Origin of the sequence: Pseudomonas sp. WS 5010 (genome assembly GCF_012985565.1) — a bacterium.
GTDB lineage: Bacteria > Pseudomonadota > Gammaproteobacteria > Pseudomonadales > Pseudomonadaceae > Aquipseudomonas.
The window spans coordinates 791,372-847,523 of record NZ_JAAQWQ010000001.1 but is presented as its reverse complement, the minus strand read 5'-3'; the positions used below and the strand labels follow the sequence as shown (position 1 = coordinate 847,523).

The 56,152-nt window shown below is 58.2% G+C and carries 55 protein-coding genes, 4 tRNA genes and 2 pseudogenes (2 of these 61 cut by a window edge); 17 read left to right on the top strand and 44 right to left on the bottom strand.

The genetic code is table 11. From position 1 onward, the window contains the following. From HBO11_RS04090 to HBO11_RS04075, 4 genes are all read left to right on the top strand, one after another. A protein-coding gene (locus tag HBO11_RS04090; RefSeq protein ID WP_169954389.1) for a LysR substrate-binding domain-containing protein crosses the window boundary here: on the top strand, positions 1–471 show its 3' portion. It extends 408 nt beyond the left edge of the window; 471 of the gene's 879 nt are visible here — the last part of the coding sequence; the start codon falls outside the window, past its left edge; its stop codon occupies positions 469–471. Positions 472–747: 276 nt separating this feature from the next. Then, on the top strand, positions 748–1,731 hold the full coding sequence (locus HBO11_RS04085) for a DUF1852 domain-containing protein (protein ID WP_169954390.1): 984 nt from the start codon (positions 748–750) through the stop codon (positions 1,729–1,731). Between the two features lie 26 nt (positions 1,732–1,757). After that, a complete protein-coding gene (locus HBO11_RS04080; protein ID WP_076962641.1) occupies positions 1,758–2,786 on the top strand; it encodes a methionine synthase in 1,029 nt (342 codons plus the stop codon). Between the two features lie 8 nt (positions 2,787–2,794). Then, complete coding sequence (locus tag HBO11_RS04075; RefSeq protein WP_076962640.1) at positions 2,795–3,316, top strand: flavin reductase family protein; 522 nt, start codon at positions 2,795–2,797, stop codon at positions 3,314–3,316. Positions 3,317–3,462: 146 nt separating this feature from the next. Here HBO11_RS04075 and HBO11_RS04070 read toward each other — a convergent pair whose 3' ends face one another. Beyond that, positions 3,463–4,323 (bottom strand): LysR substrate-binding domain-containing protein, encoded by an 861-nt coding sequence (locus HBO11_RS04070; RefSeq protein ID WP_169954391.1) that lies wholly within the window; start codon positions 4,321–4,323, stop codon positions 3,463–3,465. 112 nt (positions 4,324–4,435) lie between these two features. Here HBO11_RS04070 and HBO11_RS04065 point away from each other — a divergent pair, with 112 nt between their 5' ends. From HBO11_RS04065 to HBO11_RS04055, 3 genes are all read left to right on the top strand, one after another. Further along, a complete protein-coding gene (locus HBO11_RS04065) occupies positions 4,436–5,545 on the top strand; it encodes a 2-aminoethylphosphonate--pyruvate transaminase (protein WP_169954392.1) in 1,110 nt (369 codons plus the stop codon). 78 nt (positions 5,546–5,623) lie between these two features. Further along, positions 5,624–6,451 (top strand): phosphonoacetaldehyde hydrolase, encoded by an 828-nt coding sequence (gene phnX / locus HBO11_RS04060; protein ID WP_169954393.1) that lies wholly within the window; start codon positions 5,624–5,626, stop codon positions 6,449–6,451. Positions 6,452–6,565: 114 nt separating this feature from the next. Continuing rightward, a complete protein-coding gene (locus tag HBO11_RS04055; protein ID WP_099169023.1) occupies positions 6,566–7,111 on the top strand; it encodes a cytochrome b in 546 nt (181 codons plus the stop codon). Here the strand turns inward: HBO11_RS04055 and HBO11_RS04050 are convergent. Both HBO11_RS04050 and HBO11_RS04045 read right to left on the bottom strand, forming a co-directional pair. Continuing rightward, positions 7,108–7,998, bottom strand: a complete 891-nt coding sequence (locus tag HBO11_RS04050) for a pyridoxal-phosphate dependent enzyme (RefSeq protein ID WP_169954394.1) — start codon at positions 7,996–7,998, stop codon at positions 7,108–7,110. The two genes, HBO11_RS04055 and HBO11_RS04050, sit on opposite strands and share 4 nt — an antisense overlap. A gap of 57 nt (positions 7,999–8,055) precedes the next feature. Beyond that, positions 8,056–10,095, bottom strand: coding sequence for an NADPH-dependent 2,4-dienoyl-CoA reductase (locus HBO11_RS04045; protein WP_169954395.1), 2,040 nt, complete (start codon positions 10,093–10,095; stop codon positions 8,056–8,058). Between the two features lie 211 nt (positions 10,096–10,306). On the opposite strand from HBO11_RS04045, the gene HBO11_RS04040 reads away from it, so the two are divergent. Further along, positions 10,307–11,437: a carbon-nitrogen hydrolase family protein gene (locus HBO11_RS04040; protein WP_169954396.1), complete on the top strand. Its 1,131-nt coding sequence runs from the start codon at positions 10,307–10,309 to the stop codon at positions 11,435–11,437. A gap of 4 nt (positions 11,438–11,441) precedes the next feature. Then, a complete protein-coding gene (locus tag HBO11_RS04035) occupies positions 11,442–12,482 on the top strand; it encodes an AraC family transcriptional regulator (protein WP_169954397.1) in 1,041 nt (346 codons plus the stop codon). A gap of 268 nt (positions 12,483–12,750) precedes the next feature. Here the strand turns inward: HBO11_RS04035 and HBO11_RS04030 are convergent, their stop codons facing one another. Both HBO11_RS04030 and HBO11_RS04025 read right to left on the bottom strand, forming a co-directional pair. After that, positions 12,751–13,539, bottom strand: coding sequence for a DUF2242 domain-containing protein (locus HBO11_RS04030; protein WP_169954398.1), 789 nt, complete (start codon positions 13,537–13,539; stop codon positions 12,751–12,753). 44 nt (positions 13,540–13,583) lie between these two features. After that, complete coding sequence (locus HBO11_RS04025; protein ID WP_169954399.1) at positions 13,584–14,528, bottom strand: LysR family transcriptional regulator; 945 nt, start codon at positions 14,526–14,528, stop codon at positions 13,584–13,586. Between the two features lie 126 nt (positions 14,529–14,654). On the opposite strand from HBO11_RS04025, the gene HBO11_RS04020 reads away from it, so the two are divergent. Further along, positions 14,655–15,830: an MFS transporter gene (locus HBO11_RS04020; RefSeq protein WP_169954400.1), complete on the top strand. Its 1,176-nt coding sequence runs from the start codon at positions 14,655–14,657 to the stop codon at positions 15,828–15,830. A gap of 63 nt (positions 15,831–15,893) precedes the next feature. Here HBO11_RS04020 and HBO11_RS04015 read toward each other — a convergent pair whose 3' ends face one another. From HBO11_RS04015 to HBO11_RS03970, 10 genes are all read right to left on the bottom strand, one after another. Next, on the bottom strand, positions 15,894–17,765 hold the full coding sequence (locus tag HBO11_RS04015; protein WP_169954401.1) for a SurA N-terminal domain-containing protein: 1,872 nt from the start codon (positions 17,763–17,765) through the stop codon (positions 15,894–15,896). Between the two features lie 230 nt (positions 17,766–17,995). Beyond that, positions 17,996–18,268: an HU family DNA-binding protein gene (locus HBO11_RS04010; RefSeq protein WP_003174819.1), complete on the bottom strand. Its 273-nt coding sequence runs from the start codon at positions 18,266–18,268 to the stop codon at positions 17,996–17,998. Positions 18,269–18,416: 148 nt separating this feature from the next. After that, positions 18,417–20,813 (bottom strand): endopeptidase La, encoded by a 2,397-nt coding sequence (gene lon / locus HBO11_RS04005; protein ID WP_169954402.1) that lies wholly within the window; start codon positions 20,811–20,813, stop codon positions 18,417–18,419. Positions 20,814–20,973: 160 nt separating this feature from the next. Beyond that, the gene (gene clpX / locus HBO11_RS04000; RefSeq protein ID WP_029298419.1) at positions 20,974–22,257 is read right to left on the bottom strand and encodes an ATP-dependent Clp protease ATP-binding subunit ClpX; all 1,284 of its coding nucleotides are present in this window, start codon (positions 22,255–22,257) and stop codon (positions 20,974–20,976) included. Positions 22,258–22,369: 112 nt separating this feature from the next. Further along, positions 22,370–23,005, bottom strand: a complete 636-nt coding sequence (gene clpP / locus HBO11_RS03995; RefSeq protein ID WP_029298421.1) for an ATP-dependent Clp endopeptidase proteolytic subunit ClpP — start codon at positions 23,003–23,005, stop codon at positions 22,370–22,372. 92 nt (positions 23,006–23,097) lie between these two features. Further along, entirely contained in the window at positions 23,098–24,408 is a 1,311-nt protein-coding gene (gene tig / locus HBO11_RS03990; RefSeq protein WP_029298423.1) for a trigger factor, read from the bottom strand. Between the two features lie 401 nt (positions 24,409–24,809). Continuing rightward, positions 24,810–24,885: transfer RNA gene (locus HBO11_RS03985), tRNA-His, on the bottom strand. A gap of 77 nt (positions 24,886–24,962) precedes the next feature. Beyond that, a tRNA-Leu gene (locus HBO11_RS03980) sits at positions 24,963–25,047 on the bottom strand. A 58-nt stretch (positions 25,048–25,105) separates the two neighbouring features. Continuing rightward, positions 25,106–25,181, bottom strand: a tRNA-His gene (locus tag HBO11_RS03975). Positions 25,182–25,213: 32 nt separating this feature from the next. Beyond that, positions 25,214–25,290, bottom strand: a tRNA-Arg gene (locus tag HBO11_RS03970). Between the two features lie 280 nt (positions 25,291–25,570). Here HBO11_RS03970 and folD point away from each other — a divergent pair. Next, entirely contained in the window at positions 25,571–26,425 is an 855-nt protein-coding gene (gene folD / locus HBO11_RS03965) for a bifunctional methylenetetrahydrofolate dehydrogenase/methenyltetrahydrofolate cyclohydrolase FolD (protein ID WP_169954403.1), read from the top strand. A gap of 307 nt (positions 26,426–26,732) precedes the next feature. Here the strand turns inward: folD and HBO11_RS03960 are convergent. Next, positions 26,733–27,276: pseudogene (locus HBO11_RS03960) on the bottom strand (DUF4113 domain-containing protein); the annotation flags it as partial. A gap of 35 nt (positions 27,277–27,311) precedes the next feature. Between HBO11_RS03960 and HBO11_RS03955 the strand changes: the two are divergent. The 4 genes and pseudogenes from HBO11_RS03955 to HBO11_RS03940 form a co-directional block, all read left to right on the top strand. After that, a complete protein-coding gene (locus HBO11_RS03955; RefSeq protein WP_222936212.1) occupies positions 27,312–27,929 on the top strand; it encodes a TetR/AcrR family transcriptional regulator in 618 nt (205 codons plus the stop codon). A 635-nt stretch (positions 27,930–28,564) separates the two neighbouring features. After that, on the top strand, positions 28,565–28,846 hold the full coding sequence (locus HBO11_RS03950) for a transporter suffix domain-containing protein (protein WP_170058824.1): 282 nt from the start codon (positions 28,565–28,567) through the stop codon (positions 28,844–28,846). 31 nt (positions 28,847–28,877) lie between these two features. Then, positions 28,878–29,210 carry a hypothetical protein gene (locus tag HBO11_RS03945; protein WP_170058823.1) on the top strand — a complete coding sequence of 111 codons (333 nt, stop codon included), beginning with the start codon at positions 28,878–28,880 and terminating at the stop codon, positions 29,208–29,210. A 300-nt stretch (positions 29,211–29,510) separates the two neighbouring features. Further along, positions 29,511–30,088, top strand: a pseudogene (locus HBO11_RS03940) (SOS response-associated peptidase family protein); the annotation flags it as partial. Here HBO11_RS03940 and HBO11_RS03935 read toward each other — a convergent pair. The 4 genes from HBO11_RS03935 to HBO11_RS03920 form a co-directional block, all read right to left on the bottom strand. Next, positions 30,085–30,879, bottom strand: a complete 795-nt coding sequence (locus tag HBO11_RS03935; RefSeq protein ID WP_170058822.1) for a DNA adenine methylase — start codon at positions 30,877–30,879, stop codon at positions 30,085–30,087. The pseudogene HBO11_RS03940 and the gene HBO11_RS03935 overlap by 4 nt on opposite strands. A 68-nt stretch (positions 30,880–30,947) precedes the next feature. Next, complete coding sequence (locus HBO11_RS03930) at positions 30,948–31,454, bottom strand: lysis system i-spanin subunit Rz (RefSeq protein ID WP_170058821.1); 507 nt, start codon at positions 31,452–31,454, stop codon at positions 30,948–30,950. After that, on the bottom strand, positions 31,451–31,984 hold the full coding sequence (locus tag HBO11_RS03925) for a glycoside hydrolase family 19 protein (RefSeq protein WP_170058820.1): 534 nt from the start codon (positions 31,982–31,984) through the stop codon (positions 31,451–31,453). The genes HBO11_RS03930 and HBO11_RS03925 overlap by 4 nt, the downstream gene beginning before the upstream one ends. Before the next feature lie 52 nt (positions 31,985–32,036). Then, positions 32,037–33,086 carry a contractile injection system protein, VgrG/Pvc8 family gene (locus HBO11_RS03920; protein ID WP_170058819.1) on the bottom strand — a complete coding sequence of 350 codons (1,050 nt, stop codon included), beginning with the start codon at positions 33,084–33,086 and terminating at the stop codon, positions 32,037–32,039. A gap of 125 nt (positions 33,087–33,211) precedes the next feature. On the opposite strand from HBO11_RS03920, the gene HBO11_RS03915 reads away from it, so the two are divergent. Next, entirely contained in the window at positions 33,212–33,583 is a 372-nt protein-coding gene (locus tag HBO11_RS03915) for a hypothetical protein (RefSeq protein ID WP_170058818.1), read from the top strand. Between the two features lies 1 nt (position 33,584). Here HBO11_RS03915 and HBO11_RS03910 read toward each other — a convergent pair whose 3' ends face one another. The 24 genes from HBO11_RS03910 to HBO11_RS03795 form a co-directional block, all read right to left on the bottom strand. Further along, positions 33,585–33,791, bottom strand: coding sequence for a tail protein X (locus HBO11_RS03910; protein WP_170058817.1), 207 nt, complete (start codon positions 33,789–33,791; stop codon positions 33,585–33,587). Beyond that, positions 33,766–34,611 carry a phage tail protein gene (locus HBO11_RS03905; protein WP_170058816.1) on the bottom strand — a complete coding sequence of 282 codons (846 nt, stop codon included), beginning with the start codon at positions 34,609–34,611 and terminating at the stop codon, positions 33,766–33,768. Before HBO11_RS03905 ends, HBO11_RS03910 begins: the two co-directional genes overlap by 26 nt. 8 nt (positions 34,612–34,619) lie before the next feature. Continuing rightward, on the bottom strand, positions 34,620–37,121 hold the full coding sequence (locus HBO11_RS03900; protein WP_170058815.1) for a phage tail tape measure protein: 2,502 nt from the start codon (positions 37,119–37,121) through the stop codon (positions 34,620–34,622). A gap of 147 nt (positions 37,122–37,268) precedes the next feature. Continuing rightward, positions 37,269–37,580 carry a phage tail assembly protein gene (locus tag HBO11_RS03895; protein WP_170058814.1) on the bottom strand — a complete coding sequence of 104 codons (312 nt, stop codon included), beginning with the start codon at positions 37,578–37,580 and terminating at the stop codon, positions 37,269–37,271. 11 nt (positions 37,581–37,591) lie between these two features. Then, positions 37,592–38,095: a phage major tail tube protein gene (locus HBO11_RS03890; protein WP_170058813.1), complete on the bottom strand. Its 504-nt coding sequence runs from the start codon at positions 38,093–38,095 to the stop codon at positions 37,592–37,594. A 12-nt stretch (positions 38,096–38,107) separates the two neighbouring features. Next, the gene (locus HBO11_RS03885; protein ID WP_170058812.1) at positions 38,108–39,274 is read right to left on the bottom strand and encodes a phage tail sheath family protein; all 1,167 of its coding nucleotides are present in this window, start codon (positions 39,272–39,274) and stop codon (positions 38,108–38,110) included. A 101-nt stretch (positions 39,275–39,375) separates the two neighbouring features. Then, on the bottom strand, positions 39,376–40,050 hold the full coding sequence (locus HBO11_RS03880) for a hypothetical protein (RefSeq protein ID WP_262380952.1): 675 nt from the start codon (positions 40,048–40,050) through the stop codon (positions 39,376–39,378). A 55-nt stretch (positions 40,051–40,105) separates the two neighbouring features. Continuing rightward, positions 40,106–40,558, bottom strand: a complete 453-nt coding sequence (locus HBO11_RS03875) for a phage tail assembly chaperone (RefSeq protein WP_170058811.1) — start codon at positions 40,556–40,558, stop codon at positions 40,106–40,108. 3 nt (positions 40,559–40,561) lie between these two features. Further along, positions 40,562–42,487 (bottom strand): phage tail protein, encoded by a 1,926-nt coding sequence (locus HBO11_RS03870; RefSeq protein WP_170058810.1) that lies wholly within the window; start codon positions 42,485–42,487, stop codon positions 40,562–40,564. Next, a complete protein-coding gene (locus HBO11_RS03865; protein ID WP_170058809.1) occupies positions 42,484–43,089 on the bottom strand; it encodes a phage tail protein I in 606 nt (201 codons plus the stop codon). The genes HBO11_RS03870 and HBO11_RS03865 overlap by 4 nt, the downstream gene beginning before the upstream one ends. A 1-nt stretch (position 43,090) precedes the next feature. After that, complete coding sequence (locus HBO11_RS03860; RefSeq protein WP_170058808.1) at positions 43,091–43,972, bottom strand: baseplate J/gp47 family protein; 882 nt, start codon at positions 43,970–43,972, stop codon at positions 43,091–43,093. Then, positions 43,969–44,295, bottom strand: coding sequence for a GPW/gp25 family protein (locus HBO11_RS03855; RefSeq protein ID WP_170058807.1), 327 nt, complete (start codon positions 44,293–44,295; stop codon positions 43,969–43,971). The genes HBO11_RS03860 and HBO11_RS03855 overlap by 4 nt, the downstream gene beginning before the upstream one ends. A 5-nt stretch (positions 44,296–44,300) precedes the next feature. After that, positions 44,301–44,522, bottom strand: coding sequence for a hypothetical protein (locus HBO11_RS03850; RefSeq protein ID WP_170058806.1), 222 nt, complete (start codon positions 44,520–44,522; stop codon positions 44,301–44,303). Positions 44,523–44,575: 53 nt separating this feature from the next. Beyond that, the gene (locus HBO11_RS03845; protein WP_170058805.1) at positions 44,576–45,133 is read right to left on the bottom strand and encodes a phage baseplate assembly protein V; all 558 of its coding nucleotides are present in this window, start codon (positions 45,131–45,133) and stop codon (positions 44,576–44,578) included. Continuing rightward, a complete protein-coding gene (locus HBO11_RS03840) occupies positions 45,130–45,645 on the bottom strand; it encodes a hypothetical protein (RefSeq protein ID WP_262380951.1) in 516 nt (171 codons plus the stop codon). Before HBO11_RS03840 ends, HBO11_RS03845 begins: the two co-directional genes overlap by 4 nt. After that, positions 45,620–45,967, bottom strand: coding sequence for a hypothetical protein (locus HBO11_RS03835; protein WP_262380950.1), 348 nt, complete (start codon positions 45,965–45,967; stop codon positions 45,620–45,622). Before HBO11_RS03835 ends, HBO11_RS03840 begins: the two co-directional genes overlap by 26 nt. 32 nt (positions 45,968–45,999) lie before the next feature. Continuing rightward, positions 46,000–46,314, bottom strand: coding sequence for a capsid cement protein (locus tag HBO11_RS03830; RefSeq protein WP_170058803.1), 315 nt, complete (start codon positions 46,312–46,314; stop codon positions 46,000–46,002). Positions 46,315–46,382: 68 nt separating this feature from the next. Continuing rightward, positions 46,383–48,419: a ClpP-like prohead protease/major capsid protein fusion protein gene (locus HBO11_RS03825; protein ID WP_262380974.1), complete on the bottom strand. Its 2,037-nt coding sequence runs from the start codon at positions 48,417–48,419 to the stop codon at positions 46,383–46,385. A gap of 22 nt (positions 48,420–48,441) precedes the next feature. Then, complete coding sequence (locus tag HBO11_RS03820) at positions 48,442–49,968, bottom strand: phage portal protein (protein ID WP_170058802.1); 1,527 nt, start codon at positions 49,966–49,968, stop codon at positions 48,442–48,444. Beyond that, entirely contained in the window at positions 49,965–50,177 is a 213-nt protein-coding gene (locus HBO11_RS03815) for a primosomal replication protein PriB/PriC domain protein (RefSeq protein ID WP_170058801.1), read from the bottom strand. Before HBO11_RS03815 ends, HBO11_RS03820 begins: the two co-directional genes overlap by 4 nt. Then, positions 50,168–52,231: a terminase gpA endonuclease subunit gene (locus HBO11_RS03810; protein ID WP_170058800.1), complete on the bottom strand. Its 2,064-nt coding sequence runs from the start codon at positions 52,229–52,231 to the stop codon at positions 50,168–50,170. The genes HBO11_RS03815 and HBO11_RS03810 overlap by 10 nt, the downstream gene beginning before the upstream one ends. After that, positions 52,194–52,748: a terminase small subunit gene (locus HBO11_RS03805; protein ID WP_170058799.1), complete on the bottom strand. Its 555-nt coding sequence runs from the start codon at positions 52,746–52,748 to the stop codon at positions 52,194–52,196. Before HBO11_RS03805 ends, HBO11_RS03810 begins: the two co-directional genes overlap by 38 nt. 198 nt (positions 52,749–52,946) lie before the next feature. Then, positions 52,947–53,684, bottom strand: coding sequence for a hypothetical protein (locus HBO11_RS03800; protein ID WP_170058798.1), 738 nt, complete (start codon positions 53,682–53,684; stop codon positions 52,947–52,949). Positions 53,685–53,707: 23 nt separating this feature from the next. Beyond that, positions 53,708–54,052 carry a phage holin family protein gene (locus tag HBO11_RS03795; RefSeq protein WP_170058797.1) on the bottom strand — a complete coding sequence of 115 codons (345 nt, stop codon included), beginning with the start codon at positions 54,050–54,052 and terminating at the stop codon, positions 53,708–53,710. 316 nt (positions 54,053–54,368) lie between these two features. Between HBO11_RS03795 and HBO11_RS03790 the strand changes: the two genes are divergently transcribed. After that, positions 54,369–56,152: the 5' portion of a hypothetical protein gene (locus HBO11_RS03790; protein WP_170058796.1), read on the top strand. 121 nt of this gene lie beyond the right edge of the window; 1,784 of the gene's 1,905 nt are visible here — the first part of the coding sequence; its start codon is at positions 54,369–54,371; its stop codon lies beyond the right edge, outside the window.

Genomic DNA, 56,152 nt, shown 5'->3' with positions numbered 1-56,152 from the left:
AACTATCAAGCTGACCTGGCGCTGGTGGGGCGCGATGTCGACGATGAGCGCCTGCTCTCGATCCCCCTGCGCGATGACCCGATGCTGGCGTTTGTCGCACGTAACCACCCATGGGCCGGGCGCGAGTCCATCGACCTGGCGGACCTGGACGACACGCCCCTGGTGCTGCGGGAAATCGGCTCGGTGACCCGTCAGACCCTGGAGCGCGAGATGCACCAGGCCGGGCTGCGCATCCGCCCGGCGATCCAGGTGGAAGGCCGCGAAGCCGCGCGTGAGGCGGTGGTGGTGGGGATTGGCGTGGGGGTGGTCTCGGCGTCGGAGTTCGGCGCGGATTCACGGGTATATGCCATGCCCATCCGCGACTGCACCCAGCGCATGAAGGAAACGCTGGTGTGCCTCAAGGAGCAGAGTTCGCGGCGGGTAGTGGCGACTTTCCTGGAGATTGTCCGGGAAAGCCTGCGCGACGATTAGCTGAGTAATTGCATTGAGTTGACCCGTGCACAGGCTGTCGATGGCTGGCCAGACTCGACCCAACCTCGTTCCTGAGCCTGCACGCCATCATGAGCGTGACTAATACTCTTTTGAAATCAATTCGTTTTTGTTCATGTAGCCTCCTTGCTTAAAATACGTGCAGCTCTTCACGCTGGCCGATCTACAAGCCGTCGAGTGAAGAAACAGCATGTTGATCAAATCTGAAAGAGGCCAGGCGCCATTTCAGGTTTGTCCAAAATACGGGTGCAGGTCACGATGAACAACGAATTCACATTTGCTATCAAGAGCATTTGTTTTGATGAGAATTACTTTCCTTCAGACACTACGCGTATCACGACCAACTTTGCCAATCTGGCGAGGGGGGAGAGTCGTCAGGAGAATCTGCGCAACACGTTGAAGATGATTGATAATCGCTTTAATGCGTTGGCGCACTGGGACAATCCTACGGGTGATCGTTACACGGTCGAGTTGGATATTATTTCCGCTGAAATGAAAATTGATACTGAAGGTCGCGGCCACGCTATTCCTTTGATTGAGATTTTGAAGACCACGATTGTTGATCGAGAAACCAATCAACGCATCAGTGGCATAGTGGGAAATAACTTCTCATCCTACGTACGAGACTATGACTTCAGTGTGCGGCTGCTGGAGCACAACAAGAACCAGTCACAATTCAGCACCCCACACGACTTTGGCGATTTGCACGGCAAACTATTCAAGTGCTTCGTCAACTCCAGCGCTTACAAAGAGCACTTCGACAAGCCACCGGTCATCTGCCTGAGCGTATCCAGTACCCGGACATACCTGCGAACCGAGAACCAGCACCCTGTGTTGGGCTTTGAGTACCAGCAAGATGCCTACTCTTTGACAGATGAGTACTTCAGGAAAATGGGCTTGAAGGTTCGTTATTTCATGCCGCCGAACAGTGCCGCGCCACTGGCTTTCTACTTCTCGGGGAATTTGCTCGGTGATTACACCGATCTTGAGTTGATTGGCACCATTAGCACCATGGATACGTTCCAGAAAATCTACCGCCCTGAGATTTACAATGCAAACTCCGTAGCTGGAAAGTCCTACCAGCCTAGTTTGAAGCATCAGGACTATTCATTGACTCGAATTATTTATGATCGAGAAGAGCGAAGCCGACTGGCTACTGAACAGGGCAAGTTTGCCGAAGAGCAATTCATCAAGCCCTACAAGGTCATTCTTGATCAATGGTCTATTAGCTGCGCGCTTTAATTAATTTCAAATCAAGGTCTTCTTTAATGAAAAAGCTGTTGCCTACTTCGACCGCTGGGAGCTTGCCTAAACCTTCCTGGCTTGCACAACCTGAAACGCTTTGGTCGCCCTGGAAATTGCAGGATGAAGAACTGGTTGAAGGTAAACAGGACGCTTTGCGCCTCGCCTTGCAGGAGCAGCAGTTGGCCGGCATTGATATCGTCAGTGATGGCGAACAGACCCGTCAGCATTTTGTGACGACCTTCATCGAGCATCTCGAAGGGGTCGATTTCGAGAATCGTGAAACCGTCCGGATTCGTGATCGCTACGATGCCAGCGTGCCGACGGTTGTGGGTGCCGTTTCTCGGAAAAAGCCGGTGTTCGTGGAAGACGCCAAATTCTTGCGCCAGCAGACGAAGCAGCCAATTAAATGGGCCCTGCCCGGCCCCATGACGATGATTGACACCCTCTACGATGCTCACTACAAAAGCCGTGAAAAACTGGCCTGGGAATTCGCGAAGATTCTCAATCAGGAGGCCAGAGAGCTGGAGGCTGCCGGGGTAGATATCATCCAGTTCGATGAGCCTGCATTCAACGTGTTTTTTGACGAGGTAAATGACTGGGGTGTGGCCACCTTGGAGCGAGCAATCGAAGGGCTCAAATGCGAAACCGCCGTGCATATTTGCTATGGCTATGGCATCAAGGCCAACACCGACTGGAAAAAAACGCTGGGTTCGGAGTGGCGCCAGTATGAAGAAGCGTTCCCCAAGTTGCAGAAATCCAGCATCGATATCGTCTCGCTCGAATGTCACAACTCTCACGTCCCGATGGATCTGATCGAACTCATCCGGGGTAAAAAAGTGATGGTGGGCGCCATTGATGTGGCAAACCATGCCATCGAGACGCCCGAGGAAGTCGCCAATACCCTACGCAAGGCACTTCAGTTCGTAGATGCCGACAAGCTCTATCCTTGCACCAACTGCGGCATGGCTCCGTTGCCTCGCCAGGTGGCAAGGGGCAAGTTGAATGCGTTGAGCGCAGGCGCAGAGATCATTCGAAAAGAGCTGTCGAACTAGGAACCGCGATGTCACTCACTGCCACTACCACTGCTACTTCCATCGAGCCCCTGAGCTTTCGTCAGGCGCTCGGGCACTACGCTTGCGGTATCACGGTGATTACTTCGCACACCGGTGATGAGCCGATTGGCTTTACTTGCCAGTCGTTTTATAGCGTATCGATGAACCCGCCACTGGTCTCGTTCAGCGTCATGTGCAGCTCGGCCAGCTATCCGAAGATTCGTGAGGCAGGTCGATTCGCAGTCAATATTCTGTCCGGTGAACAGGTTGGGATTTCCAACCAGTTCGCTCGTCGAGGCACGGATAAGTGGCATGGAATCGAATGGCAGGAATCACCGCTAGGTAATCCCGTCATTGCCGACAGCCTGCACTGGCTCGACTGTGAAATCCACGCCGAGCACGTCGCAGGCGATCACGTGATAGTGATTGGTGAGGTGAAAGCCATGGATCTGCAAAAGGCCGACACCGCACAGCCATTGCTGTATTTCAAAGGGCAGTATCGCAACCTGGCGGCGCATGGCGCAGTTTGAGCGACGAGGGTTTTCCTGCGCAAAAACCACTCCGTTATGTTGCGTTAACGCACACTAGACACCTACAGCCCTGCGAGAGGGGTACGGGGCCAACTCGAAGTCGAATGCAAACGACTGCTCAACTGGGGGGGGGGGCAACGTCCCAATCAGCTTGCGGCCAACTCGAAAAACGCCTGAATCAAGCGCAACTCGCGGCGTCGTTCCATGCAGCCGAGCATGTGCTGGTTCAGCAGCCCATCGCCACGGATCGCAATCGCATGCACCCGCGGGTCCCGGCTGACTTCCATGGAGGACACCACCCCCACCCCCAATTCGGCGGCCACCGCTTCCGCCACCGCTTCGCGGCTATCGAGTTCCAGCAACACCTTGGGCTGCACGCCGGCCTTGGCACACGCCTCGTCGAAAGTGCGGCGGGTGATGGAACTGGGCTCGCGCAGCACCATGATCACCTGGTCCAACTGCTCCAGGCGAATACCCGCCGGGTCCGCCAGCCACGGGTGGCCAGCCGGTACCAACGCGCAGATACGTGACTCGTTCAACGGCTGCAGGTGCACGCCCTTGCGCGGCTCGACTTCGGTCAACACCGCCACATCCGCATGCTCGGACAGCAGCGCCGCCAGGGTTTCCTGGGCATTGCCCAGGCGCAGGTTGACGGTAATCCCCGGGTAACGGGCACGCAGCTTTGCCAACATCGGCATGACCATATGCGGGCCATCCGCCGCCACCTCCAGGCGTCCGGTGAGCAATTGGCGGTTGGCTTCGAGCAGGGTCTGCGCTTCATCCACCAGGCCGAAGATGCTGCGGGTGATGGCCGCCAGCTTGATGCCCTGCTCCGTCAACTCCACGCGCCGCGCGGTACGCCGCAGCAGGGTGATCTGGTAGTGCTCTTCCAGCGCCTTGATATGCCCGGTCACGGCTGGCTGGCTGATAAACAGGCGCGCGGCGGCACGGGTAAAACTGCCGTCCCGGGCCACGGCGTCAAATGCACGGAGTTGGAAAAGATTCATAGCTATCGGCCTCACTGATGGCTGGCATAACAACAAACAATTTGATTGATGACAAGCCAAACTGCAATTTATGTCCCGTAGCGTCATCCCACTGCTTTGCGAGGACATGAGAATGAGTACTGCCGCGCCGATCCTGCTCACACCTGGGCCCCTGACCACCTCCGCCCGCACCCGCCAGGCGATGATGGTTGACTGGGGTTCGTGGGATGACCGCTTCAACCAACTGACCGCCAGCCTCTGCGAGCAACTGCTGGTGATCATTAACGGTGGCGACAGCCATCACTGCGTGCCCTTGCAGGGCAGCGGCACGTTCGCCGTCGAAGCCGCCATCGGCACCCTGGTGCCCCGCGATGGCAAAGTGCTGGTGCTGATCAACGGCGCCTACGGCAAGCGCCTGGCGAAGATCTGCGAAGTGCTGGGCCGCCCGTTCAGCACCTTCGAGACCGCTGAGGACCAGCCCACCACCGCCGCCGATGTCGACCGTCTGTTGCAGGCTGACAGCAGCATCACCCATATCGCGCTGATCCACTGCGAAACCAGCACTGGCATCCTCAACCCGCTGCCGGAGATCGCCCAGGTCATCCAGCGCCATGGCAAGCGCCTGATCATCGACGCCATGAGCTCCTTTGGCGCGCTGCCCATCGACGCCGCCCAAGTGCCGTTTGACGCCCTGATCGCTGCCTCCGGTAAATGCCTCGAAGGCGTGCCCGGCATGGGTTTTGTCTTTGCGAAAAAAGAGGCACTGGCCGCCGCCCAGGGCAACAGCCATTCCCTGGCCATGGATTTGTTCGACCAGCACGCCTACATGGCCAAGACCGGGCAATGGCGCTTTACCCCGCCGACCCACGTGGTAGCCGCCCTGCATGAAGCGCTGCTGCAATACAACGAAGAAGGCGGCCTGCCAGCCCGTCACCAGCGCTATGCCGCCAACTGCCAGACGCTGCTGGACGGCATGGCCGACCTGGGTCTGCGCAGCTTCCTGCCGGCCGCGATCCAGGCGCCGATCATCGTCACCTTCCACGCGCCAAACGATCCGCGCTACCAGTTCAAGGACTTCTACGAGCGGGTCAAGGCCAAGGGCTTCATTCTGTATCCGGGCAAATTGACCCAGGTAGAAACCTTCCGCGTGGGCTGCATCGGTCACGTCAACCAGGCCGAGATGCAAGCGGCGGTGGCGGCGATTGCCCAGGCGCTGCAAGAGATGGAAGTGCTCGAAATCTGACTCCCTTCGGCGATGGGGCCTTCAGGGCCGCTATCGCCGGCAAGCCGGTTCCTACACATTATTTACAGGATTTGAACCATGAACTATCAGAACCCCAACACCCTGCAGGCCGCCATCCTTGATTGGGCCGGTACCGTGGTCGACTTTGGCTCGTTTGCCCCCACGCAGATTTTTGTCGAGGCGTTTGCCGAGTTCGACGTGCAGGTTTCCATCGAAGAAGCCCGTGGCCCGATGGGCATGGGCAAGTGGGACCACATCCGCACCCTGTGTGATCAGCCGCAAGTGGCCGAGCGCTATCGCAAGGCCTTCGGCCGCACGCCGACCGATGATGACGTGACCGCCATCTACGAGCGCTTCATGCCGTTGCAGATCGAGAAGATCGCCGAACACTCGGCGCTGATTCCCGGCGCCCTGGAGACCATCGCCGCGCTGCGTGCGCAAGGGATCAAGATCGGCTCCTGCTCCGGCTACCCCAAGCAAGTGATGGACAAGGTGGTCGAACTGGCGGCTACCAACGGCTACATCGCCGACCATGTCGTCGCCACCGACGAAGTGCCCAATGGCCGCCCATGGCCGGCCCAGGCCCTGGCCAACGTGATCGCCCTGGGCATCGATGACGTGGCGGCCTGCGTGAAGATCGACGACACCGTGCCGGGCATCCTCGAAGGCCGCCGCGCCGGGATGTGGACCGTGGCGCTGACCTGCTCGGGCAACGCCCTGGGCCTGACCTACGAGCAGTTCCGCGCCCTGGACCCGGCGACCCTGGCCAGCGAACGCAAGCGTATCGAAACGATGTTCGCCGGCTCGCGCCCGCACTACCTGATCGACACGATCACCGACCTGCCCGGCGTGATCGCCGACATCAATCAGCGCCTGGCACGTGGTGAAATGCCGCAAAGCGCCTGATCGAGATCAATACATCGCCCCTCACTCGGGCAAACCTTGCATAACAGGTTTAGGCTTTAGGGACTCCGTCGCCAAAGAACGGAGGTTTGCCCCTGATGAGTGAGGAAAGACGCGATGCCGTGGAAAAACAGCGAGTCCCGTTACAGTACGATGTCCATCGCCTTGCACTGGCTGATGCTAGTGCTGCTGGTGGCGGTCTACGTCACCATTGAATTTCGCGGGATTTTCCCCAAAGGCAGTGGCGGACGCACGTTAATCAAGGAACTGCACTTCATGTTCGGCCTGACCGTATTCGTACTGGTCTGGCTGCGCCTGTTTGCCCGCAGCCTTGGCGTGGCGCCGAAGATTTTGCCCGCGCCGCCGCAATGGCAAGCGCTACTGGCGACCTTGATGCACGTGGCGTTGTATGTGTTCATGATCGGCATGCCGATCTTTGGCTGGCTGATTGTCAGTGCCGAAGGGCATTCGGTGTGGTTCTACGGGATCGAGTTGCCACCGCTGATCGGTGAAAACAAGGACCTGGCCAAGCAGATCGAAGGCTGGCATGTATTGGGCGGCACCATCGGCTACTGGCTGATCGGCCTGCATGCGGCGGCGGGTCTGTACCACCACTACTTCATGCGGGATAACACCGTGTTGCGCATGTTGCCCAAGCGTTAATCCACAAAACCCCGGCGGCCCTGCAAGCCGCCGGTGTGCACAAAAACCAGGCGAGTGCCGGGGGCAAAGCGCCCGGCCTCGATCTGCTGCTTGAGCGCCAGCAGCGCCTTGCCGGTATAGAGCGGCTCCAGGGGCAAGCCACTGGCCTGCTGCGTGGCGTCGATGAAGGCCAGCAATGGCGGATCGACTTTCGCAAAACCGCCACGACTGGCGTCCAACAGTTCATACCCGCCCTGCACGATGGCCCGCACGTTCTGCACGACACCGTGGTCATCCGGCACCGCCATGGCCCCGTACACAGGATGCGCGCCCGCCTCCGCCAGCACCAAACCCGCCAGGGTGGTACCGGTGCCGGCTGCCAGCCACCAGGCGTCGTAGTTGGCCCACCCCAGGGCGGGCAACTGCCTGCGCACCTGCTCGACCAACACGCCACAGCCCAACGCCCCGGTCATGGCGCCGCCGCCCTCGGGTACGGGATGCAGGTGCGGATACCGCTCGCGCCAGGGCAACCAGAAGTCCGGCGCATGACGCGCACGGTAACCGCCGTAGCCCAGCCAGTGCAGTTGCATGCCGAAGGCTTGCAGGTCGAGGACCGTCGGGGTGTCTTGCGGGTGCCCGCGCAACAGGCCGACGGTGGCAAAACCGAAGCGTTTGCCGGCCGCCGCCAGGGCATGTAGATGATTGGAGTAGGCGCCGCCCAGGCTGATGATGCCGCTGGCACCCGCCTGTCGCGCCTGGGCCAGGTGCCCGGTGAGCTTGAACCACTTGTTGCCGCTGATCAGCGGGTCGATGCGGTCCAGGCGCAGCACGGCCACCTCGACCCCGTTCAGCCAATCCAACTGCAAGGGTTCAAGGGGCGCGTGGGGAAGCCAATCGAAAGGACCCATCAGGGCACGTCTGCATGAAAAAAGGGGCGGTAGTCTAACACCGCCCCTGCGCGGCCCTTACAACTCGGCGGCCAGGCGCGAGCCCTGGTTGATGGCGCGCTTGGCATCCAGCTCGGCGGCCACGTCGGCACCGCCGATCAGGTGCACGTTCTGGCCAGCGGCGACCAGGCCGTCCTGCAGTTCGCGCAGCGGGTCCTGGCCGGCGCAGATCACAATGTTGTCCACCGCCAGCACCTGCGGCTCGCCCTCGGCACCAATACGGATATGCAGGCCCTCATCGTCGATCTTCAGGTATTCAACGCTATTGAGCATCTGCACCTGCTTGTTCTTCAGGCCGGTACGGTGGATCCAGCCGGTGGTCTTGCCCAGGCCGTCACCAACCTTGGAAGCCTTGCGCTGCAACAGGTAAACCTCGCGCGCCGGGGCGTGGGGCTGGGGTTTGATCCCGGCCACGCCGCCGCGGGCCTGCAACAGGGTGTCGATGCCCCACTCCTTCCAGAACGCTTCGCGGTCCAGGCTGGTGGACACGCCCTGGTGCACGAGGAACTCCGACACGTCAAAGCCGATACCACCGGCACCGATCACGGCAACGCGCTTGCCCACCGGCTTGCGCTGCAGGAGCACGTCCAGGTAGCTGAGCACCTTGGGGTTTTCCACGCCAGGAATCGCCGGGGTACGCGGCGCAATACCGGTGGCGAGGATGATCTCGTCATAGCCGCCGGCCACCAGTTGCGCTACATCGACCCGGGTGTTGAGGCACAGCTCGACATGGGTGGTCTGCAGCTTGCGCTTGAAGTACCGCAGGGTTTCAAAAAACTCTTCCTTGCCCGGCACGCGCTTGGCCACATTGAACTGGCCGCCGATCTCGCTGGCCGAATCGAACAGGGTCACCTGGTGCCCGCGCTCCGCCGCCACGGTGGCAGCGGCCAGTCCGGCTGGGCCGGCGCCGACTACGGCGATTTTCTTGATCTGCTGGACCGGCAGGTAATTGAGCTCGGTCTCGTAGCAGGCGCGCGGGTTGACCAGGCAGGTGGTCAACTTGCCGCCGAAGGTGTGGTCCAGGCAGGCCTGGTTGCAGCCGATGCAGGTATTGATCTCATCGGCGCGCCCAGCGGCGGCCTTGTTGACGAACTCCGGGTCGGCGAGGAACGGCCGGGCCATGGACACCATGTCGGCATCGCCCTCGGCGAGGATCTGCTCGGCCACTTCCGGGGTGTTGATACGGTTGGTGGTGATCAACGGGATCTGCACCGCGCCACGCAGCTTGGCCGTGACTTTACTGAACGCACCGCGCGGCACCTTGGTGGCGATGGTCGGGATGCGCGCTTCGTGCCAGCCGATACCGGTATTGATAATCGTCGCGCCCGCCTGTTCGATGGCCTTGGCCAACTGGACGATTTCTTCCCAGGTGCTGCCGCCCTCCACCAGGTCGAGCATCGACAGGCGGAAGATGATGATGAAATTCGGCCCCACGGCTTCGCGCACCCGGCGCACGATTTCCACCGGCAGGCGCATGCGGTTCTCGTAGGCGCCGCCCCAGCGGTCGGTGCGGTGGTTGGTGTGGGCGGCGAGGAACTGGTTAATGAAATAACCTTCGGACCCCATGATTTCGACGCCGTCGTACTCGGCGACCTGGGCCAATACCGAGCAGGTGACAAAGTCGCTGATCTGCTTCTCGATGCCTTCCTCGTCCAGCTCCTTGGGCTTGAACGGATTGATCGGCGCCTGGATCGCGCTGGGGGCGACCTGCTTGGGGCTGTAGGCATAACGCCCCGCGTGGAGGATCTGCATGCAGATCTTGCCACCGGCCTCATGCACGGCCTGGGTGACGATCTTGTGCTTGAGCGCCTCGGCTTCGGTGGTCAGCTTGGCGGCCCCGGAGTACACCCCGCCTTCATCGTTCGGGCCAATACCGCCGGTGACCATCAGGCCCACGCCGCCACGGGCGCGCTCGGCAAAATACGCCGCCATGCGCTCGAAGCCGCCAGGTTTTTCTTCAAGGCCGGTGTGCATCGAACCCATCAGGGTGCGATTGCGCAAGGTGGTAAAACCCAGGTCCAACGGGGCCAGCAGGTGCGGGTAGGCAGCAGCGGTCATGGTACAGCTCCACAACGGATCATCACGGGACGTGACAGGCTCGAATGGCCGGCCATCGGTTTATGTTCCACAGACTAAGAGCCACGCCGTTAGCGCTCAATGACTGAAACTGACAACTTATTGATCCAAATGCGCAACGCCCCTTGGCAAGCGTGGCGACGCGCCCTACCCTAGGGGCGAACCCTGCACACGGCCTGCTGTCTGTTCCCCCATGCGTAAATTACTTGCTTTGACCCTCACCATGGCCCTGGTCGCCGCCGTTTCCGCCTATCTGGTCTGGACCCAGGAGCGCCCCGTGGGGCATTACCTGTCGGACCTGCGGATCAACCTGGCTGTAAACGAGGGCACTCCCGCCGATCACGGCAACCTGCTGGGCATCCAGCCGGAGCTGTTCCCCGCTGACTACCAGAGCCTGGAACGCTTGCACCTCAAGCTCTCGGCCTACCTGCGCAATGCCCAGGAACTGGGCCTGCTCAATGATAAAACCATCGTGGTCCTGCCCGAACATGTCGGCACCTGGCTGATGGTCAGTGGCGAAAAAAACGAGCTGTATCAGGCGACTAACTTCAAGGAGGCGATGAACTGGCTGTCGGCGAGCAACCCTTTGCTGTTCCTGCGCGCATTGATCAGCGCCCAGGGCGATAACCGCCTGGACGATGCCTACCTGCGCATGAAGGCGCCGGCCATGGCCCGCGATTACCAGGTGCTGTTTGGTGGCCTGGCCAAGGAGTTCGGGGTGACCCTGGTTGCCGGCTCCATCGCCCTGCCCAACCCCAGTATCAGCCAGGGTCAACTGCAGGTCGGCCATGGCGCGCTGTACAACACCAGCCTGGTGTTCGACCGCGATGGCCTGCCGCTGGGCCAACCCCAGCGCCAGCTCTACCCGATCTTCGATGAGCGCGGTTTTATCGCCCCGGGCGACGAAAACGCGGTCAGCGTGATCGACACCCCGGCCGGGCGCCTGGGCATCCTGATCGGCAGCGACAGTTGGTACCCCGACAACTACCGCAAGCTCAACGAACAAGGCGCGCAACTGGTGGCCGTGCCGGCACTGGTGATTGGCCGAGACACCTGGGACAAGCCATGGCGCGGCTTCAAAAGTGTGTCCACGCCCCCGGAAGTCAGCCTCAAGCCCGAAGAGCTCAGTGAAGGCGAAGCCTGGCATCGCCTGAGCCTGATCAGCCAGGCCCCCATCAGCCTGGCCGGTGCCGGCATGAGCGTATTCATGCGCGGGCAGTTCTGGGACCAGGGCACCAGCGGCCAGAGCTTTCTCAGTGCCAACGGCCAAGTCTTCGCCGACGGCAACGCACGTGGTGCGCGCCTGCTGAACGTGTGGCTATAAACCCATGAAGCCGGCACCGATGCGCCTCGGGGACTTATCGGTGGGCATCGTGCACACCCTGGCCGACGCCATCCTCAGCCATGGCCTGGACCCGCAGCCGTTGCTGTTGCAATACGGCCTGGACCCGGCGCGCTTGAGTGAACCCGGCGCGCGCCTGTCGATCCCGCGCTATATGCGCCTGGGCCATGCGGCCATCCAACTGACCGGCGACCCCGGCCTGGGCCTGCGCATGGGCCAGTTGAGCCGTATGAATCAACTTGGCCTGGCCGGCGTCACCGCCGCCCAGGCGCCCAACGTGCGCGAAGCGGCACGCACCCTGACGCGCTTCGAAGCCTTGTACGGCGCCAACTACCGTGGCCAGTCGAGCTTTCATGAAGACGCCCAGGGCGCTTGGCTGCGCTTCTATTCCATCAGCCCGTACAACGCTTATAACCGCTTCGTGGTGGACTCGATTCTGGCCGGCTGGCTGCATCAGATGGCGAACTTGTGCCAGCAGCCGGTGCTGGCCGAGCGCATCGAAATCGAATTCGCCGCACCGGACTACAGCGCCAGCTACAGCGTGCTGGGCGAGTGCCCGGTGCAGTTCGGCGCCGAGCTCAACCAACTGCGGCTGAGCCAGTACAGCCTGGGCCTGCGCAACCCGCAGCACTGCCCAAGTACCTGGCACTTGCTGGTGCAATTGTGTGAACGGGAGTTGGAGCAACTGACCCGCACCCGCAGCCTGCGCGAGCGCATCATTCGTTTGCTGGGGCCGATGCTCAATGGCGGCCGGGAACCCGACCTGGAAGAAGTGGCGGCGCGCCTGAAGCTGCCAACCTGGACCTTGCGCCGCAAACTGGCCGAGGAAGGCACGCAGTTTCGCGCGATTCTCAACGACACCCGCCGCGACCTGGCCATGACCTACATTCGCGACACGGAACTGGCGTTTGGGGAAATTGCCTACTTGCTCGGTTTTGCCTCAGCGGAGGCCTTTCAACGGGCCTTCAAGCGCTGGAACAGCCAGACCCCAGGGGAATTTCGCCGCAGTCAGCGGCATTCCGCCTGACGCCTGCCTACAACTCGGTGGCGTCGTCGGCCGGGTGCGAAGGGTCCAGTTCAAAGGCCTGGTATTCCAGCAGCTCTTCTTGATAATCGTCCATCGTCGACTCCTTGTGTCATCAAAGCAGGTTGTTCAAGTGACCTGCATCACCAGCCTAAAGTGCCGTGGTGACGAAAAAAAGACAGGGTCATGACATTCCTGCGCTCCAGGATTAAACGTAGCGACGGGCAACGGATTTAATACATCAAACTTGACCCTCTCGGCCCGCGCGTAATTACTCGCCGGTGGCCGGCAGCGGTGGAATCACCTCTGTCGGTGCCGGCAGCACAGGTGTAGTCGGCACTTCTGCTGGAGTTTGCGGGGTAATGGGCATGGCCTCTACCGGCGGTGCAAGCGGTTCCGAGACCGCTGGCGCGACAGGTACCGGCGGCACTTCTTTCGGCGCTTCTACCTTGTCCACCGCCGGCGCGGGCTTGGGCTCCGGTACGCCGAGATCGGCCTTTGGCGCTTCGGGAATGTGCTCGGCGGCTTTCACTTCCTGGGGCAGGAACACATCCACCAAGGAAAAGTAGCGGTCATAGAACTTGGGCGAGGTGACCGTCTCGCTGGCCACCTTGACCATCGAGTCGTCGGTGGAGCCGATCGGCATCGACACCGAACCGAGTACGCCCACCCCCAGGCTGGCGGAGTTGTTGACCTTTTTCAGCGCGTAGCGATCCTGCAGGGCGTTGGCAAACATGGTGGCATGATGCTCGCCGCTGCCATCTTCGGCACACACCACGTTGAAACTGATCTGTAGATGGGTCTCACCGGTCTGCTGGAAACTTTTGTTACCGCTCACCAGCTTCGGGTCGCTGCTGGTGATGATGTAGCCCTGGCTGAGCAACGCCCGGCGTGCCGCTTCGCAGGCCGCGATATCGCTGACCGGGTAATTGCGCGAAAACGTACCGGAGTCGTCGAAGTTCTCATGTTCGTAAATAGCGGTCTTGGGCGACGAGCAGCCCGTGGCGCCTGCCAGCACCAGCGCGAGCGCGAGGCCACGCAAGTGAAATGAAGTTGACATTGATCATCCTGAGGAAAACGGTCAGGGCGGTATTGTGCAACAGATCACCGGCTGCGCGCGCGGATTCCTGTCGGTAAAACGTCACCAGCCGGCTCGACGCGCGGTGCAGGAAAAAGCCTGGCGCTCATATGATCGATAAACACCCGCAGTTTGGCCGAGGCATGTCGGCTCGACGGCCAGAGCATCCAGAAGCTGCCACTGTGCTCCAGGTAATCGTCCAGCACCCGCTGCAGGCGGCCCTGCTCGACGGATTCGCGGACCATGAAGTCCGGCAGGCAGGCGATCCCAAGGCCTTCGTGCACGACGTGCTTTAGCGACTCGATGGTCGTGCTGACCAACGGTGCACGCAGCACCGGTTCGGGTTCGCCCGGTAAATGGCGCAGGGGCCAGCTCTCCAGCTTGCCGGTGGCGCAAAACTTGTGACGTAGGCAGGCATGATGGTTGAGGTCCGTAGGACAGGCCGGTACGCCGTGTAAGGCGAAGTACTGCGGCGCTCCCACCAGCACCAACCGATAGTGCCCCAGCAGCCGCGCCGACAGCCGCGAGTCCTCGGGCTTGCCGGTGCGCACCACAGCGTCGAAGCCTTCCTCGATCACATCCACCATGCGGTCGGAAAAATCCACGTCCAGCTCAATCTCTGGATAGGACCGCATAAACTCGGTCAGCACCGGCATCAACAGGCCCCTGACCTGGGGCAAACTGATGCGTAATTTGCCACGGGGGGTGGTCGCTGCTTCAGTCAACTCCTGCTCGGCCGCTTCAACCTCGGCCAGGATCCGCCGTGAACGCTCGAGAAACAGCGCGCCCTCGGCCGTCAGCGTGATACTGCGGGTACTGCGATGGAACAGCCGCACCCCCAGACGCTGCTCCATGCGCGCAATGCTTTTGCCCACAGCCGAGGACGACACCCCCAGCAGCCGACCGGCCTGGGTAAAGCTGCGGGTCTCCGCGACCTGCACAAACACCGACATACTGCCCAGACTGTCCATTGTCACTTCCTGCGAATTGCGGACATAAACGTCCGATAAGTTCGGAACCTTAGCCCATTTTTCCAAGCGGTTCAGCCCCCTACTCTGCCCCGATGTCCTGATGCCTTGAATACGGAGCCGAGCCACATGAATGACTGCAGTACACCGCAATGCCTGCCCAGCCAGCGCGAACGCCTGCCCATGGCGGGCTTGCTGGCGCTGGCCACCGCCGGCTTCATCACCATCCTCACCGAGGCGATGCCCGCAGGTCTGCTGCCCCAGATGAGCGCCGGCCTCGGGGTGAGCGAGGCGCTGGTCGGCCAGCTCGTCACGCTGTATGCCCTCGGCTCGTTGCTGGCCGCCATCCCCCTGACCATCGCCACCCGTGGCTGGCGCCGCCGCCCCTTGCTGATGCTAGCCATTGGTGGCTTCGCGCTAGTCAACAGTGTCACGGCACTATCAAGCGTGTATTGGCTGACCCTGGTCGCACGGCTGTTGGCCGGGGTGTTCGCGGGTTTGCTCTGGGCACTGCTGGCAGGATATGCCAGCCGCATGGTGGCCCCGCACCTACAGGGCCGGGCGATTGCCGTGGCAATGCTGGGCGCGCCCCTGGCGTTATCCCTTGGAGTGCCTGCCGGAACGTTTCTGGGCACTGCAGTGGGTTGGCGCTTGAGCTTTGCGATCATGACCGGGCTGACAGTGCTGCTACTGGCGTGGGTACGCTGGCAGGTGCCGGACTTTGCCGGGCAACGTGCGCAACAGCGCCTGGGCTTGCGCCAGGTCCTGCGTTTGCCAGGGGTGCGACCGGTGCTGTGGGTGACCTTTACCTACGTGCTGGCGCATAACATTCTGTACACCTATATCGCGCCGTTCCTGGCGCCCGCCGGGCTTACCGCCGACATCGACCGGGTGTTGCTGGTATTTGGCCTGGCCGCGCTGATGGGGATCTGGATCGTCGGCCTGTTGATTGACCGCCTGCTGCAGGTCCTACTGGTGAGCAGCTGCACCCTGTTTGCCGCTGCAGCATTGGCCCTGGGGCTGTGGATCGCCTCTACCGAGGTCGTCTACCTGTCAGTCGCCATCTGGGGCCTGGCGTTTGGCGGCTTGCCTGCCTTGCTGCAAACCGCGCTGGCCAAATCGGCCGGTGACTCGGCGGATGCAGCCCAGTCGATGCTGGTGACGGTGTGGAACCTGGGGATTGCCGGCGGTGGGCTGCTGGGCGGCATACTGCTTCAGGGATGGGGCGTCATGTGGTTTCCCTGGGTCGTTGCCGCCTTGGCTACGCTGGCATTGATCACCACCCTGCAGCCTCGCCGCACCTGACAAACAGGCAAAAAAAGACCCCGGTTTCAGGCCGGGGTGTTTTTTTGAAACGGTATTACTACATCAGAACCGCTTGATGTCAGCCTTGGTTTCCAGCTCCTTGCGGAACGCGGCGAAGTCCTGCTGACCGACCCGCGAAGCGAGGAAGCGACGATATTGCTCCTTCTCTTCATCGGTTGGCGCAGCGCCTTCGTTGACGTTGTTCAGGCGCAGGATCATCAAGCTGCCATCTGGCAGGGTCACGTCGGTGAAGGTCGGTTTGTCCTTCGCCGCCGGCTTGGCCATGCGGAACAGCGCTTGCAGCACGGCAGGCTCGACGCCTTCCTGGCCACGGGTAGCAGCTTCGGTGACTTTCCAGGCCTGGCCATCAACCGCCTGGTCCAATGCCAGCTTGCCGTCGCGCAGGTTAGCGATCAGCTCGTCAGCATGGGTCTTCGCCGCAGCGCTTGCACGCTCCTTGGTCAACTGGGCACGGATGGCGGTCGCCACGCTTTCCAGCGGCAGTTGCTCCGGCTTGCGGTGCTCCTTGGCGCGCAGGACCACGATGGTTTCCGGATCCAGCTCGATGGCGGTGCTGTTGGCACCCTCATCCAGCACTTCAGGGCTGAAAGCCGCCTGGATCACAGCACGGTTGGCCGCGATGCCTTCGCCACCTTCACGGCCAAACGGCGCCGAAGTGTGTACGGTCAGCTTCAAGTCCGAAGCTGGCTGGGCCAGGTCGGAGGCTTCGAATGCCGCATCTTCCAGTTGCTTGGTTGCCTCGACGAAGCGCTGCTCCACTTGCTGGGTCTTCAGCTCGCGGGTCAGCTTGTCTTTCAGGCTGGCGAACGAAGGCACTTCTGGCGCTTCAACACCCAGCAGCTTGATCAGGTGCCAGCCGAAGCTGGAACGTACCGGTGCCGAGACCTGGTCCTTGTTCAAGGCGTACAGGGCGCTTTCGAACTCAGGATCGTAGACGCCAGGGCCTGCAAAACCCAGGTCGCCGCCATTGTTGGCCGAACCCGGATCCTGGGAGAACTCCTTGGCCAGGGCCTCGAAGCTTTCGCCCTTGGCCAGGCGCGCCTGGACTTCCTCGATCTTGGCCTTGGCCTGGGCCTCGGTGACCTTGTCGTTGACTTCGATCAGAATGTGCGCGGCACGACGCTGTTCAGCGAGGTTGGCGGTTTCTTTCTCGTACAGGGCCTGCAGCTCATCGTCCTTGACCGCTACCTGGTCAAAGAACGAAGACTTCTTCAGCTCCAGGTAGTCGATGACGACCTGGTCCGGAGTCATGAACTCTTTGGCGTGTTGGTCGTAGTAAGCCTTGACCTCGTCGTCGGTGAGTTTCACGGCTGCCGGGTCGGCCTTGATGCTGACGGTGGCGAAATCACGGGTCTGTTTTTCCAGACGCGCAAAGTTCAGCACTTCCTGGTCGGTGACAAAACCGCTGCCGGCAATGCCTGCGCGCAGTTGGCCGATCAGCATTTCCTGGGTCAGCATCTGCCGGAACTGCATACGGCTGTAGCCCAGTTGACGGATCACCTGGTCGAAGCGTTCAGCGCTGAACTTGCCGTCTTCCTGAAACTCCGGGGTCTGCAGGATCACTTGGTCCAGTGCAGCTTCCGAGAAGGAGAACTTCGAATCGGCCGCGCCTTGCAGCAGCAGCTTGCGATCGATCAGGCCTTTGAGGGCCGCCTCGCGCAGCATTTTTTCATCCAGCAAGGACGCGTCGAAGTCCTTGCCCAGTTGTTGCATCAGCTGCCGACGTTGCATGTCGACGGCCTGGCTCAGCTCGTTTTGAGTGATTTCTTCACCATTGACCTTGGCCGCGTCCTGGCTGTTGGTCGTGGCCTGGAAAATGGCCTCGATACCGGTGAAGGCCATCAATACAACGATGAGCCCGATAATGGTCTTGGCAATCCAGCCTTGTGAATTGTCCCTGATATTCTGCAGCATGCGTCCCCCAGAAACGGTTGAACTTCAAAAATTAGGCAACCGTGGAGCGTGGGTAGAATCCGGATAGAAGAAAGGCGCATCCGAGGATGCGCCTTCTCGTAACTGGCGGAACGGACGGGTGTTGAACCCGCCCCCCGGCGTCGCGACCCAATGGATACTCAGGTCAGTTGCCGCTCCGCTGCCAGGCCAGACCTGCGTCCAGCCCGGATAGGCAAAGGCTTGAACGAAGCTTAGTTGACGGCTTCTTTCAGGGCTTTACCGGCTTTGAAACCTGGTTTCTTGGCAGCAGCGATTTGCAGTGCTTTGCCAGTCTGTGGGTTACGGCCAGTGCGGGCTGGACGATCGGTCACAGAGAAAGTACCGAAACCTACCAGTACCACGGAGTCGCCGGCCTTGAGAGCGCCAGTGACGGATTCGATTACTGCGTCCAGCGCACGGCCAGCAGCGGCTTTCGGGATATCAGCAGATGCGGCGATAGCATCAATCAGTTCCGACTTGTTCACTCTAAGTCCCCTTATATCTATTGAGTATGATTCTAAGTTTTTTGGTGAAAGCAAAAACCAGTGCTGAATGGCCTACAGGCACTTATAAGAGCCGCTTTATAACAAGGGCTCTAAAAAGCTGTCAAGGAAGCCACCAAGCTTAAACGTATTAATGCGTGCTAATTCTTTCCTTAGAGTCAGTCTCGCGTTTTTCGTCCTTCGCGACTATCTCGGGAGCCACATCCGGCAAGGGCTCCGGCGCGTATTGCAGCGCAATTTGCAGGACCTCGTCAATCCATTTAACCGGTTTAATCTGCAGATCCTGCTTAATATTGTCAGGAATTTCCTTCAAGTCGCGAACATTCTCTTCAGGAATGATCACCGTCTTGATACCACCACGGTGTGCAGCCAGCAGTTTTTCCTTCAGGCCACCAATGGCCAGTACCTGACCACGCAGGGTGATTTCCCCGGTCATGGCCACATCGGCGCGCACGGGGATGCCGGTCAGGGCCGATACCAGGGCCGTGCACATGCCTACGCCAGCGCTAGGGCCGTCTTTGGGGGTCGCCCCTTCCGGCATATGGATGTGGGTGTCGTGCTTCTCGTGGAAGTCCAGGGGGATCCCCAGGCTGCGGGCGCGGCTGCGCACCACGGTCTGCGCGGCCGTGATGGACTCGACCATCACGTCACCCAGGGAACCGGTCTTGATCAGTTGCCCCTTGCCCGGGATCACCGCGGCCTCGATGGTCAGCAATTCGCCGCCCACCTGGGTCCACGCCAGACCAGTCACCTGCCCGACCTGATCCTGCTGCTCGGCCAGGCCATAGCGGAATTTGCGCACACCCAGGAAGTGCTCCAGCGCATCGGCCGTAACCTTCACGGAGAAGCGTTTTTCCAGGGCATGTTCTTTGACTGCCTTACGGCAGATCTTCGCCAATTGACGCTCAAGGCCCCGTACGCCGGCCTCGCGGGTGTAGTAGCGAATGATGTCGCGGATCGACTCGACATCAAATTCGATCTCGCCCTTCTTCAACCCGTTGGCCGCAATCTGCTTGGGCGCGAGGTACTTGACGGCGATATTGATCTTCTCGTCTTCGGTGTAACCCGGCAGACGAATCACCTCCATCCGGTCCAGCAGGGCTGGCGGGATGTTCATCGAGTTGGAGGTGCACAGGAACATTACGTCGGACAGGTCGTAGTCGACTTCCAGGTAATGGTCGTTGAAATTGTGGTTCTGCTCGGGGTCGAGCACTTCGAGCAAGGCTGATGCAGGATCGCCACGCATGTCGCTGCCCATTTTGTCGATTTCATCGAGCAGGAACAGCGGATTGCGCACGCCAACCTTTGTCATCTTTTGAATCAATCTTCCCGGCATCGAACCGATGTAAGTCCGGCGATGTCCACGGATTTCCGCTTCATCACGCACGCCACCGAGGGCCATGCGTACGAATTTTCGGTTGGTGGCGTTGGCAATCGACTCGGCCAGCGAGGTTTTACCCACGCCCGGAGGACCGACCAGGCACAACACCGGGCCACGAATCTTCTTCACGCGCTTTTGCACGGCGAGGTATTCGAGGATGCGCTCCTTGACCTCCTCCAGGCCGTAGTGATCGGCGTCGAGGATATCTTCGGCACGCGCCAGGTCCAGGCGCACCTTGGTCTGGGCTTTCCACGGCACCTGCACCAGCCAGTCGATGTAGGAACGAACCACGGTGGCTTCGGCCGACATCGGCGACATTTGCTTGAGTTTGTTCAACTCGGCGGTGGCTTTGGTCAACGCGTCTTTTGGCAGGCCTGCGGCATCGATGCGCTTTTTCAGCTCTTCGATTTCGTTGTGACCTTCCTCGCTGTCGCCGAGCTCTTTCTGAATGGCCTTCATCTGCTCATTCAGGTAGTACTCGCGCTGGCTGCGCTCCATTTGTTTCTTGACGCGACCGCGAATGCGCTTCTCGACCTGCAACAGATCGATCTCGGCATCCAGCAGGGCCAGGACGTGCTCGACCCGGGTCGACAGGTCGATGATTTCGAGGATGTCTTGCTTCTGCTCGATCTTCAGCGCCATGTGCGCAGCCATGGTGTCGACCAGGCGGCTTGGCTCATCAATGCTGTTGAGGGAGGACAGGACTTCAGCCGGGACTTTCTTGCCCAGTTGCACGTATTGCTCGAACTGGGACAGCAGGCTGCGTACAAACACTTCGGATTCGCGCTCAGGCGCATCGACTTCGTCGATCAACGCCACTTCTGCACGCAGGTGGCCGTCCACCTCCATGAAGCGCTCGACCGCACCGCGCTGCTCACCCTCGACCAGCACCTTGACGGTGCCATCCGGCAGCTTGAGCAATTGCAGAACGGTGGCAATGGTGCCGACGCGATACAGGGCGTCTTCGCCTGGATCGTCGTCAGCCGGATTTCTCTGGGCCAACAGCAGGATCTGCTTGTCGCCCGTCATCGCGGCCTCGAGGGCTTCGATAGACTTCTCGCGCCCCACGAACAGCGGGATAACCATGTGCGGATACACAACCACATCACGCAATGGCAGGAGAGGCAATTCAATGGTTGTCTTCATGATTTCGCCTCTATGACAGATGAAAGTAAGCTTGAAACCAAGATGGGGGCTGCGTGTAAAAAAAACAAGCTCAATGCTGGCAGTTACACACAGTAAAAATCCCTATGAAAAACAAAGGGGCCCCTAGAGGCCCCTTGTTTGTACCGAAACTGCGAAACGCTTACGCGTCTGGCGCAGCCTTGGCAGCCGGCTCACTGTTTTCGTAGATATACAGTGGCTTGGACTTACCTTCTATAACGCTTTCGTCGATCACCACTTTACTCACCTCGGACTGCGAGGGGATTTCGTACATGGTGTCGAGCAGTACGCCTTCGAGAATCGAGCGCAGGCCACGTGCGCCAGTTTTGCGCTCCAGTGCCCGCTTGGCCACCGATTTGAGCGCATCGGCACGGAACTCGAGGTCTACACCTTCCATTTCGAACAGCTTGGCGTATTGCTTGGTCAGGGCGTTTTTCGGCTCGGTGAGGATCTGAATCAGAGCAGCCTCGTCCAACTCGTCCAGCGTAGCCAGGACCGGCAGACGGCCAACGAATTCCGGGATCAGACCGAACTTGACCAGATCGTCAGGCTCGACTTCACGCAGGGACTCGCCCACCTTCTTGCCTTCTTCCTTGCTGCGCACTTCTGCACTGAAACCGATGCCGCCACGGGTGGAGCGGTTTTGAATAACCTTTTCCAGGCCGGAGAACGCACCGCCACAGATAAACAGGATGTTACGCGTATCAACCTGCAGGAATTCCTGCTGCGGGTGCTTGCGGCCGCCTTGGGGCGGTACGGAAGCGACCGTGCCTTCAATCAACTTCAGCAGGGCTTGCTGCACGCCTTCACCGGAAACATCCCGGGTGATCGACGGGTTGTCGGACTTGCGCGAAATCTTGTCGATTTCATCGATATAGACAATACCCATCTGGGCCTTCTCTACGTCGTAATCGCACTTCTGCAGCAGTTTCTGAATGATGTTCTCGACATCTTCACCCACGTAGCCAGCCTCGGTGAGGGTGGTGGCGTCGGCGATGGTGAACGGAACGTTCAGCAGGCGAGCGAGGGTTTCTGCAAGCAGGGTTTTACCCGAGCCTGTAGGACCGATCAGCAGGATGTTGCTCTTGCCGAGTTCGACCTCGTCACCTTTCTTGTCACGCTGGTTCAAGCGCTTGTAGTGGTTGTACACCGCTACGGCCAGAACCTTCTTTGCACGCTCTTGACCAATCACGTACTGATCAAGGATGCCGCTGATTTCTTTAGGCGAAGGCAATTTATGCGCGCTGCTTTCGGCCTGTGCCTCCTGCACCTCCTCACGGATGATGTCATTGCACAGGTCGACGCACTCGTCGCAGATAAAGACCGAGGGGCCGGCAATCAATTTGCGCACTTCATGCTGGCTTTTGCCACAGAAGGAGCAATAGAGCAGCTTGCCGTTGTCCTCGCCGTTGCGGGTGTCAGTCATTCGTTCGATCCAAATCCGATAGGCTTGCAACACAAGATGAAGGCTTATGCGGGCTTTTTCAAGCCCGCCGGTGGTCGGACATGCCGACCAGCCCTATTTTGAGCGGCTTATATTAAGCGGGGCGCTTGTCGATCACGGCGTCGATCAGCCCGTATTCACGCGCGGCTTCGGCACTCATGAAGTTGTCGCGGTTGGTATCGCGCTCGATTTCTTCCAGGGTGTGCCCGCTGTGCTTGGCCATCAGCGTATTGAGACGCTCACGGATAAACAGGATTTCCTTGGCGTGGATTTCGATGTCCGACGCCTGGCCCTGGAAACCGCCCAGTGGCTGGTGAATCATCACGCGCGAGTTAGGCAGGCAGAAACGCTTGCCTTCAGCACCTGCGGTCAGCAGGAATGCACCCATGCTGCAGGCCTGGCCAATGCACGTGGTGGATACGTTCGGCTTGATGAACTGCATGGTGTCGTAGATCGACATGCCCGCCGTCACCGAACCGCCTGGGGAGTTGATGTAGAGATGGATGTCCTTGTCCGGGTTTTCCGCTTCAAGGAACAGCAGTTGCGCACAGATCAGGTTGGCCATGTAGTCCTCTACCGGACCAACCAGAAAGATCACTCGCTCCTTGAGCAGGCGCGAGTAGATGTCGTAGGCGCGTTCGCCACGAGCAGATTGCTCGACAACCATCGGGACCAGGCCGCCTGCGGCCTGGATATCAGAGTTCTGCTGAATATACGAATTACGGAACATGCTCTGCAGTTACTCCCAAATAGTCATGTCTTGAATACGCATAAGCCAGCGCGAGGCTGGCTTATGGGTGTATTTTCAAACGAGTTGGACAATCAGTCGGCTTGTGCTGCTTCTGCCGGCTTGACTGCTTCTTCGTAAGAGACCGCTTTGTCGGTCACCTTAGCCTTCTGCAGAACAGTATCCACAACTTGTTCTTCCAGCACAACCGAACGGACTTCGTTCAACTGCTGGTCATTCTTGTAGTACCAAGCCACGACCTGCTCAGGCTCCTGGTAGGCCGAAGCCATTTCCTGGATCATTTCGCGAACGCGGTCTTCGTCAGGCTTGAGGTCGAACTGCTTGACCACTTCAGCCACGATCAGACCCAGCACGACGCGGCGCTTGGCTTGCTCTTCGAACAGCTCGGCCGGCAGTTGGTCAGGCTTGATGTTGCCACCAAACTGCTGAACAGCTTGTACGCGCAGGCGGTCCACTTCGTTGGACAGCAGAGCCTTAGGCACTTCGATCGGGTTGGCGGCCAGCAGACCGTCCATGACCTGGTTCTTGACCTTGGACTTGATGGCCTGGCGCAGCTCACGCTCCATGTTCTTACGAACTTCGGCGCGGAAACCTTCGATACCGGTTTCCTTGATGCCGAACTGGGCGAAGAACTCTTCGTTCAGTTCTGGCAGCTTAGGCTCGGAAACACTGTTGACAGTCACGGTGAACTCGGCGGCTTTGCCAGCCAGGTCCAGGTTCTGGTAGTCAGCAGGGAAAGTCAGGTTCAGAACGCGCTCTTCGCCGGCTTTAGCGCCAACCAGACCGTCTTCGAAACCCGGGATCATGCGGTTGGAGCCCAGTACCAACTGGGTGCCTTTGGCCGAGCCGCCAGCGAAGACTTCGCCGTCAACCTTGCCTACGAAATCGATGTTCAGTTGGTCTTCGTTCTGGGCAGCGCGATCGGCCACTTCAAAACGGGTGTTCTGCTTGCGCAGGATTTCCAGCATGTTATCCAGGTCGGCATCAGCCACTTCGGCGCTCAGGCGCTCGATTTCGATACCTTCGAAGCCAGCGACGGTGAACTCTGGGAACACTTCGAATACGGCAACGTATTCCAGGTCCTTGCCAGCTTCCAAGGACTTAGGCTCGATGGAAGGCGAACCAGCCGGGTTCAGCTTTTGCTCGACAACAGCTTCGTAGAAGGAAGCCTGGATCACGTCACCTACGGCATCTTGACGCGCGTCAGCACCAAAGCGGCGCTTGATTTCGCTCATCGGCACTTTGCCTGGACGGAAACCAGCGATCTTGGCCTTCTGGGCAGTCTGCTGCAGACGCTTGTTGACCGCAGTCTCGATGCGCTCTGCCGGCACGGTGATGCTCATGCGGCGCTCGATAGCAGTAGTATTTTCAACAGAAACTTGCATGGATATTCCTCGTTGCACAGACGTTAGCCGGCCGTTTCCGACCCAAGAATCAAGGGCATGCATTCTAGTGGGTCAAACTCAAGAAGTCACCCTACTGAAAACGGGTTAAAAAACAGCAGGCATTTTACAGGTACGAATGCACGAATGCTCCTCGCCCCAGTGACAAATACAGCCAATCACGCCAGGGCTCTGTACCAACCCTTCTATATATAGAAGAAGCTGCCAACCATCTCCCTGGTTGCCAACCTTGCGCACAAGGCCAGCGGGTAGAACGGCATCATCGAGAAACAAAAATACGACGAAACGCCCACCCCTGCGACCCAGAACCTGCAGTCGCCGAATACGTAAACCGCTAAAACAAAAAAGGCGCCAGACTGTTAAATCTGGCGCCTTTCGGAATATGGGGTGGACGAAGGGGATCGAACCCTCGACAACGGGAGTCACAATCCCGTGCTCTACCAACTGAGCTACGCCCACCATATTGCGTGACAAAGAAGCCAATCGCCTTCTCTGTTAAGCACCAACCCAGCCCATGGCAAGGGTGACGCTGTATTTGGTGCGGATGAAGAGACTCGAACTCTTACGCCTCGCGGCGCTGGAACCTAAATCCAGTGTGTCTACCAATTCCACCACATCCGCGGCTTGAAGCTTTTAAAACAAAGGCGCCAGACCGTTAAATCTGGCGCCTTTTGAAATATGGGGTGGACGAAGGGGATCGAACCCTCGACAACGGGAGTCACAATCCCGTGCTCTACCAACTGAGCTACGCCCACCATCTTGCGCTACTTGTGCCAAAGCTGCCTAATGGCGCACCCGGCAGGACTCGAACCTGCGACCATCCGCTTAGAAGGCGGATGCTCTATCCAGCTGAGCTACGGGCGCCTGATTAATCTGTACTCTTAGAGGACTACAAACTAAATGCTTCCAGCCTCACACAATAAAACCACTATTGCGCTCGACCTTCTTAACCAGTGCTAGGCTGTGCCCGACAAGTGCGACGAATAGTATAGACGCCCCCAGGGGCCGTCAAATCTTTTTTGAAAAAAATTCATTTTATTTAAGGGGTTAGGGGAATTTGCAGACCAAGCGCCTTTGCCCTCACGTCCTGGCGTGCGAGAATGCGCGCACTTTTCCTCCCCCTCTCGATGGTTAATCACGCGTAATGACTGCACAACTTATCGACGGCAAATCAATCGCCGCCAGCCTGCGCCAGCAGATCGCCAAACGTGTCGCCGAACGTCGCAAGCTTGGCCTGCGCACGCCGGGGCTCGCGGTGATCCTGGTCGGCAGCGATCCTGCCTCCCAGGTTTATGTCTCGCACAAGCGTAAAGACTGTGAAGAGGTCGGCTTTGTTTCCAAGGCCTACGACTTGCCTTCCGACACCACCCAACAGGCACTGACCGACCTGATCGACGGCCTCAACGACGATCCGAACATCGACGGCATCCTGCTGCAATTGCCGCTGCCGGAGCATCTGGATGCCTCCCTGCTGCTGGAGCGCATCCGCCCCGACAAGGACGTCGACGGTTTCCATCCTTATAACGTCGGTCGCCTGGCCCAGCGTATCCCCCTACTACGCCCCTGCACGCCAAAAGGCATCATGACCCTGCTGGAAAGCACCGGCGTGGACCTGTATGGGCTGGATGCGGTAGTCGTTGGCGCTTCCAACATTGTTGGCCGCCCGATGGCCATGGAACTGCTGCTGGCCGGCTGCACCGTGACCGTCACCCACCGCTTCACCAAGGACCTGGCAGGCCACGTCGGCCGTGCCGACCTGGTAGTGGTCGCCGCCGGCAAGCCGGGCCTGGTCAAGGGCGAGTGGATCAAGGAAGGCGCCATCGTCATCGACGTCGGCATCAACCGCCAGGAAGACGGCAAGCTGGTGGGCGACGTAGTGTATGAAACCGCCCTGCCCCGTGCCGGCTGGATTACTCCGGTGCCGGGTGGCGTAGGCCCGATGACCCGTGCGTGCCTTCTGGAAAACACCCTGTACGCGGCCGAAACGCTGCACAGCTAATAACCCGCCGCACTAAAGAAGCCCTGCCTTATGGCGGGGCTTTTTATTGCCCGCAAAAAAAGTCGTTTTTTCTTTGTTTTTAAGAGCTTTCGTCTGGTTTTAGAAGAACATTCGACAGTTTCTGGCCCATACTAATAATATTAATTTCGGGTATTACTAGGTTTTCCAAAGTGGTCAAGCCCTGCAAATACGGGGGTTTGCCTACTTTGGGATACCCACCATTCGATAGCGAAACACGACCAGTGGTACAAAAATTGGTACGAGGCCCATCCCTTCCCCGGCGTCCTGCAGACCGAATACAACCCCCTCATTTACAAGCTACAGACCATAACTGATCAAGCCTCGTCGTATAGCTCTGACTCATCATCTCCCGACGCATTCCCCAGTCGGGATTCGTCGGTACACTGGCCGAACGCAGCGCTCCCCTTACCCACCTTCCATTGATCTGGTCAAGCACCGACATCACCCTGGTAGCCTCCGCAGGCTGCGGCACGGCGAACAGATCGACGGTGTCCTCGCCCGGCTGGCAAAGGTTGAGCAGCATCGACTGCGGCCTTGGTCAGCAGGCGCACGTCGTCAGTTGGATACGGCATACCCACCACTACCCCATTGGCATACTTGGCCTCGTCCGGATTGAACATGCCCGTTCGGATGGAGACACGGACCTTTTTGCAGTGCGAGTTCTGCGCCCGGAGCTTTTCCGAGGCTCGCATCATGTAGGTGGCCACCGCCTCATTAATCGGCGGCAGCTCGGTCAGGCGCGTTCCGACCACCCAGCTACAGCAGATTTCCTGCCTGGGTGGGGCGGGTTCGTCCAGTTCGAGGCACGATGTACCCGTCAGTTCCCACGCCGGTATCTATTGCCAGACTTGGTTTTGGCGCTATAATGAGCGATCACTCACTCAATTTAAAGAGGTTACAAGTGGCCCGTCCCCGCAGCGAAGAGAAGCAAAAAGCACTATTGCGTGCCGCCATTGAGATTTTCGCGGAACACGGCTTGGGCGCTCCCACTTCAGCAATTGCGAAGAGGGCTGGGGTCGCAGAGGGTACATTGTTTCGCTACTTTGAAAATAAGGACGTTCTAATGCGTGCAGTGTTTGACCACTTGCTTGATGTATCCGAGCAACTGTTTGCAGAGAGCGTGGTGAAGTCGCTACCCGGCACCAGCCAAAGTCAGGCTGTTTGGGACGCTTATGTCGATTGGGCGCTGGTCAATCCTGCCGCTAATGCGACGAGCAACAAGTTGATGGTCTCCGGCAAGCTATCCAATGAACAGATGGCCAGGGGCATGCGACTCGTTGACATCGCCATGGAGGGGCTCCCGTTGGTCCAGGGACTGGATTTGGCACATTCGATTGAATTTCAGAACGCTATTTGTACTGCAATAGGTAATGCTGTTATCGATATTTCTACCCCAAGGCCGCACCTGCTAGCTGTGTATAAGCGTGCCGGCTATCAGGCAATGATGCGCGCGATTAAAACACCGGAATCTTCGGAAAGCTGAGTATTTCAGCTTTATTCAAGACGTTAAATGAGTGCGTGCATACGCACCCATAAAATGAAATGGCTCCCGAAAGACCTTCAGCCCCTGAGAGGGGAAGACTAGCTGCCAAGAAGGACCTTGAGTCATCAACCCTTTTCAGCCAATCATAAACTTAATGCCACCATTTCTATGAAAGCCACTCAATCCTGCCGTACTTTCGAGCTATTGAATCGGAGCACTCCGACAGGTGCCCTAGATCGTGTGGGGCGTTGCCGCTTCCTTTTTAGCACTAGCTCTCACTGCTCTGGCGCCGGGTCGACTATCCGGTGTGGTTGTGTCTTGGGGGGTACGGAGCGTCTTAACCTTCGTCCTTGGCAATGCACCGCTGACCGCATTGTTGCAATCCGTGTTTCCCAATCACTTGCCAGGCCTAGCGCTGTCCTTGTTTTCAATGATCATGAAGCTGGCTGCGCCGGTCAGTCTAGCGTTGACGGTTCCACTAGGGGAAGAAATCGGCATTCGCTGGCTGATCGTGTTGATGTGTGTCTTGGGCTAGCTCGTCGCCCTCCTGGGGCTCTTCTCTCCCACGCTGCGGAGTCTTGGCGCAAGTGTCGGCTTCTCAATGAACAGATGCAAAGCAATGAGCGATTGAGACCATGACCAATATCAAACTTAGCGGACGAAAAAAGGCAGGGTTTGCGTTGCTCTGCATTGCGGCCATGCATTGGATCGCGACACCAATCGTTCCTTTCTTCGACATCCCTAACAAAGCGACCGCCGTCACCACACTTATTATTTCTGGCGAAATATTTTTCGCGGGTTCTATCGCCTTGCTAGGCAAGGAATATTGGGGACGAATCAAGTCGAGGTTGCGTCAGTTTTTTTCGTTTTGCGGTAAGCACAAAGGCGAGGCTACAAAAGATGAAACCATCAAATGAATGCATATTTAGATTTGTTGGGAGTAAGTATATGAAAAGAACAACCGTTATCCTTTTCATAGTGGTCCTGGTCTCTGGTTGCGCGACCAAGCATTATGGCCGCCAGCAACCGCTCACAAGCGCACAACAGGTCAAACTAAGCTGCCAAGATATTGATATTAAAACTGCAAAAATCGATACATACCTTGATGAAGTGGAGAAAGAAAGCAATTTCGATGGAAGGTCTGTTCTCTCGTTCATGGTCGATCTTGGCATCGGCAATACCTTGGAAAAACACAGTGCTATCGAGGCCGCTCAAAGTCGGCGCGCTCAACTTTTAGCAGCAAGCGCGGCAAGAGGGTGTGCTCTGCCGATAGCCAAATAGTATATAAAGGCAGTCGCGTGATATGTCGGCCTGATTTTGTGTTACCCCGCTCCTCGACTTTCTGGTACGACAAGGTCGTGCATATTGGGTCGAACCATGGGTCAAAAACTTTGCCCATTTTGAGAAAGAGCTAGGTATTTATGGAGCTTCGACATTTGCGCTAATTCTGGCTGTCGCCGAGGGACTTCAGTTCGCGCTTGCTGCCGAGCGGGCCCACATCGAGCATTCTCCAACCCGCCGGGCCATCAAGCGGGAAAAAGTGGACAGATTTATCTAACATTTGGGTCTCGCGACTCACGACGGTACAACGTGACGCTGTCCCAGTAGGTCGCCCTGCTCCATCTACAGGGCGATCTGCTGCACGCCGATGTAGTGCGCTGGGGATGGCGGCCACACTGGGCCAAGGATCGAGCCGCGCCTTTCAACGCTCGCGTCGAGAAGGTGGCCACGGCCCGTTCTTCCGTGAGATCTGGCCACACCGGGCAATCACGCCCGTGGACAACTGGTTTGAATGGGTTGATGAAGGGGGGCCAAAGAAACAGCCCTATCTGATTCGCCGGCGGGATGGCGCGCCAGTGCTGTGCGCGGCCATAGGCCAGCTACCCGACGCAGAAGAAGGCCAAGGCGAGCATGACGGCTTTGTGATCATCACCGCCGACAGCGCCGGCGGCATGGTGGACATTCACGACCGGCGGCCCGTGGTGCTGACGCCGGAGCTGGCCAGGGAATGGCTGGACCCGACCACGCCCAAGGAGCGTGCCGAGCAGATGGTGTTGCACCAGGGCGAGCCGGCCGAGACTTTCGAATGGTTCAAGGTCGATACGCCCGTGGGCAACGTACGGAACAAAGGCCCGGGGCTGATAAAGCGCCTGACCTAGAAAAGCCCTCCGAGATCAGAGGGTCTCCAATTCATTATCACCAACTCCCCGCTGACCTCGGCCTTCCCTTGCCGCTGATTCGTCGTGGAATAGCGAATATCCACAGTTTCAAAGTGGAACCCCTCAAATACCCGCCGTATGTCCGGATGGTCATTGATGCTGACCATCACCTTTCCTTTGCAGCGCCGCATGAAGTCAGCCATCCGTTCATAGTTTTCAAACGGAAAGTCCACACCATACCCGGCAGTCTGCCAGTAAGGCGGGTCCATGTAGTGGAAGGTGTGAGGCCGGTCGTAACGTTCGGCACATTCAAGCCAGCCGAGGTTTTCAACATAGGTTCCGGAAAGACGCTGCCACGCGGCTGACAAGTTTTCCTCGATCCGGAGCAGGTTGATAGCGGGTCCCGTCGTCGCAGTGCCAAAGGTCTGTCCGCTGACCTTGCCCGCAAATGCGTGGTGCTGCAGGTAGAAAAACCGAGCAGCTCGCTGAATGTCGGTGAGCGTTTCGGGCCTGGTCATCTTCTGCCACTCAAACACCTGGCGCGAGCTGAGCGCCCATTTGAACTGGCGCACGAACTCCTCCAGGTGGTTCTGCACGACCCGGTACAACGTCACTAGGTCGCCATTGATATCGTTGAGGACTTCGACCGGGGCGGCCTGAGGGCGCATGAAGTAAAGCGCAGCACCACCAGCAAACACTTCAACGTAGCATTCGTGCGGTGGGAACAGTGGAATAAGGCGGTCAGCCAGACGACGTTTGCCGCCCATCCATGGAACGATTGGGTTTGTCATTTTTGCAATCCTTTGCAAAGTGGGTGCTTATTGGGGGTCATGTTAATTTTTGCGACCGGGAATTTAGGTCAGGGCGCTATAGCCCTGACATACGCCTGGCACGCCCGCAGCGCGATCAATCCTTGGTCGCCGGCATCGGTGATGGCGATAATTCGTTGAGCATGCGCTGGGTCAAGTTGGGCTCTACGGGCTGCATGAACCACGCCGACGGCGCCGGAGGCGGCAGGCACGTTGCAGCCACTGGCTGAATCCGTGGCGTCGAGAAGGACTGACAGCCGCAAATTAGTAGTAGCAAGGCGGTCAAGCAGGCGGGCCTGGTTGCGTTGAGCATCGGAAAGTTCTCGGGTATGTTGTTGATCGGTGGTGGCCAACGTCTTCTCCAGGCCCAGGCGCCTGTCCTGCTCGTCGCGCAATTGCTTGATGGCCACCGCGCTGATCCTGCCCAGCTGGCCCTGATGCAGGCCGGCCTGCTCGGCCAACCTCTTGCCCATGCGCCAGTCCTGTACTTGCCAAGTGCCGCCGGCGCTGATCGCCATCGCCAGCAGGATTGCGGCCAGGATCTGCCCGGGTGTCATGCGAGCACCTTCTGCGCCTGGGCGAACAGCCGCTGGCGATCCTCAAGGCCATTGCCCCCTCCATTGACCCGACGGGTGATCTTCACGAACTCCCCCTTGTCTGCCAGGGTGTTCAGGCCTTTCGTCGACCAGAACCACGCCGCCGACATTGCGGCGTGCTGCGGCTGCTCCAAAAGCTCAGGCTGGTTGATCAGGTCCAGGCCCATGGCCTCACCGCACGCCGCGTAATTGGCCCGGCCTGTGATCTGGATCAGCCCCCGGCCCCGATACTTTGATCCATCCCCTTTAACGGTGTTGCCCAGGTCAGCACGGCCTTCATATCCGACCTGCTGCGCCGTGGGCCCCCAGATCTCCCGCACATAGCGCAACTGGCCCGACTCATGCCCGACCTGGGCGATGAACGCCGCAATGCGAGCAATGGTGACAATTCCGTGTTTACTCATAGCCGTATTCAGCACAGGAACAAAAACGCCGGCTTGGCGGCCGGCGTTCGGAAGAATTTGCAGCAGTTGCTGTTGAGTAATAGCCATACAAGCTCCGAATATGAATGAACCGCGCTCGGCGGGATAAGGGGAATTACTGTTACGCCAGGCTCACGACCTTGACGGGTTTCGCGGCTTTCTTCGTTTTCTTGCCCCGGGCTTTGGCCTTGCCTTTTTTGCCGCCGTTGCACTCGACAGTGGTGGACCAGGCGGCTTGAGTGAATGTCTGTTCCACAGAATCCACCAGGTACTCACCATCAAGCCCCACCTTGAAGCCATGGGCGTTGATAGAGCGCTCGGCAAAAAGATCCGTGCGGCCCGGCATTTCCAGGCGCAGACCGGCTGTCGAGCGGTTAAACGCCGCCAAGCGCGCCTTAGCCGCAGATTCGGCGGCGGTCTTGTTTGGGTGAATGTGCCGGTCGGTGTGTACTGCCGGCAGGCCGTCCGGCACGTCATCGTTGTCCAGCGAGACCACCGATAACTTGCCCGTCTTCTTGTCTTGATGCTTGGCCGCCACGGTCTTGTGCGCGTTACGGTCACCCAAGCGAAACTGCCAGCGGCTTACGTCACTGCGCGTTAGGGTGATAGCGCCAATCACTTTGCCGCTGGCACTCAGCCCCGCTTGGCGCTGCATCACCATCAACTTGCCATCACCGACCTTGGCAGTGCAGTCATATTGCTTGGCTAAGCGCGTGACAAAGCTGAAGTCTGATTCGTGGAGTTGGTCAGCGCGCACAACCTTCGTAGCCACGGTGCAAGCCGGGGCCCAGCCGTTGCGCGCCGCAATATCGGAAACAATTTTCGATAGCGGCACGTCTTCCCAGCTACCGCTGCGGATGGATTTGCCGGTTCCGCGCATGTCACTGGCCTTGCCACGGATAACGATGGTGTCCGGCGGGCCTGAAACTTCGATCTCATCAACCACATAACGCCCCAGGCGCACCAGGGAGGTTTCGGCATAGCCCAGGTAGACCTCGATCCCAGCGCCGCGCTTGGGCAGTGTCACCAGGCCGTCACGGTCATCAATGCGCAACTCAAACTCGTCCGACTCCATCCCGGGCTTGTCCGTGGTGCGCAGCAGCAAAAGCCGATCATTGATCAGAGACGTAATGTCGGAACCGTTCGCAACGATTCTAAATTGGGGGGTCATAAGCATTGGCCAAGAGAACGCGCCAGGCGCAATTGATAGAAAGGCGTTACGCGTAACGCTGAATAGACTCGCTACTCAACCGTCCATAGAATTCCGGCCCTCAACCTCAGTCAGTAAGGAATTCCATGAAACGGATGTTTATCGCAGCACTGCTCGCAGGCACCGCACTTTCCAGCCAGGCCGCAGAGCCGACGCGAAGCGACGCAAAAGACTTCATTGCTCGTTTAGATGCAGCGGTAGAGCGCGGGAACGCGCAGATCCGCAGCGGCAAAGCCGACCCGGTTGAACGACGCAAGCAGGCCCAGGCGTTGGCTAGCCTTGAGAGCGAGGGCGGAAAGTTCGGGGTTTTGTTCACCCCGTTCCACAAGTGCAACGAGGCCGGCATAAGCGCCGCGTCAGCGTGGCAAGGCCTGATCGCCCTCAACACTCGTCAGTTTGAAAACGGCGTAGACAGCTACGAAAAGGAGCGCCAAGCCTGCCTTGAGGCCGTGAACTGAATCAGTCCCACAGGGCCACCTGATCATCCACGGGGCCTGGCAGATCCGGCAGAACGATCACCACGCCAATGCGGTAGGGTTGTTCCTCATCTGCCAGGCCCTGATTGGCCGCCAGTACCGCCTCAACCGCGCCCACCAGATGGCCATAGAAGTTATGGCAAATGGTGTCTAGCAGATCCCCGTCAGATGTTCTGCATATCGTCGCCATAGCGCACAAACTCCAAGGTAAACGCCTGCTTGCGGGGGATACCGCCCTGCATCAGGGCGCTTTGATCCTCGTCAATGGTCTTGAGGCACCAAGTGCCCAGGACAAAGCCATACCCCGTGGTCAGGGTCAAAGGCTTGAGCTTGGAGCCAATCGAGCGCAGCGTATTGAGCTGACCTAATCCCCCCCTGAAACCGGGGAAAATATCGCCCTTCAGCGTTATTTTTTCGTCCCCCATGCCCACGGCCTGCTGGGCGGAACGCCGCGTTAATCGCTCCTGGGACGCCCAGCGATATTCGGTCGAGCGCCGCAACGAGTCGAAAGCCGCCGTATCAAGATTGAAGTAATACGGCTGAGCCTTCGGGTCCAACGGCTGAAGAATCAGCAAATGCGGAAACGGCTTAACCGCTTCTTTCGCCGGCGTTGCGTCCGTGGCAAACGCACCAGTGGGGATGATGTTTGCCAGTGACGGGTCAATCATGCCGGCGATTTTGTTAATCGTTCGTGCTGCTCGCCCGGCCTGCTCTTTCAAGACCCCCATGCGCTCATCAACATTCGATAGCGCCCGAGTGGCCCGGTTGTACTTTGCGATCACCTGGCCCACTTTGGCCTGGGCCGTGGAGATTCCGCGCATAACCCGCTGTAGTTTCGCCCCCACCGCCGGGCCAACAAACGGCAGATCCTCCAGGGCATCGGCAGCCCCGGTAATTTCACTGATCGCACCGTTTACCGGCCCCATCACCCCGTCGATACTGCGCCGCCCCTCTTCACCGGCCGTGGCCAGGTACTTCAGGCCAGACTGTAGCTGTACCAGTACTTCCATATTTCCCCCTAGATATGCGGCGCGTCGTAGAGCTTGCGATTTTCCAACTGCTGGGCGATCTCGCGTTGTTGTTGCTCCATCAGCGGCCGCAACTGGGCCACAAGCTCGGCCGGGTCTCTAACGTCGCCTTGCACTGTCACTGTCAGGGCCGCGTTGATGTCTATCTTGGCATCGATTTTCGCCGGCTGAACCTTCGCCACCACCGCCGCCGCCAGAGGCGCCGCAAGCGGCCCCACCGCTGCATCAGCGCTGGCCGGGGGGAGCATCATGGATCGCGCGGCATCCCCCGGATTGACTGCGCCAGGCGCTACCGACAACACGCCTTGGCCTGGGTTGGCCATCATGAGCGGACCAGTACGCGCGGGCTCAAACGACTTCGCAATATCGCCAAGCACCGGCGGCATGTCCTTGCCGGCATCCCGCATCATCAACGGCCCCGCCACCGGCATGGCCCTCGTACTTTCGTCAGAGCCAAACATCGACTTGCCGATGGTACCGCCCAGGGCGTCACCGCCCATGCTGCCCAGCCAGCCCCCAATCAAGCCGCCCAGAACAGTGCCGATTACCGGTACCGCCGAACCGATGAGCGCCCCGGCCGCCGCACCGGCGAGCGTGCCAGCAAGTCCGCCAGCCGCAGCGCCATATCCTTCGGCTTTTTCGTCCTGGGTTTCAGCGTTATCGTAAGTGTCTTTGACCTTAAAACCGGCTTCTATCACGCCCAATATTGCCGGCCCCTTCATGCCTGCCCCAATGCCACGCCCGGGGTTTCGGGCACCACGACCGCCACCCTTACCCTTACCTTTTCCATCCTTGCCGCCAGCGTCATCGACGCCGCCCAAATCCATGCCGCCAGATCCGCCCATGGGCATGTTGGTGACAATGACTTTTTGCGGGATGTTCGGATTACCCATCAGCGAGCCGCGCCCAATGTTGAGTAGACCCTTGGCAATCTTGAACCCGCTCATAGCGGTCTGAAACGCGATCACGGCGGCGACTGCGCCGCCGATCCCCGTCACAACCCGGGGCGACTCGTCCGACAGCTTGGCCAGCCCCTGGGTGAGATAGGCCAATCCATCCGCCACTTTGTCAGTGACCGGCCGGAATGCGTCACCAATGGCGCGCATAGCTTCGTCCATGCCCTGGGCCATTTCTGCCCATTTCTGAGCCGACGCCTGCCGGCGCTCTTCAAGGTTCTTATCAAGGATCCCGGTGGCACTGGCCGAGTCTTTCTTGAGCTGGGCATACAGCTCTTTGTTCTGCAGGTAGGCCGTCAAAGCGCCCTTAACCTGCATGTCGGCGAACAAATCCCCGGTACGCAAAGCCTGCTCCAGGGACGCGATCATTGCCTTGGCTTTCTCGGGGTCAGTTTCCTTACTGATCTTCGCCGCAGCGGCCGCCATCGCTGCAGCTTTCTTCGGATCCGTTGCCGCAATGTACTTCTGTGCCAGCTCAAAGCTGGATTCAAGGGTGGATTTACCATTCTGCAGGCCGGTATTCATCGACCCTTGGTAGTCAATCCCGGCGTCCTTGTAGGCCTTGACCGTATCGCCAGAACCGATTTTCTCCATCCAGTTCTTGAGGTTGTTGGCCGCTTCATCAGCGCCGCCGGCGGTCTTCATTTGCACCTGAAGCATTGAGCCAAGTTGCGTCACGGCATCCATGCCGGTAATGCCTATATTGCCCATTTTTGCCAATAGGTCAGGAAACCACCGAGCCATGTCAACCGCTTCAAAACTGCCCGCTTGGCCCTGATAAGCGATAGCCTCCAGCGCCTGCTGCATCACGGCTGGGTCGGAGATTTTGGCGTTCTGCCCCAGCGCGTTGATCATCCGCGCTGTTTCGCCGCCGTCAGCCCCCTGGCCAATTGCAAACTTGGCCGCCACCGGCGCGTATGACAGGGCCTTATCAAGCTCCATTCCGGCCCCTACCAGGGCGTTAACCACCTCGGCCACCTGATTGCGCGCCATGCCGGTATCACGCGATGTGCCGATGATCGTTTTCGACATCTGCGCTTCTTCGGGCGTGTTGGCAATGTTCGCCTTGATTGCAATGTCTCGGATGATCGCGCCAAAGTCAGCACTGACCTTTGTCGGAATGGCCATTGACGCGGTGGCCGCCGCTGCCTGGCCAATGCTGCTTTTCAGCTGCTGTTTGCCGGCATCAATCTGCATATGGCCCTTGGCCTTTAGCTCAGCCTTAGCCGCCGCCTGACCCATGGCGCCATAGGCTTTGGTCAGGTTACGCACTTCAACACCCTGCTTACGCAGGCCCTCCAGGTTGTTCTCAAGCTTTCGCTGTAGCGCAGCAGCACCCCTATCGCCAGCCATGTGCGCTTTGCGCCATTCATCGCGCAAGCGCATAGTTTCGCCGATGGTTTTTTCCAGCACCCGCGCCTTAGAGCCTTGTTCCTCCAGCTTCTTTATTTTGTTGCTGACGTCCTTGAACGCCGCCCCCACCGTCGAGCTGACGGCGCCGCCGATCACCAGGCCAAGAGCCAGTTTGTTTGCCATGTGCGCGCCTATACGTCGGGAAGATCAGCGGCGGCTCATTCCGTGAGCCACCACACCATCACGTTAAAGGGCATGGCCAGGATCTCGGCAGACGAGAAACCCGTCTCTTTTGCCAAGCGCCTGGCCAGCACCTTCAGCGAGCCCTCGTTACACGTCGTCTTCTTCAACCAGGCGAAAATAGCCCGCCTGAAGGCGCATGTAGTCCTTGTATTTGAGGCTTGTAATTTCGGCCTCAGTGGCCGTTAGCAGGCTGCAAAACAAGTTCAACTCCACCTTTTCATGGTCACCATTGCCGGCGATTTTTGCGGCCATAACATCCTTTACGCTGGGCGCGCGCATCATCAGCTTATCGGTCACAACCCCATTGAAATTGGCATTGTGCTTGAGCGTTACGGTAACGCCTTCGTCGCTCAGGACAAGCCAGGCCGGAAGCGGTGCAGCGAGAGATACGTTGGTCATATCAATAATCCTTAAAGGCCCAGGGAGGCACGGTCGCCGGCAAGCTGATCAACACCGTTGATCACTTGAACCATGTTCACAACATCAATCTCGTACATCACACGTCCGTCAATTTCGAGCTTGTAGTAGGTCACAGACATGGCGTGCTTGATTTCGGACTTTTTGCCCGCCTCAAAGTCCCCCATATCAATTTCATTCAGCGCACCGCGCAGGGTCACTTTGACTGGCTTCGAGCGGCCTTTCTGGTCTTTAAACGAGGCGCGGAACACCACGTTGCAAGCTGTCCTGTCCGCCAGGGCGAAGAACTTCAGCGACTCTTTACGAACGCCATTGGTGACCCAGGAAGCGTCCATTGGCTCCAGGCCAACGGGCAGTTGGACAGATCCGCTCATGCCGCCGCCCCGGTATTCCTCGGTTTTTTCCTTGACCTTTGGCGGGGTCATGGTCGGCACATCGCCGGAAAAGCTCACGCCATCCATGAACATGACGCATTGGCTCAAAATTTCAGGAATCATTACTCGGCCCCCTTAGGCTGCTTCAAGTACTTCGGTCAGCCACTCGTTGGTAACTTCGATCAGGAAATTAGGGTTCTCGGCCGGCGGCACGTCGGTAAAACGAATGCGCCAGTAAATTTTTCCCTGTTCAATCTGGCTGGCCGTGTTCAGCTCGGTGTCGGCGTAGACTTCGAAGTTGATCACAGCACCGGCGTTCTTCTGGTCGGCCATAAACGCCTGGAGCCCTTCGGTCACATCCGATACATAGGTTTTCGTGATAGAGCGGTCTACAGCCCACTTGTGGCCCGCCTGGATGGCATCCATGAGAATGTCGCAGGTACGCACACGCGTAACGAACGACCACTTGGCATCGGCCGAGCAAGTTCGGTTGCCCCACAGGCGAAACCCGCCATCACGAATGATCGTGGTGATGTTCGCGTTATTGAGCAAGTTGGCCCGGCAAGTCTCATCACCGTCCAGATACTCCACCGGCCGCGTGGTGCCCGTGATGCCGACAAACTCCTTGTTCGACGGCGACGCCCAGTAGCCGTACTCGGCATCGGTCCAGGCAAACAGACCAGCCACCCAGGCGGAACCCGGGGCGTTCACCGTGGCGCTTTCTACGTTGTCCCAAAACTGCACACCCGGGTCCACCAGATAAATACGCTTGCTGCCGAAGTTCAGCGCGTAGGCCATGGCGGCCTCGTCGGTAGTGTTAGGGCCATCGACAATGGCAATCGCCCGCAGCTTGCCGGCCAGGGCGTCCATAGCGGTGGCCACCGCCTGCGTGGCGGAATGCCCCGGGGCAATCAGCAGCTTGGGCTGGGCGTTGTGTCGGCTTTTGCCGTCAAGCATCGCCTGGAGCCCGGTACGGCTCCCGTCCGCTAATACGCCACCAATGATGGCGGTCGTTTGCAGCGCCGCGTCATCGAGCTTGGGGACGCCCATGGCGACGATTACAGCTTTTGCCCGCACATAGATCGCCTGGCACGCCCGAGTAATCGCCGAATCAGCGCCGAACGCAGCAATGGCCTCGCGCTCGGTCGTGATCAACTTCAGCTCGCCCGCCTTTGCTATACCGCCGCCGAGAATGCCGGGGGTGAAGGTGTCGCATAGACCAATGATTGAGGACGACGGGAGCGAGATAGTGCGCGCGCCGGTGTCGATCAGAGAGGTGGTAATGCCGTGGAAGAAACTCATGGGGCTCAATCTCCAGAAACAAAAAGCCCCGCATAAGCGGGGCCGTAGGTTGTTCGTGTTACGCGTAACGCACAGCAGCCTGGAAGGGCTGCTAGCGGGGCTTAAATGGATTTCCAGGGGTTGAGCTTGAACGTCATACCCTTGGCGGGCTCGCCGGCGGCCAGCGCATGCTCGGGCTTGATCTTGAAGCCCAGACGCAGCACAAAAGCCCGCTCGCCGGTCAATTGCCAGATGCAATACAGGCCGTACCAACGAGCCAGACAACCAGGGCGACGCGCACTGACGAACTGCCAGCCCGCTTGCCCGGGCTTGTCCTCGACCAGGGCGGCGCCAAGATGCTCAATCAGGCACTCGCCCACCGGGCAACTGAAAACGGGCAAAAGACGCATGTTATTGACCGGGTTGCGCAGGGCCGCCCACCACCAGCGGGCAAGCCAACTGGTCACAGGGAGCGAGCCGATCGGCAAACCAAGACGCCGCAGCAACGGGAGCAAACCAAACAACACCAGGGCGTCACAGTTATCGGCCCACCAGTTGCGCTTATCGCCATCGAGACCATCGAAGTCATTGCCAAAGAGCCAGGCCCAGCGGCGCAGGTTGACGATAGGGCGACCATCACTCAGCGACACCCCGGCGACCGGGAACGGCGCCGCCAGACCAACCACAGGAAGCCCCAGCACGATCAGCACCAGGCGCAACACGACCAGGCCCAACCATTGCAACCCGGCAAAAACAAACGCGCACAACCAGGCCGCGCTATTGAAAGCGTTTTTCATCGTTGAACTTCCAGAAGGAGAAGCGGAAAAGAAAACGCCCCGTCAGTGCGGGGCGCTATTGGACTTGATCAGCGAGCCAGTCCGGCTCTTTTGGGCGCCGGTCTGCACTTGGGAACCCTTCTACGGTCGGCCAATCCCTCAAGGCCTGCCTGTACCTCAATAGCTCCGAAAATTGCTCAGGCGTAATCATGGTTTCCTGCCCCATGTCCACCTCGTCACGATGGCGGGCCACTATCCACTCACTGCTGGATATCACCCCGTCTCGCCAGCGCCGCGCCTTTTCGGCCAGTTCCTCGGTGGTTGGGAGCAAGGCCGGTGCTGCAACCGGCATCCCGTCTTCATCCGGGACAACTCGGCCACCTTCCTCCCGGACTCGCAACATCCGCTCGTATACCTCGCTAGACACCTCAAGGGCATCATCAGGCATCGAACAATCATCACCGCCCAGCTCGCCACTGATATCAGACCGATAAAAGGCAGTCACTGATGGACTGAAATAAAATTTCATGCGCTACCTTCCTATTGCAAGTACACGAAAACGACCTTCGGCCGAGAAAGTCCCCCCGGCGCTGATCACAAAGCGATCTTTGTTGACGTCGCCAACGCAAAGGCCGCTGTTATTTGCATAACTTCCTGCTGTAGCGCTGGTAAGGGAAGGGAAAACGCCAAGACACTCATTTGGAAAGGACACAGGGAAGTAGCGAACGTCACCCGCGTGCAGGCTTTCTGTTACATCAAACACCTGCTGTATCCAGCCGTTTGGGAGTTTCAGTGTTCCGGTGCCGGCCGAACTCGAAACAGTCGCGTTTGAAGACGTCCATAACGGATCGCTTGTGGCCCAACGAATCGGGCCCGCTCCAGGTAGCGCCGTCCGAACCTGCGCCACACCATTTGTAGCAGTGATACATACCGCACTTTTTGCCCCGTCATGACGTACCCAGTCCACCCCATCCCAATAGCAGTTTTGAGCAACAGTGGATTCTAAAGGGGCCGAAAGGAACGCATAGGTTCCACCATGAATATCAATGCTTTCGCCTGGCAGCGGGTTGTGATTGCGAATCGCGTCACCGATCCCATATCCGGCCAAAGAGTTTGCCTTGTTGGCCTTGGCATTCAGCCTGTAATCAACATCGACGACGCGGTATGCATCCGTAATACCGTAACCGGCCAACGTCGTGGCATGTTCGGCCTTCTTGGCCAACTCATTGACCATGGTGGTAGCAAAGTTCGGATCGTTCCCCAGCGCCTTTGCCAGCTCGTTCAACGTGTCCAATGCGCCCGGCGATGAATCGACCAGTTTGGCGATGGCTGCAGCAACGAAAGCAGTGTTGGCTGCCTGTAGCGAGTTGGTTCCCGGCGCAGCAGTAGGCACCGTAGGAATGCCCGTCAGCGCCGGGCTGTTCAAGGGGGCCTTAGTCGCTAACGAGGCGGTTACTGTGGTTGCGTAGGTATTGACCGCCGCCCAGACGAACGCACAATTTGCAACCTCGCCGTAATTGCTACCAGGGGGCGCTGTCGGCGCTGTCGGCACCCCAGTCAAGGCAGGGCTATCCAAGTTTGCTTTTAAAGCGGGATTAAAGTTCCCATCGTGCCAAACGTGCCTCATCACATACGAACCGTCACCAAGGACACGGCGGAAAGCTAAAACATCGCCACCGCCGCCTACGTGACCGAAAATATCGAATGCAGTGTTTCCACTTGGCCATTTCATCCGCAGAAATAAACCATTGCTGGAGGTTGGCGGTTTATCGGTAGTTGCGGGTATGTAAGTTCCCAAAGTGGTTACTGGTATGTCGGCGATGGCTCCCACAACACCTGGTTTCGGCGTTGAACTTAAACCATCCTCAATGCCATGGCCCGCTAATGTTGTAGGGTTGCTACCCGATACCACAATGCCCCGATCATTGATCGTAACCCGATTATAAGTACCCGGCGCCTTATTCGCCGGCAGCACATCAATAATCGAGCGATCTACATACTCCCGCGTCGCCAGCACAACCGCCGGATCGACCTTCAACACCACATTGGTGATACTGGAAATGATGAAGTTCATCCGCACAATCTGCGTGCGACCAGACCCCTGGGCCAACATCGGTTTGAAGCTCGGCGCACAATTGGCGACCGCGACCAGATCGCCGTCCGCGTCGTACAGGCCAATTTCCCGTACCCACCACCCCCCGACGTCGGCCGGGATCACTTGCTCGGCAATCAGGACCGAGGCATTCAGCGGATCAATCATCAACTGATTCAGCGGTGCCCGACGGCGCTCATTGATCAACTTCGTTTGCAGCCGATCCGGGATAGGATCAGTGCCGTTGGCATCACCAACGCCCATTTGGGAAATGTTCCAGGGAATACCCAACGCATCCGCGTTGGCCTGTTTCGCCTCCCCCACCTTGGTGAGGATGGCGAAGAATTGCGAGTTAAGGTCAATCATGGGTACACGTCCAGGGTGTCAATGGTGTGCTCACGCCCTGCCGCGCCGATGTAGCCTGTGACGTCAATGTCACGTTGCATCGGTGGGTAGACGTTGATTTCATCGCCTTCATAGAGGGCGACGCCAATGTTTAAAGCGCCTCGGGTTTCAAGACTGATTGCCAAGCCCGTCATGGGACGACTGACAGGCTTGGCGTCGTCTATCAGTCGCTCCAGCTCTTGGTACATCTCTTCGGTAATACCGGAGTCCAGCACGCCCACCTTCAAGGCAAAGGTACCGGGCACGCCTTCGGGCACCGTCTGCCACCACTCCATAACCTCAATCAGGTAGCCCAGCGGCTCAACGACGCGGCGCAGTGCGCCAATCGTTCCTTTGTGCTTGTGGATGTAGTAGGAGGCCTTGATAGCGGCGCGCTTTGTCGCTTCCGACCACCGATAGTCCCAACGGTCTACTGACCAAGCCCAGGCCAAGTGCAGCAGCAAGTGGGCCGGGCAAGTGTCAGCGTTGTAGAGGGTGCGCAACGGAACAATGGTTTTTTCAAAGAACGCCGCCTCCATGGCCCGTTCCAACGGCGTGCTGTTGCTCGGCAGTAGACTTTTCATGTCAGCCCGCCAAATTCACATTGAAACCAGTGCAGAACGCCGCCTGTGCTTTCGTTGGCTCCAGATCCTTCCACCCGGTCAACTCCACCCGAGAAACGCCGGCTACGTGCAACTGTGCGTCTACAGCGGAACGCGCAACCACCACCCCCAACCGCTTGCGGGGGTTGATCCATGCTGCCAAGCGGTTCTTTGCTTCGGTCAGACTGGCATCACCCTCAGGCCCGGCACTGTTCATGTGTAGGATGGCGTCAATCCGGTAGGGAAGAATTTGCGCCCCCTGGACAGTCACTCGATCACCAAGCGGACGCACGTCGTCGTCATCGAGCGCCGCCGCGACAGTCGCAAGCAACGCCGGCGACGCTGTACCGTCTCCCTCTGTACTCAGCACCGTTACGGTAACGCGCGCCGGCGAGGGACTTTCCGCCGTGGCATCCCTCACCAACCCTGACGCGTTACGCGCATGCAGGATGTAACTGTTACGCGGTCCCGCCGTGGTCAGCCCCTCGTAAGACAGCTGGATACGCTCTCGAAACGAATCATCATCCTCAAGCACTTCCTCAACGGGTGGCACCGCCAGCAGGTTTTCGGGCCGAATGACCAGGCGCTTCAGATTAACGTTTGCGCCAAGCTGATCAAGGTCGCCACGTATGGCATGGGCCAGCAACAACGCCTTGCAGCCGTCGTTAACGCGCGCCCGGTTGGAGACCTTGATATAAGCCGCAAGCTCAACCAGCTTGGTGACTGGATCGCTCTCAAGGGCTGCCGTCCAGTTTTCGCCCATGGCGCCGCGAAACGCGGCCAGCCCTTCCTCGTAGGTCTCTTCAAAGTCCAAGGGTTCCAGCACCTCCGGCGCCGGCAATGCCGACAGATCCACGATGCTCATACACTTACCTCCAAGACAAAGCTGTCGCCCAGGTACTCACCGGAAACGCTCATGTTGATTTTCCCGTCCAGCAGAGAAAGCGCTGTGACTTGCTCCAGCTTAAAGCGAGGCTCTAAACGCCCCAGGGCCCGGGCGGCCTCTGCCTGGACCGAGCTTTTCCAACCGGCGTTTATTGGTAAGTCAACAAACAGGCGCAACTTGCTGCCGTATTCCGGCCGGTGCCGGCGACTGCCCAGGGGAGTGCCCAAAATATCGGCGATGGACTGTCGCAAATGCTCAATGCCGGATATGGGCTGGCCAGTGTGGCGGTCCATTCCGATCATCTGGCTTAGCCCTCCTGGGCGGCGTATTCGGCACTTTTTTGCAGGAAGGCCACAGCCTCTTTGTCGGACTCCGGCACCGCTACCAGGCCCTTGGCCACCGGATAGGTTCGGTCGGTTTCAGGCACTACCAGGGTGCGCGACGTGTACACCAGGTCGCGAAACATCAGCGTCGCCGGCGCGGCCGGGGTTTGTTCTTCGGTTACGGGCTTCTCGATGGTCTTGGCCATGATTTCTCCAGGCATGAAAAAGCCCGCGCGCGGCGGGCTGTGAGTGAATGGGGTTAATGCTTGTGGTTGGGGCTGTTGCCGCCTGCGTCCATGATCTTGCCGAGGCCGGTAACATCTCCCGTGACCAGCAAAGGCCCGTCAACTTTGACCGCACCTATCAGGCCGATGTCGCCAGCCGTTACCGTAACGGAAGAATCATCCACCACGGCCGAAGTGCCACCGACCGAGATTGTTACTGTGCCACTGGGCACGGTGATGGTGTAGGACTTGGCCTCCCAGTCGTAGACCAGCGAGCCACCATCGTCAAAGCGCCAAACCTCTACATGGTCGCGGTTATCCGGCGGCCCGCCGGCATTGCCATACAGGCCGGGAATAAACGTCCCCATGCCCGCCTGGCCACTTGGATTGAACAACACCCCCTGCTCGCCCAGACTGGGCGCCCGCCAGTGCCGCGCCTTGCCAGCCGCCAGGCTGTGCCAGCGCACCCAGGCGCTTGTCCATTCACCATTACTGACACGCACCGCAGGGGCCGCCAGATCCACGCCGACCACCACACAGGGCATCAGCATGGCGGCGATCATGCGGTCATGTTCCGCATTGGCATAACTCACGGCGGGTCACTGGCCGGGAAAAAGTCTTCTCGCGGGTCATCATTGATGCCGAGCATCAGCGAGCCGGGCGGCTCATCGGGCCACGGCCAATGAAATTCACCCACTTCAAATGGCTGAATCCACTGCACCGACCACATCACAAATTGCTCCAGACTCTCCTGGGGGGCTTCTGGCTGGGCGTGAATCTGCTCCGGCGGCCCGGTGACAAAATCCAGCCCCCCCCAAAACTGATCTTTCAGAATCACCGCCAATTGAGACGCCAGAATAGCGGCCTGTAGCGATGCCTTGGGGCGGTCGGCCTCAATCAAAATACAAGACTGAAAACGGCCAATCAGCGCCGTTTTACCCTCCCCCCGATCAGTGCCCAAAGTCATGTCGGTAATGCCGTACAGCAGCGCCGGCGTTTGGACGTCGGCGCCCAGCTCGGGGAACTGCTCAACGTGCAAAACCTTGGGCATACGCTCGCTGATAATGCGAGTGATCGCATCATGTAATGTCGTCAGTTCGCTCATTGCTCACACTCAACACTAGATCAATCATGCCAGAGCCATCAGGCTTCAGCCGAAAGACCTTGTAGCGACCGCCGCCCAGCGAGGGCGGCAGATCAATGGTCAGGTAGTCACCCTTCTTGACACCTTGCACGTCAACCACTCGTGCCGTAAGGGTGGGTTCTAAAACCTCGTCGGCATTGATTGCGCCCCCAAGACGTGCGGCGCCGGCCTTGCCGCCACCGATCTCAGCGCCGACAAAGGGGGAGGCGAAGGCTCCGTAGACGACGCCACCGTCAGCCAGAATCGCGGGATCACCAAGGCGCTGCACTGCCAAGGCGTCCATGCGATCAGCCAAGGCCCGAAAGCCACCGACCATTACTGGATCAACAACGCTTCAGCGAAGCCACCAGACGCATCAGAAAGCAGCTTGCCGAATGGCACCGCATCCGCCGTGCCGTCCGCCACAAGGCCACCGGCCAACAGGCTGACCTTAGCGCCCAATTTCAAGGCTCCGGTTACAGGAAGCAACCACGAACCGCCCAGGGCGCCCACACACGGCTCGCCCTTTTTGGTGGTATCCAGCGGCACCACCACCAGCGAATTAATTGCCAGCGGAACACCGGAAGTCGTGCCGGCAGTTGGTGAGATAAAGCTGACCCGCTGCCCGGCGCTTTGATAATTCTTAGCCATCGTTCAATTCTCCAGAACGCAAAAACAACAAACCCCGCACTAGGCGGGGTTATCAGGGACAGTGGTTATTACTTGCCGGCGGCGCTGTACAGGCCACGGAAGTCAGCAGGTGCAACACCTGCGTCGATACGCACCTTACTGGCCACACCATCGACGCTGAAGCCGTTTTGCTGCTCCACATACGGCGTATCAATGCCGTTGAGGTAAGCCACTTCAATGGTGTCGCTACCCTGCTTAGCCGCCATGTACCAGGCCGTTGCCGACGCGTCATCAAGACGCGGCTCACCGATCACTTTGGCAAAGCCGCGGATCGGGTTGATGATGCCAGAGTTAGCATCAGCGCCCGGCACAGAAGCCGAGTTGATGATTTGGTTAGCCTTGTCTTCCAGGGCCACCGGGGTCAGCACGTAGGCAGGGCGAATGTTCAAGGTGCGAGGCTTGCCACCATCAACCTGGGTTTTTTGCGAGGCCATTGCAGTCTTACCAGCGATCAAGCTGGCAATGGACAGCTCAGACGCCGGACCGGCCGCGTTGTTCTTACGCGAACTGTCGAACAACGACTTACCGTCGCGCATCTTCGGCGGACTGGTCAGCACCGCGTAAACCAAATCGCCGATGGTCGCGCGCGCTGCCTGGCCCATCTTGTAAGGCACGTCACTCAACATCGACAGGTCATCGTTGATGATCGCTTGACGGGTGATCGAAAACAGCTCGCCGTAGGTGGCCAGCGTGATCGGCTCGCCGCGATCACTCAGGGTGATGTGTTTGTACTCGGCGCCCGGGCGCACTTCGCGCAAGCTCGGGAACTCGCCCAATCCGACACGCGAAGAGGTTTTGAAGTCGCTCAACTGGCCTTTTTTGGTCCAGAGCTGGAACGTCTCCGGGGCTTCTTCCCAGCCGGTCAAAACCGACTTTCCGGCGATATCCAACAGGATTTGACCGAAGTCGCTGGAGCTGTGAGTGAAGGCCATGCCGACCATCTGCATCGGGTTGAGCGTCGCCACCAGAATGCCACGCTCGGTCAGGGAGGCACGCGCCAGCTCGTTCAGGCGCATATGATTGAGCCCGTTACTGGCTTCGATTTGGGCAATGCCGATACGCGCCTCCAGGGAAGCACGCACCGAATCGCCAACCAGATTGCCGTTGGAAATATGACCGTGCAGGCCCGGAATATTGGACGGTGTGGACTGCTCGCCCAACTTAGCCAGCAGCTGCGTTCGGGCACTTTCAACAGTGCAGGACATGTCAGCTACGCAAGCCTGCAACAGCTCAGCATGAGCCGTCGCAAAACCGCCGAAAGCGGCAGTGATGCCGGTACGGCGCACGCCTTCCTCGGCAATGACCTGGGCGCGAATCTGATCAGCGGACAAGGAATTTGCCGGAGCCGGTGCAGGCGCGGGTGCTGGAGCCTGGGCCGGGGCCGGCACTTGGTTACGCGGGTTCATCAGGCTGTTAAAAGCTTCTGGCGGCATGTGTTCAAACTCCTGCATGCGTTTCGATTTGAGTTGTGCGGCAGCTACCAGCGGATCAATCAACTGATCAGCAAAGCCGACTGCCACCGCCTCGCTGCCATCCATCCATGTTTCATCCTTCAACAGCGCGTGGATTTCCTCCGCGCTCTTGCCGGTCTTGCTGACGTAGGCCTGAACCAGCGTTCCTTCAACCTTGTCGAGTAGGTCGGCATAGCGGCGCATGTCGTCCGCATCACCGCCCTGCGCCCCCCAGGGCTTGTGGATCATCATCATCGCGTTGGTAGGCATGTAAACCTTGTCGCCTGCCATCGCGATCACGCTGGCCATTGAGGCCGCCAGGCCGTCGATGTACACATCTACGCGGGCCGGGTGGGCCTTGAGCGTGTTGTAAATCGCCATACCGGCAAACACATCGCCACCGGGCGAGTGAATACGCAGATTGATTTGTGACACGTCACCACAGGCTGCCAGATCCTGGGCGAACTGCTTGGCGGTAATGCCCCAGCCGCCGATCTCGTCATAAAGCAGAATCTCGACACTGCCGCGCGCCATGGCGCGCATCGAGTACCAACTTTCCACTGGCTGGTTGGCGGCCGTGATCACGGACGAAACCGACGACTGAACCGACGCCATAGGCATCATCAGCGGCGGGGTTTCACACTTTCTCTTTTTCGTTTGATAGGTCTGCATTGAGAGTCACTTTCCCGTAGAACTTGTGATAGGCGTCGGAGCTGAAAACCAGCCCTTTCGCCCGGTTGCTTTCGATTTCCGCCTGACGCGAACGCTTAAGCTCTTGCGGGTTGCGCCCACGCGCTCGCGCCACCTCGGCCTCATCGGAAAACCCAGCCTCAACCAGCAAGTTCCAGGCGTTGGCCTCATGCACCGGATTAATCCAGGGCATCACCGGCCCCTGATAGACCGCGCTGTAAACCGAATCCATATTCACGTCGCCCGGCGGTACGAGTACGCCGCTGACCAGCGCCATTTCGATAAAGGCCCGGTAAGCCTTGCGCGACCAGTAGTCGATGAACTCATGCTGCAGCAGGTCATAACCCAGCTGTGACTCCACCAGTTCCTGACGCTGGGCCGAATAAGTGCCGGTATAGCTTCGGGTAGCCGTGGAGTAGCCAACACGCGTGCCCGCTGCTACAGCCCGCAACTGACCATTGCGGAAGCTCTCCACAAACTGGCTCGGCCGGTTGCTTTCGATCATCCCAACGTCTTCGCCGGGCAATAGCCCGTCAAACACCATGCCTGGGGCAATCGGAATACTTCGGGCACCGGTGGCCTGGCCGTCCTTGCCGGCAGTCGTAGGCGCAACAACGTAGTCGTCGGTTGAGCCCTTCTTGATGAACATCGCCAGGGCAGCGCTGATACGGGCGGCAATGCGCTCGCTTTCCTCGTAGTCCTTGATATCTGCCAAACGCGTCAGCACTGCGTGCAACAAGGGCTGGCCACGGTTCTGCCCGATCCGCTTGCGGTATGCGATGTGCAACATCCGATCAGCGGGCACAAACTTGGTATCCACCGACATGCTGAAGCCTAAGGCGCTACCTGGGTGACGCTTCAGCAGGTTGTAACCGACGACTCGGCGCCAGGCGTCCCGCGTGATGCCCTGGCAAATCCCTTTAGACTCGTCGTTATAGCTCCAGGGCAGGTAATCCGGCTCCAGCAACTCCAGGGTAAAAGGCACTTTGTGCAAGTGCTTAAAGTTGGGCACTTTGCCCAACAGTTTCTGGGCCAGCGCCTCACCATCACGCAGCCAGGTTCGGCACACCAAGCGTTCCATCTGCGCCCGAGTCAACTCCCCCGAGGTTTCCGGCCGCAACGACCACTCAGCCCACAGGTCTTTAATCTGGGCCGCGAACGCCAAGTGAATATTGCCCGCGTGGTCCAACGGCAGTGGCTCAACAGCGATACCCGCGCCCCCGACTACGCGTTCTTCTAGCCGGTCATAGATACCGGTAACAAGGTCGTGATCCTCGTCCAGTTTGCGGGACTGGCCGCGCAGCGATTCCGCGTCACGCTGCAACGAGCTGTCAGCGCTTCGAGTTTGTCGCTTTGCCTTGTGTGTGCGGGTGACCTCAGCAGCCTCAAACGCTTGAATGCCACTACGTGCCGCCAGGCGCCGTAACCCAGCACTCGGGCTAACCGCCGCAATACAGCGGTCGAGGAAGTTCAACGAAAGTCAGCCAGGGCATAGCCCGGACTGCCCTGCGCGGCAGCGCGCTGGGCGTTAACCCGCCGCTCCCATTCGCGTCGCCCTGCTTGGATTTGCGGCAGTTCGGCCATGGTGTGAGTCCGGCCATTAAAAATGGTCGTTTTACCCAGCAGAATGGCGGTCTCTGCCTCCAGATACTTGTCCAGCATCTCCTGCGCGTTTATAGCCATCCGTTACTTTCCACGTTATGCCAGTCGCCAGGGGCGTCGGCTTGAGTTGATGAGGGCTCAGGCCGCGCCGACTCAATCGGCGGCTCTGATTCTTCTGGCTCGTCCAGTTCCGGCACTTCAGGCACCTGCCACGCGCCCGTGGCGGGAACAAACTGAGCCTCTAGAGCCAGATGCTCCAGATCCAAGCCGAAACGCTCCTGACTGATCCGCAGAGCGGCCAGTGCGTACACAAAACAGTCGAGGGCTTCGTTTCGGCGGCGGCCGCTGGTCCAGCGCTGAACCCGGCGGCCTTTGGAGACCACCCATTCTTTACGCTCGCTGGTCAGCTGCTTCATTTCGTCTTCGTCACACACCAGCTCGTTAAGCGGCAAGTGGATGCACTCAGGCACCGCGCGGGCGCCGTCCGGTTCGATTTTCAAGCGGCTGTAGATCAGTTCCTTGGCGTTGTCCGTGCCTACCTCAGTGAGGTACACCCGGTCGCCCTTGGTCTTTTTCTTCGGAAAGGTGGCAATCTTCTTGCCGTAGGTCGCAGCGCCGAACACCGGGATAACCCAGGTGACGCCGTGCTTTTTACTTTCCTTACGCACTTCGTCCGAATAGTGGCCGCCGGAGTCCCAGCACCAGCGCTCTACACGCATTAGCGTGCCGTCTTCGCGGGTGAACTGGCGGCGTATTTCTTGACCCACTTTCTTGCGCAGCTCAACGCTTGCAGGGTCGCCGGTCAGCACCCAACGGTGAATCAACCACGCTTCCTCACCGGCGCCGAATGCCCATACACGGCCCTCATACCGGTCATCTTGCGTATCAATCCCACCGAACAATGCAACGCCACGGGCGGGCACCTTCAGGTAGTTACTACGCCGTTTGGCCAGCACTTCCCATTCCAGTTTCTCGCCTTGGTCCTCTTCCCAGGCTTCGCCCAAGGTAGTGTTGATAAAGGTCTTGAGCTTTCCCCGGTCCTTGCCGACCTTCAGCCATTCACTGACCACCGAAGCCCAGGTAACGAACTCGGAATACACGGTCCAGATGTGGAACGTGACAGATCGCGGCGTAGTGATCGGCTGATCATCAGCAGAAAACCACTCCATGCCGTCGCGGGTCCAAATGCCTTGGCGCTCGCAGATGTAGCGCCCAGTAACTGAGGCCTGGATCATTTCATGGTACTCAAACGAGCAACCGTTACCGGACTCGCACAAATACCAGGCCTTTTCTACCTGGCCATACCCATCGAGCCGCCAGCGCATGCCATAAGGCTTGTCGAAGGCGCCCCACTTCAGGTGTTGTTCTGTGCCGCAGCATGGGCACTTAATGTTGAACCGCAGGAAGTGCGGCGATTCATCGGCCGCGCGGCTGATTTGGCAGCCCTCCCCCACTGACTCGTCGTCCTCACCGCCGGCAACGATCACACCAGGCGTTGACCCGCGAATCGACTTAGGGAACGTTGCACCCTCAAGGCGCTTATCCCCCAGCATTGTCGGGGAGCCTTCCCCCTCTATATCGGCGTCGAACTTCGACAACTCGTCGTAGATGACTTCATCGGGGCTTTTCTCCCGGTAGTTGCGCGCGGCTTTGCCACCCAGGCACCACAACATTTTCGAGTTATCAAAACGCTTTTCGTCCAGGGTGTTATCCCGGTGCTTCACCCCGTACCAGGGCGCCAAGGCGCGCACCAGGGGAACGTCCCGAATCATCGTTTCGATATGCCGCTTCATCATGGTGTCGGCATCGGGGTCCGTTGGGCACCACGACAATACGTTGCGTTTCTTGTGCTGGATTTTGTAGCCCTTGTTGGCCACCAGCATCTTGGTGTAGCCCACCCGTGCCGACTTCAACACGTTGACTACAGCGATCAGGTCATTGCCCATCGCGTTGAGAATGGCGACCTGAAACGGCGCCGTGGTCCATCGCCCTTCCTGATAGGAAGACTCGGACGACAGATAAAAATGCTTGTCCGCCCATTCAACCGCGGTCAGTGGCGGCTCCTTATAGAGACCGGTTAGGCCCTTACGGACGCTATCAATCAGCGCCCTCATCCAGGGCTTCGACGAACTCATCTAGAAGCTCCGGCAAGGTTTCGGCCAGGTTGACCGCTTCGTTCCGCGTGACGGCTATTTCACGTTGGATAGCCTCGATGTGACGCACCTCGATATCCGGGTGCTTGCGTTTCACTTTGATGTGAATGGTGTCCAGGGTTGAGCCGAGCATGGCGCTCAACTTGCCCAGGGCGAAAAGACAAAAGTCCACCGGCACCAACTTTTTAGCCTTCACCCTGTTACGCATTTCCTGGGCATCGGCTTGCTCAGTGGTCAACCGCAGTTTCTGCTGTGCCTGCTTGTACTCTATCAGCGGATCAATGGGCTGCCCGTCGTCATCGAGCGGTTGTTGTTTCTCGCCCTTGTGAACCAGCCGGTTATCCAGCACAGAACGCACGTCGTAGAACGACTCCCGGCCGATCTTGGCGATGGGCGTCACGCCCCATTTATCGAAGGCTTGCGTGGTAATCCCGAGGCTGTCCGCCATCCGTGACTTGTTCAGCCACTCCGGTTTGCGGGTGATCGATTGATTAGCCATAACTACACAACAACCAACCTTTGAAAATGGGTCATATATAGCGAAGACGCGGGGCCCGAATTACCCCCATGAGGGGTGGGGGTCCGGGAGTACCTTTGGTTTCTCGTCCAGGCCTACCTGTCAAGCGAAAGCGGCGATGAAATCCGAAGAAAAGGCCATTTTTGTCACCTTTTCTTTGACTTCTGGCGACTATAGCCATCAACGAGCCGAAGCCATCGCTTCAGCCCAGGCGGTGGCTGCGTCAGCCTGATAGTTCGCGTTGACGATGTTCTGCCCGATCTTGAAGAACGGGAAAATGGTTCGATACCTGGGCGCTGACTCGCTGAAGATGAACACCGGCCGCACTGCATCGCCCATGCCCATCGACTTGCGCTCCCAAACACCCTGCGTGCCTTCAACATCACCTGAGAAGAAACGATGGGCGTTGCCCTTGCGCCGACTTCGAGCACTGCCACTGGCGTTTGCCTGATAGCCCCGCGTCGACTCAGCAGCACCAAGGCCCGACAGGATCTTCAGCATCGTGCCGCGTGACACGTTGCCGTACCGATTCATAAAAGCCGTAGTGGGTACGGCGAATTGACCACTGCGCATGTTGCCGCGCGCTATCAACGATTTTTCGAAACGCTTGTGAGGCCGCAGACCACCACTCACCGCCTGCTGTAGGTAAGTGTCAGCAGGAATGCCCGACGCCCATGAGTCTTTGAAGTAGACCTCAGCGGCTCGCGCCTTGGTGGCCATCTTTACGAACAGGCTATTCAGCGTGGTCGGGGTTGGCCGGTCCAGGCGTTTCTGCATAACCGTGATTGTGCCCTTCTTGACACGTTGGGCCAGTAAGGTCGCGGTGCGTGCCATCACAAATGGGATTTGCTTTTTCTCCAGCTCGCGCATGCCCGCAGAAACGGGGAACGCGTCCAGCGACATGTCAACCTTGAACATCGTCCCTTCCCTGCTCTGTCGATCTACTGACTGTCAGTGGTGCGGCCTGAGGACGGATCGCTAACGCCCGCCTTGCGCGCCAAGAATTGCGTGTACAGGCCACCAGCAACATCCGCGCCTATCACGGCGATTACGATGCCCAAACCGGCCGCAAGGTAAAGGTTGTTCCAAAGGGCCATTGCAAGCAGCAACGTTGCCATACCCAAAAGTCCAGAAGCGAGAAAGCGCAGCGCTACCCGCTGAAGGATTTGGCGAAGGCCCAGGTCGCTGCCTGATGCGCGAAGCATTTCTCCAGACAAACCGGCGAGGCTCAGCAGAACCAACAACCACAAAGGTACATCGGTCAGCGCCTGATGCTCGGAGTTCATCTTGAGTCCTCAAATAGGACGGCCTCCACGAGTCTGGCATCCGCTTTATGCAAGGAGACAGTCGTGAGGCCGAAAACAAAAAAGCCCCGCTCTTAGCGGGGCTCAAAAAAAAGAAATAACAAGCCTGTCTTAATGATTCGGTTTGACAAGCGCGTGCTGCATCCACAGCCATTCACGCTGGTATAAAAACAGATCTATTCCGCGCGGAAAAGTACTTTCTGCACAGCACATATGCGATTATCGATCTTAACGTCAGCCCCAGTCTGCGTCCCAGCTACACGCCCAAATCTAATCAGGATTACGCCAGGAGATACCCATGACTAAAAATCCGAAAAGGATGTCAGATGAAACATCGAACCAGGACGGAAGAAACAGGGTGAAAACAGAGTCCCATCTGAAACTTTATATTGACTACTACAAGACAAAAATCAACCCCGGCTATGGTGTTTTAATAACTGGCGAGTGGGGCTCGGGCAAAACATACCAACTTAAAGAAACACTTACCAAAGACGAAATGCATTACATAAGCTTATTCGGACTTCAAACAACTGAAGAAATATATTCAGCCGTATTTGCAAAAATGTTCCCTCTAAAATCAAAAATCAAAAATGCAGCAAGCGGCGTCGGAGAAACCGGAATTGACTTAGGCTTTGGTTCCATAAGTGCTGGGGGAATTCTTTCAGGCATAGCAAATGCGGTCATCCGCGAAAAAGTTGACGCTGATAAAATATTAGTATTTGATGATTTAGAAAGATGCAACATCAACTTCAAAGACCTCCTGGGAACATTTAACAAGTACATTGAACATCACAATTGTCGCGTGATAGTCATCGCTCATGACTCCAAAATAGAAGACGAGCTTAAAGAAAGTAAAGAAAAGGTTTTTGGACAGACGATTAAAGTTATTCCCCAGACACAAGACGCATTCCAACACTTCACATCCGAGCTCAAAAATAGCGAAATCAAGCGATTAATAATCAACTCAAAGAATGATATCCTCGGAATTTACGACCAATCAGAAACACACTCACTTAGAGTACTTAAATACACGATCGAGGATCTTGAGAGACTTCTATCCTCACTATCTAATCTACACTTAAAAAACAATGAGGCAATTTCAGAATTAATTTGCTTTTTTACCGCATTAAATTTAGAGGTCAGATGCTCGAGAATGAGCCAAAAGGATTTATCAGGGAGAGCGCTCACGGCGATAAAATTTAGAACCCGCAGTGACCAAGAGGTCGAAAAGACTCAATATGAGCCAAATCTAATCACAGCTTCAAAACGATACACCGAAATTCAGCTAGACAATCAAATATTAAGTGACTCTGCATTAATAAATACGCTTATTAATGGAAACTACATTTCGGCCGAAATTCAAAAATGCATCAACAATTCACCACACTTCTTCAAAGCAACCGAAGTCAAGCCATGGCTGATTTTCATGCACTTCGACGACATTGACGAAGAACAGTCAAAAAAAGCATTCGACACACTTCAAAAACAATTTTCCGATAGATCAGTCATAAATATTGGTGAAATGTTACATCTATTCGCATTTCGGTATTTATTCGCAGACATCGGACTAACTAAGATGACCTTCGAAGAAGTCGAATGTGAAAATATGAAATACATGCACGACCTGATACAAGAAAAACGGTTTCCCGTCCCCAACATTGGCTTTGAGCGTAACTATGACTTCTCCTATGAAACATACGAAGGTTATGCTTTTTGGGTCAAGCGATCGTACAGAAACCATTTTGACAGAACAGTAGACCATTTGAAATCCAGTCAAAAACAAGTGCTCAACAACGCACTTCCACATGAAGCCAACAAACTGCTTGAGTTAGTACTCAACAACGGGATGGAGTTCGCCGAAAACGTTACCAATACACGTAGCGGTGACAATACATTCTCCGAAGTGGAAATCCTGCATTTAATACCAGCAGAGAAATTTGTTGAAGCATGGCTAGCATCTCACCCAAGAAACTGGTCACACATATCTCGAGCGCTTAACAGAAGATATTCAGGCGGCCTACTGAGTAAAATGCTAAAGTCTGAAGCGCCATGGGCATTAGATGTCGTCAAACTACTTGAAGA

Excerpts from the sequence above, each read along its gene's own strand:
- HBO11_RS04085 (WP_169954390.1), top strand. The coding sequence starts at position 748 with ATGAACAACGAATTCACATTTGCTATCAAGAGCATTTGTTTTGATGAG.
- HBO11_RS04080 (WP_076962641.1), top strand. The coding sequence starts at position 1,758 with ATGAAAAAGCTGTTGCCTACTTCGACCGCTGGGAGCTTGCCTAAACCT.
- HBO11_RS04075 (WP_076962640.1), top strand. The coding sequence starts at position 2,795 with ATGTCACTCACTGCCACTACCACTGCTACTTCCATCGAGCCCCTGAGC.
- HBO11_RS04070 (WP_169954391.1), bottom strand. The coding sequence starts at position 4,323 with ATGAATCTTTTCCAACTCCGTGCATTTGACGCCGTGGCCCGGGACGGC.
- HBO11_RS04065 (WP_169954392.1), top strand. The coding sequence starts at position 4,436 with ATGAGTACTGCCGCGCCGATCCTGCTCACACCTGGGCCCCTGACCACC.
- phnX (WP_169954393.1), top strand. The coding sequence starts at position 5,624 with ATGAACTATCAGAACCCCAACACCCTGCAGGCCGCCATCCTTGATTGG.
- HBO11_RS04055 (WP_099169023.1), top strand. The coding sequence starts at position 6,566 with ATGCCGTGGAAAAACAGCGAGTCCCGTTACAGTACGATGTCCATCGCC.
- HBO11_RS04050 (WP_169954394.1), bottom strand. The coding sequence starts at position 7,998 with ATGGGTCCTTTCGATTGGCTTCCCCACGCGCCCCTTGAACCCTTGCAG.
- HBO11_RS04045 (WP_169954395.1), bottom strand. The coding sequence starts at position 10,095 with ATGACCGCTGCTGCCTACCCGCACCTGCTGGCCCCGTTGGACCTGGGT.
- HBO11_RS04040 (WP_169954396.1), top strand. The coding sequence starts at position 10,307 with ATGCGTAAATTACTTGCTTTGACCCTCACCATGGCCCTGGTCGCCGCC.
- HBO11_RS04035 (WP_169954397.1), top strand. The coding sequence starts at position 11,442 with ATGAAGCCGGCACCGATGCGCCTCGGGGACTTATCGGTGGGCATCGTG.
- HBO11_RS04030 (WP_169954398.1), bottom strand. The coding sequence starts at position 13,539 with ATGTCAACTTCATTTCACTTGCGTGGCCTCGCGCTCGCGCTGGTGCTG.
- HBO11_RS04025 (WP_169954399.1), bottom strand. The coding sequence starts at position 14,528 with ATGGACAGTCTGGGCAGTATGTCGGTGTTTGTGCAGGTCGCGGAGACC.
- HBO11_RS04020 (WP_169954400.1), top strand. The coding sequence starts at position 14,655 with ATGAATGACTGCAGTACACCGCAATGCCTGCCCAGCCAGCGCGAACGC.
- HBO11_RS04015 (WP_169954401.1), bottom strand. The coding sequence starts at position 17,765 with ATGCTGCAGAATATCAGGGACAATTCACAAGGCTGGATTGCCAAGACC.
- lon (WP_169954402.1), bottom strand. The coding sequence starts at position 20,813 with ATGAAGACAACCATTGAATTGCCTCTCCTGCCATTGCGTGATGTGGTT.
- clpX (WP_029298419.1), bottom strand. The coding sequence starts at position 22,257 with ATGACTGACACCCGCAACGGCGAGGACAACGGCAAGCTGCTCTATTGC.
- clpP (WP_029298421.1), bottom strand. The coding sequence starts at position 23,005 with ATGTTCCGTAATTCGTATATTCAGCAGAACTCTGATATCCAGGCCGCA.
- tig (WP_029298423.1), bottom strand. The coding sequence starts at position 24,408 with ATGCAAGTTTCTGTTGAAAATACTACTGCTATCGAGCGCCGCATGAGC.
- folD (WP_169954403.1), top strand. The coding sequence starts at position 25,571 with ATGACTGCACAACTTATCGACGGCAAATCAATCGCCGCCAGCCTGCGC.
- HBO11_RS03955 (WP_222936212.1), top strand. The coding sequence starts at position 27,312 with ATGAGCGATCACTCACTCAATTTAAAGAGGTTACAAGTGGCCCGTCCC.
- HBO11_RS03950 (WP_170058824.1), top strand. The coding sequence starts at position 28,565 with ATGACCAATATCAAACTTAGCGGACGAAAAAAGGCAGGGTTTGCGTTG.
- HBO11_RS03945 (WP_170058823.1), top strand. The coding sequence starts at position 28,878 with ATGAAAAGAACAACCGTTATCCTTTTCATAGTGGTCCTGGTCTCTGGT.
- HBO11_RS03935 (WP_170058822.1), bottom strand. The coding sequence starts at position 30,879 with ATGACAAACCCAATCGTTCCATGGATGGGCGGCAAACGTCGTCTGGCT.
- HBO11_RS03930 (WP_170058821.1), bottom strand. The coding sequence starts at position 31,454 with ATGACACCCGGGCAGATCCTGGCCGCAATCCTGCTGGCGATGGCGATC.
- HBO11_RS03925 (WP_170058820.1), bottom strand. The coding sequence starts at position 31,984 with ATGGCTATTACTCAACAGCAACTGCTGCAAATTCTTCCGAACGCCGGC.
- HBO11_RS03920 (WP_170058819.1), bottom strand. The coding sequence starts at position 33,086 with ATGACCCCCCAATTTAGAATCGTTGCGAACGGTTCCGACATTACGTCT.
- HBO11_RS03915 (WP_170058818.1), top strand. The coding sequence starts at position 33,212 with ATGAAACGGATGTTTATCGCAGCACTGCTCGCAGGCACCGCACTTTCC.
- HBO11_RS03910 (WP_170058817.1), bottom strand. The coding sequence starts at position 33,791 with ATGGCGACGATATGCAGAACATCTGACGGGGATCTGCTAGACACCATT.
- HBO11_RS03905 (WP_170058816.1), bottom strand. The coding sequence starts at position 34,611 with ATGGAAGTACTGGTACAGCTACAGTCTGGCCTGAAGTACCTGGCCACG.
- HBO11_RS03900 (WP_170058815.1), bottom strand. The coding sequence starts at position 37,121 with ATGGCAAACAAACTGGCTCTTGGCCTGGTGATCGGCGGCGCCGTCAGC.
- HBO11_RS03895 (WP_170058814.1), bottom strand. The coding sequence starts at position 37,580 with ATGACCAACGTATCTCTCGCTGCACCGCTTCCGGCCTGGCTTGTCCTG.
- HBO11_RS03890 (WP_170058813.1), bottom strand. The coding sequence starts at position 38,095 with ATGATTCCTGAAATTTTGAGCCAATGCGTCATGTTCATGGATGGCGTG.
- HBO11_RS03885 (WP_170058812.1), bottom strand. The coding sequence starts at position 39,274 with ATGAGTTTCTTCCACGGCATTACCACCTCTCTGATCGACACCGGCGCG.
- HBO11_RS03880 (WP_262380952.1), bottom strand. The coding sequence starts at position 40,050 with ATGAAAAACGCTTTCAATAGCGCGGCCTGGTTGTGCGCGTTTGTTTTT.
- HBO11_RS03875 (WP_170058811.1), bottom strand. The coding sequence starts at position 40,558 with ATGAAATTTTATTTCAGTCCATCAGTGACTGCCTTTTATCGGTCTGAT.
- HBO11_RS03870 (WP_170058810.1), bottom strand. The coding sequence starts at position 42,487 with ATGATTGACCTTAACTCGCAATTCTTCGCCATCCTCACCAAGGTGGGG.
- HBO11_RS03865 (WP_170058809.1), bottom strand. The coding sequence starts at position 43,089 with ATGAAAAGTCTACTGCCGAGCAACAGCACGCCGTTGGAACGGGCCATG.
- HBO11_RS03860 (WP_170058808.1), bottom strand. The coding sequence starts at position 43,972 with ATGAGCATCGTGGATCTGTCGGCATTGCCGGCGCCGGAGGTGCTGGAA.
- HBO11_RS03855 (WP_170058807.1), bottom strand. The coding sequence starts at position 44,295 with ATGATCGGAATGGACCGCCACACTGGCCAGCCCATATCCGGCATTGAG.
- HBO11_RS03850 (WP_170058806.1), bottom strand. The coding sequence starts at position 44,522 with ATGGCCAAGACCATCGAGAAGCCCGTAACCGAAGAACAAACCCCGGCC.
- HBO11_RS03840 (WP_262380951.1), bottom strand. The coding sequence starts at position 45,645 with ATGAGCGAACTGACGACATTACATGATGCGATCACTCGCATTATCAGC.
- HBO11_RS03835 (WP_262380950.1), bottom strand. The coding sequence starts at position 45,967 with ATGGACGCCTTGGCAGTGCAGCGCCTTGGTGATCCCGCGATTCTGGCT.
- HBO11_RS03830 (WP_170058803.1), bottom strand. The coding sequence starts at position 46,314 with ATGGCTAAGAATTATCAAAGCGCCGGGCAGCGGGTCAGCTTTATCTCA.
- HBO11_RS03825 (WP_262380974.1), bottom strand. The coding sequence starts at position 48,419 with ATGGCGTCGGTTCAGTCGTCGGTTTCGTCCGTGATCACGGCCGCCAAC.
- HBO11_RS03815 (WP_170058801.1), bottom strand. The coding sequence starts at position 50,177 with ATGGCTATAAACGCGCAGGAGATGCTGGACAAGTATCTGGAGGCAGAG.
- HBO11_RS03810 (WP_170058800.1), bottom strand. The coding sequence starts at position 52,231 with ATGAGTTCGTCGAAGCCCTGGATGAGGGCGCTGATTGATAGCGTCCGT.
- HBO11_RS03805 (WP_170058799.1), bottom strand. The coding sequence starts at position 52,748 with ATGGCTAATCAATCGATCACCCGCAAACCGGAGTGGCTGAACAAGTCA.
- HBO11_RS03800 (WP_170058798.1), bottom strand. The coding sequence starts at position 53,684 with ATGTTCAAGGTTGACATGTCGCTGGACGCGTTCCCCGTTTCTGCGGGC.
- HBO11_RS03795 (WP_170058797.1), bottom strand. The coding sequence starts at position 54,052 with ATGAACTCCGAGCATCAGGCGCTGACCGATGTACCTTTGTGGTTGTTG.